Source organism: Amycolatopsis sp. (genome assembly GCF_036008905.1).
Lineage (GTDB): Bacteria > Actinomycetota > Actinomycetes > Mycobacteriales > Pseudonocardiaceae > Amycolatopsis.
Genome location: NZ_DASYMU010000155.1, coordinates 1 through 57,397, shown reverse-complemented (window position 1 = coordinate 57,397; position 57,397 = coordinate 1). Strand labels below are relative to the sequence as shown.

Here is a 57,397-nt window from a genome sequence, read left to right as displayed (position 1 = left end):
CTGCCCGTCTACGTGAGCTCCGCCAGCGGCGGCCTGCTGACCGACGTCGACGGCAACACGCTGATCGACTTCGGCTCCGGGATCGCGGTGACCAATATCGGCCACGCCGTCCCGGCCGTGGTCGACCGCGTCCGCGAACAGGTCGGCCTGTTCACCCACACCTGCTTCATGATCGCGCCCTACGAGGGTTACGTCGAAGTCTGCGAGGCGCTGGCCGAACTGACCCCGGGCGACCACGAAAAGCGGTCCGTGCTCTTCAACTCCGGCGCCGAGGCGGTGGAGAACGCGGTGAAGATCGCCCGCGTCGCGACCGGGCGCCAGGCCGTCGTCGTCTTCGACCACGCCTACCACGGCCGCACCAACCTGACGATGGCGTTGACCGCGAAATCCGTGCCCTACAAGCACGGATTCGGCCCGTTCGCGCCCGAGGTGTACCGCGTGCCGGGCTCGTACCCGTTCCGCGACGACCTGTCCGGCGAGGCCGCCGCGGCCATCGCGATCGACCGGATCGAGAAGCAGATCGGCGGCGACCAGGTGGCCGCGGTCGTCATCGAGCCGATCCAGGGCGAGGGCGGCTTCATCGAGCCCGCGCCGGGCTTCCTGCCCGCGCTTTCGGCGTGGTGCAAGGCGAACGGGGTCGTGTTCGTCGCCGACGAGGTGCAGACCGGGTTCTGCCGCACCGGTGACTGGTTCGCGTCCTCGCACGAAAACGTCGTGCCCGACCTGATCGCCACCGCGAAGGGAATCGCCGGCGGGCTGCCGCTCGCCGCGGTGACCGGCCGCGCCGAACTGCTCGACGCCGTGCCGCCCGGCGGCCTCGGCGGCACGTACGGCGGCAACCCGATCGCCTGCGCGGCCGCGCTGGGTTCCATCGCCACCATGCGCGACGAGAACCTGGACGCGTCGGCCCGCCGCATCGAGGAGACCGTGCTCCCCCGGCTCCGCGCGCTGGCCGAGCGCACCGGTGTGATCGGTGACGTCCGCGGCCGCGGCGCGATGCTCGCCGCCGAGTTCGTCAAACCGGGTACGACCGAGCCTGGCGCGGCGCTGACCGCACGCGTCGCCAAGGCCTGCCACCAGGCCGGAGTCGTAGTCCTGACCTGCGGAACGTACGGAAACATCGTCCGCCTGCTGCCGCCGCTTTCCCTGTCCGACGAGCTGCTCGACGAGGGCCTCTCGGTGCTGGAGCAGGCCGTCATCGAGGAGTCTTCGCTGTGAGCACGCCGTTTTGGATCGCAGGAAAGCCCGTCACGAGTGACCTGACCACTGTCGTCCGGCATTCGTTCGACGGCAGCGAAGCGGGTTCGCACTACGTACCGTCCACATCGGACATCGAAGCCGCGGTCCAAGCTGCACACGACGTCCGTGAAGAAGCCGCGACACAGCCCGCCCACGTCCGCGCGGCCGCGTTGGACCACGTGTCCCGAACCGTGGGTGCGCGGACCGAAGAGTTCGCGCAGCTCATCACCGCCGAGTCGGGCAAGCCGCTGAAGTGGGCGCGCGGCGAGGTCGGGCGCGCGGCGTCGACGTTCCGCTGGGCCGCCGAGGAAGCCCGCCGGTTCTCCGGTGAACTGCAGCGCCTCGACACCGATCCCGGCGGCACCGGCCGGCTCGCGCTCGTGCGGCGCGTGCCGAAGGGGCCGGTGCTGGGCATCACCCCGTTCAACTTCCCGCTGAACCTGGTGGCGCACAAGGTCGCCCCGGCGATCGCCGTCGGCGCGCCGATCGTCCTCAAGCCCGCCCCGGCGACGCCGTTGACCGCGCTGGCGCTGGGCGAAATCCTTGCGGCGACGGATCTTCCGGCCGGAAGCTGGTCGATCCTGCCGGTGGGCAACGAAGCCTCGGCGCGGCTCGTGACCGATCCGCGGCTGCCCGTGGTGTCGTTCACCGGCTCCGTGCCGGTGGGCTGGGGAATCCGGGACAGCGTGCCGCGTAAGCATGTCGCGCTGGAGCTCGGCGGGAACGCGGCCGTGCTCGTCTGTCCCGATTGGACGGATCTGGACTTCGCGGCGCAGCGGATCGCGACTTTCGCGATGTACCAAGCGGGTCAGTCGTGTATTTCGGTGCAGCGGGTGTACGCACACGCCGACGTCTTCGAGGAGCTGACCGAGCGAGTGCTGGCGCAGGTCAGCGCGTTGGGCGTTGGCGATCCGCGCGCGGCGGGCACCGATGTCGGGCCGCTGATCAACGTCGCGGCGGCTGAGCGTGTGGAGTCGTGGGTCGATGCTGCCGTTGCGGCGGGCGGCAAACTGCGGGCGGGTGGCACCCGTGACGGCGCGACAGTGGCGCCGACCGTGCTGACCGGTGTGCCGGAGAGTGCCGATGTGATGGCCGAAGAGGTTTTCGGGCCGGTCGTGTCGATCAGCCCGGTCGCTTCGATCGACGAGGGGCTGCGGCTGATCAACGATTCGCGGTTCGGATTGCAGGCGGGCGTGTTCACCAAGGATCTCGCGACGGCGTTCGATGTCTCGGCGAAGCTGCAGGTCGGCGGGGTGGTGATCGGGGACGTGCCGAGCTTCCGAGCGGACCAGATGCCTTACGGCGGCGTCAAGGATTCCGGCGTCGGCCGCGAGGGCCCGGCTTCGGCGATGGCGGACTTCACCGAGGAGCGCGTCACGATCCTGACGGGTCTAACGCTGTGAGCAGCGCCGCGTGGGCCTCGACGAGCGAAGGGCCGTACCAGGTGAGGTAGCGGCCGTTGACCAGCACGAAAGGGGCGCCGGGGAAGGCTTCCGGACCGTCCTCGGCGGTGAACTCATACGGCTCGTCAGGCAGGACCAAGAGGTCCGCGTCGGAGTCGAACTTCGCGCGGAGCTCGTCCAGTTTCGGGCGTGGGTAACGCTCGGCGTGGCCGGCGTAGACGTTGGCCACGCCGAGCCGTTTCAAGACGTCACCACCGAATGTCTCGCGGCCGAGCACGACCCAAGGCTTGCGCCACACGGGAATCACGGCGTGTGCGCGCACCGGCAACGTCTCGCGCCAGAGGTCTTCGGCTGTCACCAGCCACTCGGGTTCCTCGATGTCGTACACCTGGGTCAGCAGGCGGCGCAGCGACGCCAGCGCGGCGGGGACGGTCGCGGGCGCGGCCATCACCCAGACCGGGATCCCGTTGGCGCGCAGGCGTTCGACGTCCTCTTGCCGGTTCTCCTCCGAGTTCGCGAGCACCAGATCCGGTGCCAGCTCGAGGACCCTGTCGATCTTCGGGTACTTCGAGCCACCGACGCGCTCGGCGTCCAAAGTGGACGGATGAGTGCAGTAGTCGGTGATCCCGGCCAGCCGTCCCGGCGCGCTCACCTCGACGGCCTCGGTCAGCGACGGCACCAGCGAGACGACCCGCGCCGCCGAGCCGGTCAACGGCACGGCTTCGCCCAGGTCGTCGAAGAGATCTCTCATGCGCGCTCGAACGAGACCTTGCGCTTTTCGACGTCCACCGCCGTCAAGCGGACCATGATGCGGCCACCCTCACGAAGGTTTTCGCCGGCGCACTTGGCCATCACCGGCGGATCCTCGACCAGGATTTCGGCCTTGTTCTCGTCCGCGCGCAGCACCACCGCTTCGAACTCGCCACCGATGTGCTCGGCCAGCACCCACGCCTCGACCTGGTCCAGACAAGCCCGCTCGACCTTGGCGGCCAGCGAATCCGACGCGCTCATCCACACCGGCACCTGCGCCAGCGCGGTGCGCACCCATTCCGGCACCGGACGTCCCTCGCTCACCGCGAGGCAGACCTCGGTGGCGAACCTGTCGACCAGACGCCGGATCGGCGCGGTGACATGCGCGTACGGCCCGCCGATTCCGGCATGTGTTGTCAGATCAGGCAATTCGCCGTCGAATGCGGTGTAGCCCGCACCGCGCAGAAGCCTTGTCGTGTCGGCGTAGAGCGCCATCGACTCAGGCTGGCCGGGGTCGAGCGTGGCCAGCATTTCCGAGACGCTGACGCCCTCGAGCCAGTCCATTTCGAGCGCGTGCGCCGAACGGCGCAGCCAGTTGACCGCTTCTTCCTCGGGGTCGGGCAGCGTCCGCAGCACGCCGACGCGCGCGTCGATCATGATCTTCGCCGCGCACATCCCGGTGAGCAGCGAGATCTCGGCGTTCCAGGCGTCGACGTTGTTCCGCGGACGCCGCGCGAGGGCCCAGCCGCCGTCGGAGTCACCGCTGATCTCCTGCTCGGGCAGCTGCAGCTCGACCGCGCCACGGCGAACGGCCAACTCGCGGCGCAGCCTGCCCAGTTCAGGGAGCGCTTCCACGGAAGGATGCGGAGTACCCGCGTCGATCGAAGCCTGCACGGTTTCGTAGTCGAACTGTTCGGTGGAGCGGACAAGCGCGCGGCGGACCCGCGTCGACGTCGGTTCGCCGTTCTTGTCCGTTTCGATCGTCCACAGCACCGCGGCGCGGATCTCGCCGGGCAGCAGGCTTACCGCGTCTTCGGACAGGACCGGCGGATGCAGCGGGACATTGCCGTCCGGCAGGTACAGCGTCTGGCCGCGTTTGCGGGCTTCACGGTCGATCGGGCCGCCCGGCGGGACGAACGTGGCGAGGTCGGCGATCGCGTAGTGCACGCGGAAACCGCTCTCGGTGCGCTCGATCAGCATCGCCTGGTCGAGATCCTTCGCCCCGGGCGGGTCGATGGTCACGAACGGCAGGTCGGTGGCGTCCTCGCGCCGGATCACCGACTCGATCGGGTCGACGGCCGCGGCTTCCGCCTCGGCCAGGACATCGGGGCTGAAGGACTCCGGCAGCTCGAACTCGGCTCGGAGGCGACCGAAGTCACCCCCGGCCGTGTGAGTGCGAATCACAAGGGGAGGCACACGACAACCCTAGCCCTAGATCAGCCCCCGGATCGCCCGTTCGGGTGTGGGCCAGTCGGGTGTACGTTCGACTACGTACGGTTTAATGAAAACCGATACCATGTTCAAGGACAAAGGAGATCCGCAGTGAAGATCGCGTTCGTCGGCAAGGGCGGCAGTGGCAAGACCACGCTGGCCTCGCTGTTCACCGGCTACCTCGCCGGAGCCGCGCGCCCGGTGCTCGCGATCGACGCCGACATCAACCAGCATTTGGCCGTCGCGCTGGGTTCGAGCGAGGAAGAGTCGGTCGCGCTGCCGACGCTCGGCGAGAACATGACGTTGATCAAGGACTACCTGCGTGGCGACAACCCGCGCATCACCGACGCCGCCACGATGATCAAGACGACCCCGCCAGGTCGCGGCTCGCGACTGGTCAGGCCGTTCGAAGACAACCCGATCGCGAGCGCCTGCTTCACCGACATCGCGGGCGTACGGCTCGCCGTCACCGGTCAGTTCGAAGAGGACGACCTCGGCGTGGCGTGCTACCACTCGAAGATCGGTGCGGCGGAGCTTCTGCTCAACCACATGATCGACGGCGAAGACGAATACGTCGTGATGGACATGACCGCCGGCGCCGACGCCTTCGCCTCAGGCCTTTTCACGCGCTTCGACGTCACCTTCCTGGTCTGCGAGCCGACGCTGCGCAGCGTCGGCGTCTACCGGCAGTACGCCGACTACGCCAAGGACTTCGGGATCCGACTGGTCGTCATCGGCAACAAGATCAACGACGAGGACGACGTCGACTTCCTCCGCGAGCAGGCGGGCGACGACCTGGTCGGCTGGATGGAAAGCTCCCGCCACGTCCGCGCCGCCGAACGCGGCACCGCGCGGCCGATCACCGAGCTCGAGCCACACAACCTGGACACCTTGGAAGCCATGCTGTCCACAGTGGACTCGACGGAGCGCGACTGGGCCAGGTACCAGCGGCAGGGAGTGGAGTTCCACCTGCGTAACGCCAACGCCTGGGGCAACGGCCGCGCCGGCGAAGACCTGGCGGCGCAAGTGGACCCGGACTTCGTCCTCAACCCCCGGCTGAGCCTTCCGTCGCCACGGTAAACGTGGCTTGGCTTGCCGTACCCACGCGAACCCGTCCCGGCTTGGGCGTAGTCAGCCAGCGTTGCCTGCTCGAGACTTAGCCCGCGCATGTTTGCACTCAAGCCGACCGAGTTTGTGGTCGCCTACGCCAATCTACGTGGTTGGGCGTGCTACTCGTCTGACCACTTCGCGTCGGCGGCGTCTGCTTGGCGGGTGCGTTCTCGGGCGATGTCCAGAGCGCGGCGGGCGGTGGCCTCGTCGGGGTACGGGCCGAGCAGGTCGATCGAACGGCCGCGGTCGTGGTGTTCGACCTTGTTGGTACGGGTGTTGTAGTACCAGCCTTGGTCCGGGTTCGGGTCGTTGTCCACAAGTGCCATGTAAAGAGCCTGACATCCCATGGCCGCTCTGTCACTACGGGCGGAAGCGGTACGGGATCTCCGTCGGGTCTCCGGTCGGGCCGAAGTTGCCGCCGCCATCGTCGGTGCGCTCGGTTTTCTGCGACTCCGCACGCTGGGAAAGCTCGTCGAACCAGCCGCGGTCGGCCCGTGCGTCCGGTGGTGGCAACGGGATGCCGCGAGGTGGGGTGTCCATCTGGGACCCCGGAGGCGGTTCCGGCGACGACTGGGGCTCAGGCGCCGCCGGAGGTGGTGGGGGCGGCGGCGCGGGTGTCTTCTGGGCGGGCGGGACGGGCACGGGAGGCGGCGGAGGTGCCGCGGGTGGCGTCACCGTCCGCCACACCGGAGCCGGGCCGATGTTCATCGGAGCGGGAGCCCGGGGTGTCGGGGCCGAAGGCGGCGCGGAAGCTTCCGGAGTGGGCGGCGGGGGCGCCTGGGCGGGACGTCCGGCGGGCCGCGGGATCGGGTCCAGGCAGGACACGAGCACGGTGGTGCTCCGCGGGTCCTCGACCTTGCGACCGCTGCGTTCGCGGTAGACCATCTCGCCTTCGGTGTCGATCTCCACCAGGTAACCGGCCTCGGCGAGCTGCTCTTCGTCGAGGTCAACGAGCTTCTCGTAGCGTGAGGGCACCACCCGGTAGATCGGCCACGAAAGCCGCGAGTGCTCCTGGTGGAACTGCGCCATCAACGCGGCCATCTGCTGCTGCCACGGCAGGGACATCGACTCGGCGATCGAGCGCGGAAGTACCACGTAGCCCGAGTCGACACCGGGCCAGCCGCGGTTAAGGTGATCCGCCAATGGCGTACTGGACGCGGGCCTGCCAGCGTGCCGGGGAAGCTGCGGGGCCCCGAAAAGATCTCTGGGGTCACCCGCGGGCTCGCCCGCGCCGGGCTTGGCCCGCTTTCCGAATTTCTTCGCCACGGTAACGATGCTAGACGCCGCGACCGCGCACCGCCGTGAGGCGATGTCCGGAAGGCCGGGTCAGCTGCCCTTAAACGCCAGGACGCACGGCCTGTGGGACGACTTCGCTCTCGTCGAACGAAAACGCCCTGGTGTGCACCGGTACCCCGGTCTGCTGGGCCTCGACGATCTTGCCGGCACCCAGGTACATCGCCACGTGGTGGATGGTCGTGGGGTCGGAAGGGTCCGTCGCCAGGAAGATCATGTCGCCGGGCTGCGCGTCCCGCACCGGCAGCATCGCGCCGGCCTTGTACTGGTCACGCGACACCCGCGGCAGCGTGATGCCGGCCTTTTCGTACGCGCGCAGCATCAGCCCGGAGCAGTCGTAGGAGTTCGGCCCGGTCGCGCCCCAGACGTAGGGCTTGCCCTGCTCCCCCAGCGCGAACTGGATGGCCACGCCCGCGGCCTCGCTCGGCGGCAGCAGCGCGCCGAGGCCGGTTCCACAGCTGACGGGGTTCGCTACCTGGCCGAGGCTCTCCACGAGCGTCGCGGCCATCGGCTCCCACTTGTGGTAGCGATCGGGGAACGCCGAGCGCTCGACGGCCTGCGCGGCTTCACCGGGCCGCCGCTTCTCCCAGCCCGGGACGGCCAGCAGCACGTCGAAGAACTTGTTGATCTGGTACGGCGGGTTGGTGACCTCGGAGACGGTGCCCCAGCCCATCGACGGGCGCATCTGGAAGATGCCGAGCGAGTCGCGGTCGCCGTAGGTCAGGTTGCGCAGTCCTGACTCGGTCATCCCGGCCTGGATGGCGACCTGCCACGCCCGCCCGGAGAGTCGGCGCTCCTTGCCGATGGCGATGATCAGCTGCACGATCTGCTGCTGTTCCTGGTTGAGATTGCCCGCGTCGGCGGCGCCCTTGTCGGGCTCGCCGGGCTGGGTCGGGCCGATCGCGGCGTCACAACTGGCGTTGGTGATACCGCGTGCCTGGGCGTCCTGCTGGTCGGTGACGACCTGCGTCACCGTGCCGGTGGTCACCACGGCGGCGAAAACCACCACCACCAGCATGCTGATGAGGATTCCCAGACGCATGGCCGATCAGCTCGCACTGTTGTAGTGGGAGACCCGCCACCCGTTGCCGGTGTCGATGACGGTGATGATCAGCTTCGGCCCGTTGGTGCTGACCTCCGCTTCGAGGGACTTCGAGAACGACTTGAGGGCACGCGGCTCCCCGGTCACCTCGCTCGCCGGGATGTTCCCCGGCTCGACCTCTTTCGTCTCCGTCATGCCTTCTTCGGTGGTGAACGGCCGGAGCCCGTCCTGCCACTGCGCGTTGGTGATGCCGTCGGGATGCGTGACGAACGCCGTCGCCCACTGCTTCGCGACCTTCAGCCCATCCGGATTCGGCGCTGCCGAACTCGGCGTGAGCAGCGGCGCGGAAAGCCTGGTGGGCAACGGGGAACTCGTCGTCGACGAGGTGATCGGGATGCCGGCGGTGGCCCGGGAGGACGACGTCGGGCTCGCCGCGAACGGGTCGGCCGGGGTCGGGGCGACCTTCTTGCCGAGCGTCTGCGGCAGCACGATACCCAGCCCGATGACCAGGATCGCGAGCACGATGCACGCCGACGCGAGATGCTTCGGCGAGCGCAGGGGCCAGCCCCACAGGCGGCGGTAGACGGCGGCGCGCCCGCGATTGGTGCGGATCGGCATCGGCTACCTCCCGACCACTCGGTCGGTGTCGAGGTCCTCGCGCACCTCGATGCCACGTGAAGGCCGGTACAGCGTGAAAACCGGCTTCCCCGCGACGACCTCGGGGTCGACGCGCCTCGGCCTGGGCGCGGACCGCCCCGGCTGGCTCGGCACGTTGTACTCGGGCACCAGATATCCGGCGTCGGCCTGCCCGGCGCGCGAACTCATCCGCGACGGCACGACGACCGGCTCGGGTTCGTCGCTCCATCGGCGGTCGAACACCGGCGAAGTGTCCACCCGGCGGCTCGGCGTCGACGGGAACCTCGGGCCACCGCCGCCGCCCTGGACGACGTAGTCGCCGGACGTGCCACCGAGCGGGTTCTCACCGGAAAACACCCTGGGCGCGCCACCCGCGGGCAACGCCGCGACGGCCCCGTTGCCGCCGACACCCCCCGCACCGGGCCACGGCGAACCGGACCACGCCGCGGCCGGTCGCGGTGCGCCGCGGCCGGCGTTGTCGAGTCGCTGGGAGTTCGCGAAGATCGTCGCCTCGGGCCGGAACCGGCCGCCACCGACTGTCGCGCCCATCGGCCCGCGGCTCTCGCCGTCGACGACGTCGTCGGTCTCGCGGACGTTCTGCCAGAAGTTGTCCTGCGGTGTCGGGCCGCTCGGCGTCTTGCGGAACTTGGACCACAGCCCGCCGCTCGGCGAAGGCACCGCGCCGCCGACCATGCTGACCGACATCTGGACCATCTGCGACAGACGCCGCACCGGACGGCCGACCATGAACAGCAGAATCGTCACCAGCCCGGCCATCGCCATCTGCGTCAGCATCGACAGCGAGTTGCCCGCGGCGAAGATCGCCTGGAGCAGCAACGCGTGGACACCGGCGAGCACCGAGAGCACCACCAGGTTGAACGCGACCGCGCCGGCGACCTTCGCGACGCGGCGAAGGATGTCCGGGTGCAGGATCGCGATGAGCCCGATGAGCGGTGCGGTCAGCGTGAACAGGCGGATCAGTACCTGTGCCAGCAGCACGGAAAGCTTGGCCAGCAACTGGAAGAGCGAGTAGACGAGACTCTGACCCAGCGCGAGGAAACCGGCACCGGTCCGGCTGCCGTCGTCACCGGTGAAGTACCCGGTGGTCGGGCCGAGCTGGGTGGAGATGTTCTTGTAGGCGGCTTTCTTACCGTCCACAATGGACTGATTGGCGTCGTCGCCCGCGACGATCTGGTTGCGGGTGAACGCCTGCGCGTCGAGCAACTGACGGCCGAACTGCTCGGCCTGCGGAGCCGTCGGCGAGCCGAACTCCCCGCGCAGCCAGTTGTTGTAGACGATCTGGGTGTGCAGATCCGTCGGCAGCACGTCGCGGACGACACGATCCGCCGAGGCGTCGATGAAGCCCGCTTGGATATTCGTCGTGGTCTGGACGATCGCCTTGTCGATGGGGTCGTAATACCGCAGCAGCGCCAAGGATGACGCCGCCAGCCAAACCGCGGCGAGCCCGTACAACGCGCGTTTGCTGACCGCGGACAGGTCACCACGCCAGATGTTGCGGAACATCATGATCGACAGCAACAGCGCGGCCAGCCCGAAGAGCTGGGCGTAGATGTTGTTGTAAACCTTCTCCGCGCCGACCTTCACCGCGCTGTACAACGGGTTCAGCAGACCGCCTTCGAGCACGGTGTAGTGCAGCGAGTTGGTCGCGCCGACGATGTTCTTGCCGATGTTGAAGAGCTGACCACCGGCCCACGTGTCGATCGTGGAGTTCGGGGCGGTCAAACCGGCCAAGGGCGAGCAGTTGGTCTGGAAGGTTTCCCACACCATGCCCGCGTAGCTGTAGTCCACATAGGCGCTGCCCGGTTCGCCACGGCCTTCGGCCGGGTCGAGCGCGCCGACCATGCCGGAGCCGGGGCGCTCGGGGTTGGGGGCCTCGCCACAGGCCGCGGCGGACGCGGCCGGGGCGGTGGCGATCGCCTGCAGGCCGAGGATCGCCATCACCATGATCATCGTGGCGCCGCGGCTCGGCCTTCGTTTACCGGGTTTGGGCCCGTCTTTGAGCCTGCGCCGAAGCGCATGCCACCCCCCTGCGAAGGACAGCACCACCGCCAAAGTCATCACGGTGTTCATGCCGCGTCCCGGCCGGTGCCGCCCTTTCCGGCCGACGCGCGCTGGGAGCCCTGGCCGTTGTGGCCGTTCTGCCCGTTGTGCAGTTCGCCGGACAGTTCTCCCGAATCAGTGGCGCGCGGTTCGCGCGGGGAGTCGAGGATCTGCTCGTCGGTCAGGCCGACTTCCAACTCGGCCTGCAGTTCGAAATCGGGCTCCACTTCGAAGTCCTCCGGCGGGCTGGCGACGTACTGCGGGACCAGTTCGGCGCCGGGCTCGGCGGGCTCCTCGTGGCGGATCTTGTCCGACGGACGGGCCTCCTTCGACCCCGGAGTGGTGTCCATGACGTTGCGCAAGTGCTCGAGATGCGGGCCCGAGAAGTCCACGCGGATCCTCTCTACGCCGCCGGCACCGTCGCCGAAGATGAACTGCCTGGGCTCACGGTCACGTTCGAGGCCACCGCGCGCGGCGCCGGGGCGCCTGCCGAGTGCGGCCACGACCTGCTCGTAGCCGACACCGACGGGCACCTTCAGCAGGCGCAGCGCGTCCGCCTGGGCGTCGTCGTCGTCGAGCCGCCCGACGAACACCGAGTCGAGCAGCGTCACGAAACCCTGGATCTTCAGGAAGTCCGCCGGGATCTGCGAGGACAGCAGCACCCGGACGTTCCACTTACGGGAGTCACGCGCGAAGCGGTTCATCAGCACGCGGCCCGTCGGCACCTCGGACAGGAAGAACGCCTCGTCGATCCAGACGCCCTTGCGCTGTTCCTTGGGCTTTTCGTAGACCGACCGCTGGGTCAGCCAGGCCGCGAGGTTCAGCATCTCGACACCGAGCGATTCGGCGTCGGTCCAATGCTCTCGGCCGACGCCGTCCTTGGGCAGCGTCAGGCCGGCCATCGTAAGCACAGTCAACCGGTCATCTCTGGTCTCGGAGTACGGGTCTTCGCCGGACTCCGGGATCAGCAGCGCCATCCGCTCGCGCATCTCGTCGAGGAAGTCGGCGACCACGACGGCGTGCTCGTGGTGCTCGCTGGAGTCGCGGCGCAGCGCGTCGATGACCTGCCCGGGGTCGGCGTCGAACCGGCCCCCGACCGCGCGGACGGCCCGGAGCAGCACGATGCGGCTCTGCGCCATCCTGGCGATCTCGTACGGCAGGACACCGCTGAGCACGTCGAGCACCAGACGTCGGCGCGTGGCGCCCGCGAGCGCCTTCTCCCGCCGCCACGAGCGCTCGGGATCGTCCTCGTCGAGGAAGTGCTCGAGCAGCGGCTCGGCGACCACCCGGTACGGGTTCAAAATGCCGGGGTCGGCGTTGAGCAGGTTGATCGGGCGCGCGTACGGCCGCATCTCCGGCAGGTCGCACAGACGCGACAGCGGGCCGGACGGGTCGAGGATCGTCCAGTGGGCCCCGGCGCGCAGCGTCTTGTAGACGATGCCGCCACCGAGGAACGACTTGCCGGCACCGAGACCGGCGACCATCGCCGTCAGCCCCGAGCCGTCGCGGATCTCCTGCGCCATCCACGGGTCCCACGCCACCGGCCGGCGGGTCGCGGTGCAGGTCTCGCCGAGCAGGATGCCGCGGCGGTCACCGACCTCGGCCGTCGCCGTCGGCACCGAGGACGCCGCCCAGACAACCGAGCCGCGACGCATGTACGCGCCCGAGGCCACCGGTTCGCCGGGGATGAACTCGCGGGCCATCGCGTACTGCGCTTCGGGATGCTCGATGGCGATCTTCGGCTTGTAGAGGTCGAGCAACTGCTGGGCCAGGCGCAACGTGTCGCGCTCTGTCGGGCCGGAGACCGCGAGCCGCCACCAGGAACGCACGCGGGTGGCGAGCGCGGTGAAGCCCGACGTCATCTCGTCGTCGATCTCCAGCACCCGCCCGGCCTGCCGCGCAAGCGATTGCGGCGGCTCCAGCTCGTGCTCGTCGGTGTAGTGCTTGACCTGCGACCGCACCTTGTTCATCTGGCGCGCGAGCTCGGCGGCGACCTCTTCGGGGCGCCGGACGTAGATCCGCGCCGACACCTCGACCGAGGCCGGGAGCCGGTCCGCGTGCTGGATCCACGGGTCGTCGACCTCGGGGATCTGCAAGCCGTGCATCTGGCCGACGGTCAGGACGGCGACATGACGGGACACTCCCGCATTGGACCCGGTCCGGCCGCGCACGGTAAGGGTCGGCGCGTAGGGCTCGGAGTGGAAATCGGCGGCGTCGGTGAAGCTCGCGAGGTCCTCCGGCTCCCAGGCCGATCCCGGCACCGCGGGCATGCTGCGCGGGGCGGGCAGGCCGAGTGAGCACGACCGGTGCATCAGCCAGGAGATCTCCTCGGCGTGCACGGGCCTGCCTTCGAGCCCGGCCGAGCCGATGACCTGGTCGAGGTGCTCGACCTCGGAATCCAGCGCGGTGAGCTCGGCGTCGACGGCTTCGGGCAGGATCCGGCGCAGCAGCGGCGCGGCACGTTCGACAGCCCTGTCCACCGCGCGCCTGGTCTGCACCTGGACGCCGAGGTAGACCTCTTTTTCGGCCATGGAGCGGCCCATGAGCTGCTGCTGCTCGCCGATCAGATAGTCATCGAACGAAAGTGCCCCAGGGGTGTCCTGGGGGCGGCCGACGGCGTTGTGGACATGCGCCTCGGCCCACATCCGGATCGGGTAGGGGCGGTTCGTGACGCGCAGGTGCAGCCAGCGGCCCTGGAGCTCGGCGTACTGGCCGGCGATCGCGGCGATCAGGTCACGGCGCTGGGAGTCCGAGCGAAAGGACCAGCGCTGCGGCGCGAGCCGGTACCAGGCGTACACCTCGTAACCCGTACGCAGCAGATGACCGTCGATGCTGCGCGCGGCTATCGAAGGGGTATAGGCGGGGACGGCCTGCTCCCCGGGCAGGCGCTTACCGCCCCGCCCGCCGGATGAACTGGCCTGCGCGGCCCGGACCTGCTGGGGCGGTTGCCACGAACTGGCTCCCGGCTGCAGGTCACGATCCCGTTTACCTCGGCTACCGCCGCGACCGAACAACGACTACCTCCCGGCCGAGACCGGACCGCGGTCCCGGCGCGCTCGTGGTGTGCCCTGCGCTTCGTGATACGACGGGGACGGCTTCCCGGACCCGCGTTTGCTCCTGCCGCCACTGCGGCGGCGGTTCTTCGGCACCGGACGGGTTGCCCGGACCCGGATACGGCTGGCGCTGACCGCGCCACCGTCCCCGCTCGTGCGCTCACGCGGCGCCGTAAGCTCCCGTCCCCACATCGTGAGGACGGCGCCCAGCGGCCGCTCGTGACTGATCTTCGAGGTGATCAACCTCGTGATCACGATTGTGCCGATGAATGCCCACGCGGTCGAGAAGAAGCCGAACGAGATCCCGACCATGCGCTCCACGGTGAGCGCGACCAGGAAGATCGGGATGCCGACCGCCCACGCGACGTAGCGGGCACGCCACGGGAAAGTGGCCTTGGGCGGGCCGAGCCATACGGCGTCGACCCGGTAGACCTCGTCATCGGTGCGGATACGCAAGAGGCCGCCTCAGCCGGTGAACAAGCCGGCGATCCACTGGCCGACGTTCACGCCGAGGCCACTGACTGCGAGGCCGATGACCGCGAGCGCGATCACCACACCCGCCAGCCGGCGCATCACGCCGGCGTTGTCGCCCTTACCGCCACCCAGCCAGAGCAGCAGCAATGCGACAGCGAGGAGCACCAGCGGAACGACGTTGTCGATCAGCCACTTGTTCACGCCCTTCGTGCCCAGCTCGCCGTTCTGCGCGAGCTGCACAACGTTCATCGTCATCATCGCTCTACTCCCGGTGCGCGAAGCTTTGGTGGCATACGGCGCCGCGCCACACAGCTCCGCTGTGGTTTCAGTGCTAAGTACAACATCATGGCGTCACGAGGTGTAGTGGTCAAAGCGCGCTCTGTATATGTAGTTCGGTCCGCTCGACGCCCATCACGGCCAATCTCACTGAAACTCCTCGCCCTCCATCATCGTGGCAAGGGTGCTCAGGAATAACCCCGGCCACCCGTATTTCGCAGTTCAGCGGTGAACTTGCTCACTAGCGAGGATTTTGCTCACTCTGAGTGTGGGGTTTGGTGGCGTTGTGGCGCCGCAATCAGTGTGACATGCCCCGTTCGGCGGCTAGCCGCGAGTCCGGACAGTGAAAAGGGTCCCTGCGTCTGTCAACGATGTCGATCAGCCATTGGGGCGGTTCTGATTACAGAGCGGCCGATAAACGGGCACTGATCCACTACATAGAGTAAGAATCACCCGTCTTGACGATCTTGTATTTCAGGCTCGTGGCGAGGCGAAAACGCCGCCAGGGAAGGCTCCCGAAGCGACCGCGGCCCCGCTCAGCTGCCGTCCTAGGTCGTGAAGGCGTTCGGCCTTCTCGGCGCCGATGTGCCGCCAAGGGGCCGTCGCGGCCTGGTTGGTCAGGTCTTCGATCCCGGCCCGCTGCGCGGCGCCCTTCTCGGTGAACTCGAGTTCTTCGCCCAAAATCCCTTGCGCACGCAAATTGTCGACTTCGGCGTCCCATTGCTCGTCGGACCAACCGCGGCTGAGCTTCGCCGTGGCCGCGAGGAACCCCTTGCCGGTGGCCGTGTGGGTGATCAGCGCGGCGAGTCCGCTGAGTCCGCTGTCGACGAGCACGGCGATATGCCCGTCGCCCCGGAACTCGCGGAGGAGCGTGACGGCGTGCCAAAGCACCAGATGCGGCTCGACCGGCCACTCGAGGTCGGCGTGCGCGGCATACAGCGGCCGTCCCTCGGGCGCACAGCCCGCGGCGGCTTCACGCGCCAGTTCCGCGGCCTCGGCCAGCTCCGCCGACGCGATGAGTTCGTCGCCCAGCAGCCGCCGCAGCGTGACGTCGGCGGCCTCGAACCGCGCGGCGAGGATCCGCTCCGGCGTCGCCAGCGTCCAGGCCCGCGGGATATGCCGGGCCACGATCTCGAGGTTGAAGTTGTAGAAGGTCGCCGCCACCACACCGGGTCCCACGGCTCCGAACGCCGCCGACCGGCCCGCGAAGTAGCACATGCGGCCGGGCCGCAATCCCGCGGCGACCAGGTACTCCTCGGTCTCCGGCGCGAAGTAGCTCATCGAGTGCAGTGGCTCGAGCACCCGGTGGACACGAAAGGCGATCCTGGCGGCTTCGGCGGCTTCCATACCCAAACCGTACCGCCCAGTAACTCCCCGCTGCGTGCCCCGGCGGGTCGCCATCTGTCGACAGATGGCGACCTCTCGCGCGCAAGACACCAAGGTGACCAATAAGGAGAAAAAGAGAAACAGACGAGTTGGCATGTAAGCCGGATCCTGTCCACGCGGTCGCCTTGCGGCGTCCGCGATGGGCGGCCATCCATCTTGGCCTGCCGTCGCCGGCAGGCTCCAGCGGCCTACCCGCAGGCATCGGACGGGCCGTCCTCGAGCGCCTGCGCAGGAGCTCGCGCTCCCTCTTGGCCTTGCTCCGGGTGGGGTTTACCTAGCCACCCCGGTCACCCGGGGTGCTGGTGGTCTCTTACACCACCGTTTCACCCTTACCCCCGCCGTGAGGCGAGGGCGGTCTATTTTCTGTGGCACTGTCCCGCGGGTCACCCCGGGTTGTTGTTGACAACCACCCTGCCCTGCGGAGTCCGGACTTTCCTCGAAGCGCCCGGAAGCGCCCCGCGACCGCCCTGCCAACTCGTCTGCGCGGCGAATCCTACGCGTCGCCGGACGGGCGAAGGCAGTTGAGGTTCTTCTCTCCGTCGGGCTGGACGGCGAACCAGATCCCGGCGACACCCTGTCCTTGCCACTGGCCGGGTTCGGCGTCACCGGCGTAGCGGTAGAGGGGCCAGCCGTTGAGCATGACCTGGCGGGTGCCGTCGATCCGGGAGACGGTGCCGACGAGTCCGGGTTCGATGCCGTCAACGGTGGGTTTGCGCGCGGTGAGGACGGGGACCCAGCCCTGGCCGCGGGTGCCTGCCTGGTGTGAGCGCCAGGGGTGGGCCTCGTCCTTGCCGAAGCGGTAGAGGACGGAGCCGTGCGCGTCGGTCACGGCGGGGCCGAGCTGGGGGATTTCGGTGGCGACCAGCTTGACGACGCTGAGGACCGGAATGCCGGGGGTTGTTTCGGGGACGGCGAGCCGGGCTGCGGTCATCGTTTCTCCTTTTGACGGTGATTCCGCGCTGCGATGAGGAGTGCTATTCGACAGCCCGGACGTACCGCTCCAAGCAATTACTTGGACTACTCCCGTTGATCGGGACTTTCCGCAATTGTGTCTTCGGATACGCCGCAGGTCTCTACGGTGGGTACCGAAGGAAATCCGGAGCGTGCTGCCAGGGGCCTTCGGTACCCCCGAGTGGAGTAAAAACATGAACCAACATGAATATCATTCACGTTTGCCAAAGCATCGCTATTCCCCCGCTGGACAGCGGCGTTAGCGTGGGGCATTCTCCCCGAATTATGATCGACGCCGCGGATCGGAGCCTTTCCGGTGGGAAACACAGCCAGCATTCTGGCCGAAGCCGCGCTCTTTTCCGGGCGGCATGACGAGCTGGAAACCTTCGCTCACCTCCTGACGGGCGCGGCGGCCGGAAAAGCGTCGACGGCCGTGGTGACCGGCGAGTTCGGCATCGGCAAGACGGCAATTGTCGACGCGGTCGCCACACAGGCCGGTGCGCGGGGTTTTTCCACTGTCGTGGCAAAAGGCGCCCGGCTCGAAAACGACCTCAGCGGCGGGGTCATCCGGCAGCTGTCCGAGGCACTGTCCTCGATCGTGCGAGCGGGCGGCCCGCCGCCGCGCACACCGCGTTTCCCCGAGCACGACCCCTTCGCCGCGCTGGACGCGTTCCACCGCCTGATCCGCGAGGCCGCCACCAGGACCCCGCTGTTCATCGCCGTCGACGACATCCACCTCTCCGACACCTGGTCGAAGCGCTGTCTCGCCTACGCGAGGTCACGGATCAGCGGGCTTCCCGTGCTCATGGTGCTGTCGTCGAGCAAGGGCGAGCCGCCGCTCGACGACGTCTCCCTGCCCGAGATCGCCGGCAGCACGCCCACGACGATCGACCTCGTCGGACTCGACCTGGCGGCGACGACCGTCCTGTTCGAGACCTTCGCGGGCCACCCCGTCCGCCCCGAGCTCGCCGCGACCGGCCGCGAGATCACCGGTGGCAACCCGTATCTGCTGCAGACCCTGCTCAGCACGCTGGTCGAGCGTTCCGGCGCGGCCGCGTGGAACACCACCGACGAGCAGCTGCGCGAGCTCACCACCCCGGGGATCGGCGAGCTGCTCAGGCTCCGGCTGCGCACGATCCCGGGCGCGATGGAGGTCGTGTGCGCGGTCGGCGTGCTGGGGACGGACGCGAGCCCTGAACGGGTGGCGACCCTGGCCGGGCTCGACCTGCGGCCGGCGCTGGACGTCATCGACACGCTCGTCCGGCTTCGCGTGCTGACCGACACCCAGCCGCCGTCGCTCCCCAACTCCTTCCTGCGCAACGCCGTGCTCGCGGACATGCCGGTCGCGACGCGGGCGGCGAGCCACGCACGGGCCGCGCAGTTGCTGGCCGACGGCGACGCGCCGGACGAAGAGATCGCCGCCCATCTGCTCGTCGCGGATTCGATGGCCCAGCCGTGGGGTGTCGGCGTGCTGCGCCGCGCGGCGCGGCGCGCCACGTACGTCGGCGAGCCCGCGTCGGCACGGGACTTCCTGAAGCGCGCGCTGAGCGAGCAGCTTCCGCCGGACGAACGGCTCGCCGTGCAGGTGGAGCTCGGGCACGTCGAGTACGTGCTCGACCCCGGCTCCGCGAAGGCCCACCTGCGGGAGGCGCTCGCCGACGCGGCCGACCCGCAGGCGGTCGCCAAGCTGGCGCAGGAAAAGCTCGTCCGGGCCTGCGGCGGGCTGGACAGCAGGCTGGCCATCTCCAGCGCCATCCAGGTGGTCGGCAGGCTGACTTCAGCCGAACGCGGCCTCGACTGGCGGCTGCGGTGCGCCGCGTACTTCGCCGCCATCGGGAACGACCTCGGCATGGTCGCCTACGCGAAGCGCTACGCCGACGAACTGCAGGCGGAGATGCCAGAAGAGCCTGCCCTGCGCCGGATGCGCGCGGTGCTGCTCGCCATCGGTGCGGCGCGCGGTGGCACCAGCTCCACCGAAGCGATCCGGTACGCCGCCGAAGCGCTGACCGGGGATCGCATCGACGCCTTCGCGCAGCCTTACGTCTTCACGATCTTCACCTCATTGCTGGCCGACGAACCGGATCTCGCCGACCGGTTCTGCCGCATGATCGAACCCGGCGGCGAGCCCGCCGATTTCCACCTGCGCAAGGGAACCGGCGCCGCGGTGGCGCACGGCGTGATGCTGCACATGGCCGGAAGCCTGTTGCGGGCGCGGGCGATCCTGCAGTCGCCGATGCGCCTGTTCGAAGAACTGCGCGCGGCCACCAACTGCCCGATAGCCATGCTTTGTTCGGCACGGCTCATCGAAGTACTCGTCGATCTCGGCCGTTACGAAGAGGCCTCGGAAATACTGTCGGCGACTGGATTCACCGATCAGCTCCCCGAACTTTTCCAGCACAATTACGTGCTTTTCGCGCGAGGGCGATTGCGGCTGGCGATCGGTGACACCGAAGGCGCGCTCACCGATCTCCTGGAAAGCGGCCGACGGCTCGAAGAATGGGGCGTCACCAATCCCGCGCTCGTTTCCTGGCGAATTCACGCCACCCGCGCCCTGCTGTTGCGAGGAAATCTCGAAGCAGCGGCCAAACTCGCGAAAGAGAATCTGGAAGCCGCCGAGCGCTGGGGCACTTCACGGGTGGTCGGCACCGCGTTGCTGACGCTCGGGCGACTCGGGGACCACGAAAGCGGCGAGGCGGAACGCGCGCTGGTCAAGGCGATCGAACTCCTGACGGCGTCACCCGCGGAACTCGACCTCGCGGAAGCGCTGTGCGAGCTGGGCATCCTGTTCCGCAGGCGTGAGCAGCACGACAAGGCCGTCCCGTACCTGCGCCGCGCTGTCGAACTCAGCGCCAAATGTGGTGCGAAACCGTTGCTCGACCTCGCCTGCGAAGAACTGCATACCTGCGAAGCGGCGCTGACGAATTCCCGCGACACCGTGCGCGGGCTGACGAAGCAGGAGACCCGGATCGCCGGGATGGCCGCGCGCGGGCTCACCAACCGGCAGATCGCGGAAGCCACGCATTTGACCCGCCGGACCGTCGAACTGCACCTGTCGGGCGCGTATCGGAAACTCGCCATCTCCGGCCGGGCCGATCTCGCGGCCGCCCTTTCCGAGTGAATTCGCGGGATCTCACGGCGTGGACGGCGTTGACCGGCCCGAAAGCCGCTGCTCTACTCGGCTTATGAGCACCTGTCACGCTTGACCGCCCGTGCCGCCTTCCATTCGAGAGCGCACCACAAATCGACAATTTCGGGGAGCAGTGTGTCCGCGTCCGAAGAATCCCTGCACGAACCGTTGAAATTCGCCTATTGGGTGCCGAATGTCAGTGGCGGTCTCGTCACCAGCGACATCGAGCAGCGCACCGACTGGGGCTATGAGTACAACCGCGAACTGGCCGTTCTCGCCGAGAACAACGGCTTCGAGTACGCGCTGACCCAAGTGCGCTACACGGCCAGTTACGGTGCCGCCTACCAGCACGAATCGGTCGGTTTCAGCCTCGCGCTGCTGCTGGCCACGCAGCGGCTGAAGGTGATCGCCGCGATCCACCCCGGCCTCTGGCATCCCGGGGTACTGGCCAAGTTCATCGCCAGCGCCGACGTCATTTCCGGCGGCCGGGCCGCGGTCAACGTGGTGAGCGGCTGGTTCAAGGACGAATTCACCAAGTTGGGTGAAGCCTGGCTGGAGCACGACGAGCGCTATCGCCGTTCCGAGGAGTTCATCCGCGTACTGAAGGAACTCTGGACCGACGACCACGCCGAATTCGGCGGCGATTTCTACCGCGTCCACGACTTCGACATCAAGCCCAAGCCCGAAGCCGGTCCGGGACGCCCGCATCCGGAGGTGTTCCAGGGCGGGAACTCCACCGCCGCCCGGAAACTCGCCGGCCGCGTCTCGGACTGGTACTTCAGCAACGGCAAGGACTTCGACGGGTTCACCGAGCAGGTCGAAGAAGTCAACGGCTACGCGGCGGCAAACGACCACGCGGTGAAGTTCGGGCTCAACGGCTTCCTGATCGCCAGGGAAACCGAGGGCGAGGCCAAAGCCGTGCTGCGTGAGATCGTCGAGAAGGCGAATGTCGAAGCGGTGGAAGGGTTCCGCGGCGCGGTCAAACAGGCCGGAAGCTCCACTTCGGACAAGAAGGGCATGTGGGCGGATTCCGAATTCGCCGACCTCGTCCAGTACAACGACGGCTTCCGCACCAAGCTGATCGGCACGCCCGAGCAGATCGCCGAGCGCGCGATCGAGTACAAGCGGCGCGGCGCGAACCTGCTGCTGCTGGGGTTCCTGCACTACCACGAGGACGTCGAGTACTTCGGCAAGCACGTCCTCCCGGTCATCCGCGAACTCGAAAAGGACATCGACCGCAGTTCCGCGAACCCTGAACCCATCGGGAGCGAAACACTCACGAGGAGGTGACCAGCGGCGGCGGGGTGAGGGGCGCTCGCATAGCGTTGACGGGTGAGCTCTGGACCGTGGGCGGCGATAGTCAGTCTCGTGCTGCTGGTCGCGGTGCTGGGGTTCGCCATGATCCGGCCGCGGGGCCTGCCGGAGGCGCTGGTCGCGGTGCCCGCGGCGGGGCTGGTGCTCGTGATCGGGCTGGTGCCGTGGGACGCGGCGGGGCAGCAGGCCGTGGAGATCCTGCCGACGCTGGGGTTCCTCGCGGCGATCCTGTTGCTGTCGCATCTGGCCGGCGTCGAGGGCGTGTTCGAGTGGCTCGGCGGACGTCTGGCTCGGGCGTGTCACGGGAAGCCACGACGCCTGCTCGTGCTGACTTTCGCGGCGGCGGCCGGGACGACGGCGATCCTCAGTCTCGACGCGACGGTCGTCCTGCTGACCCCGGTCGTGTTCGCCACCGCCACCAACCTCCGCCTTCGGGCGAAACCGCATGTCTACGCCTGCGCGCATCTGGCGAACTCGGCGTCGACGCTGCTGCCGGTGTCGAACCTGACGAACCTGCTCGCGTTCTCCGCGTCCGGTCTGACCTTCGCCGGGTTCACCGCGCTGATGGCGTTGCCGTGGCTCGTCACCATCGCGATCGAGCTCGTGGTGTTCCTGAAGTTCTTCGCCATCGACCTGTTCGGCAAGTCCGATCGTGAACCGGAAACAACCCTGCGGGCGCCGGTCTTCGCGCTTGTCCTGCTCGCTTTGACGCTGGTCGGATTCGGGCTCGGGCCGCTGGTCGACGTCGAGCCGGTATGGGTCGCGACGGCCGCCGCGCTGGTGCTCGCCGCCCGCGGGCTCGCGCGTCGCACGGTCCGGCCGTGGACGCTGGTCATCGAGGCCTCCCCGCTGCTGTGCCTGTTCGTGCTCGGCCTGGCCGTCGTGGTCGAAGCGGTGTCGGAGCATCTTCTCGGCGGGCTGCTCGGCACGATCCTTCCCGATTCCGCCGGGCTGCCGGAGCTGCTGCTGACCGCGGTGATCGCCGCGCTGCTGGCCAACCTCGTCAACAACCTGCCCGCGACGCTGATCCTGTTGTCTGTCCTCGGCTCGCACCCCGACACCGGAGTGCTCCTCGCCGTCCTGCTCGGGGTGAACATCGGGCCCAACGCGACCTACCTGGGTTCGCTCGCGACGCTGCTCTGGCGCCGGGTGCTCGCGGGCGCCGGGGTCACGCCGACGCTGCGCGAGTTCCTCAAGCTGGGCCTGTTCAGCGTGCCCGCTTGCCTGGTCGGCTCGGTCGTCGCGCTGTGGTGCGGACTTGCGCTGTTCCAGTGACGAGCCCACGATGGTCGGCGATGACCAAAGTGCTCGTGTGGCTCACCGAAGGCACCTGGCAGGCCTGCATCGAAGCGGTCTCCGCGATCGAGGCCGCCGAGGTGACCCTGCTGCACGTGATCGACGCCGACATCGAAGAGGTCATGCACGGCGTCTACGGCGGCCTGCTCTCCCGGCGCGGCCACGATCCCGCGCGTGACCTCCACGCGCTGACGACCCCGGCCGAGCGCGCGCTCCTCGAAGACGCCGCGACCCTGCTGCGCAGGTCCTGCGAGACGGCCGTCCGCCGCGGGCGGATCGAACACGAGGTGGTCGCGGCGTGTATCGACGCGGACGCCGATCTGCTCATCTGCGCCCGGGACGGCAAACACGACCACCCCGGGCCGCGAAGCCTCGGCCACCACACGCGGTTCGTCGTCGACCACACGCCCTGCTCGGTCCTGCTGGTCTGGCCCTAGGCGCGCAGCGTCAGCAGGGACCAGTGCTCGGCGAGGCGGTCGTAGGGCGTGCGGTCGGGGAGGACGACGTCTTCGCCGGTCATGAGTGGCGTCAGCTCGGCATCGTAGGTCTCCAGGACGTCGACGAGCTGGAACGGCCACGCGACACCGATGAGCCCGAGGATCTCGGACAAGTCCGTGTCGAGGCGGATCTCCGGTTCGACGATCGCCTTGATGACGTCGTTCGCGGCCGCGAGGATCGCGAGCTGGCGGCGGCCGATGGCGAAGTGCCGCACCACCGGCGCGAGCCGCGTCCCGTCGGGCGCGCGCACGACAGTGTCGACCCGCTCCCCCGTGACGCCGGACCACAGCGTCGCCAGCACTTCGAACGCCTGTCGCGCGACGCCGCCGGCCAGCGGCGCGGGGATGCGCCACGGCTTGGGCTCGGCTTCGATCCGGCTCAACCCGGCGAAGAAGTCGTCGGCTTCACGGATCAAGCCGCTCAGCTCCGGGACATGCGGGAGCAGCACGGTGATCCGGTCGTGCGCGATCGACCGCGGGATTTCCGGGCTCAGCGGGACATGCTCGGCCCCGGCCTCGAATCGGCGCACGGGAACAGGTCCGTGGCACTGCGCGGACGCGACGAGGTCATCGGGACTCGGCGTGACGGCGAACTCCGTCGCGACCCGTGAGGCCTGCAACGCGTCCGGCAGGGAAAACCAGACGCCGGCGGAAACCGCACCCGGCACCCAGGTCAGGTACTGGCCGGGCAGGAACCGCGTGATCCGCGAAGTCACCCGGCGTCGTGGGTACGGCGGCCGCCCAGCCGGGACCGGGCCGTCGAAACTCTCCACGACATCGGGCACGTCCATCGGGTCAGGCCAGGTGCGAGATGTCGTTCACCAGGCGCACCGAAGCGTTGCCGTCCGGGTAGAACTCGACGATCGAGAGCGACGCCAGATCCAGGTGCAGCCGGAAAAGCAGCGACGGTCCCGCGTCGAGGCCCATTCGCAGCAACGTCTTGATCGGCGTGACATGGCTGACGATCACGAGTGTCCGGCCGCCGTACTTCGCGATCAGCTCGTCGCGGGCCTTGCCGACGCGGCGATGCACGGCGTCGAAGCTCTCGCCGCCGGGCGCGGGCATCGACGAATCGCTCAGCCACTTGCGGTGCAGTTCCGGATCACGCTGGGACGCCTCGGTGAAGGTGAGTCCTTCCCACTCGCCGAAGTCGGTTTCCAGCAGCCCGGGGTGGGTCTCGACGCGCCCGCCGACGGCGTCGGCCACGGCCTGCGCCGTCTGCATGGTCCGGGTCAGCGGCGACGCGATGATCGGCGCGACCTCGCCGTCGACGACGATCCCGTCCATCCCGACGAACCGCTGCGCCGCGGCCGCCGCCTGACGGGCGCCAAGCTCGGTGAGCGGGACGTCCGTGCGACCGGAGTAGCGGCGCTCGACCGACATCGCCGTCTGCCCGTGGCGCAGCAGGAGCAGCTTGGTCGGCGTGCCCTTCGCCCCGGTCCAGGAGATCGGGGACGTGCGGTCCGACTTCACCGGTGCGGCTTCGGCGAAAGTGTTGCCACCAGAAGGCTTCTTCGAAGGATCGAGCCCGGAGGCCTGGCCGTCCATCGCCTGGTTCGCCAGCATGTCCGCGTGCGAGTTCTGCGCGCGCGGAATCCATTCGTAGCTGACCCTGTCAAAGCTCTGCTCGACTTCGTGTGCCTCGGTGGCCAACGGCTTCAGCGCCGGGTGCTTGATCTTCCAGCGCCCCGACATCTGTTCCACCGCGAGCTTCGAGTCCATCCGGACGTCCACAATGGACGCTCCGAGCTCGGCGGCCGCGCGCAGCCCGGCGATCAGGCCGGAGTACTCGGCGACGTTGTTCGTCGCGATGCCGAGCCCGGCCTGGCGCTCGGCCAGCACCTCGCCGGTCGCCGCGTCCTTGACCACCGCGCCGTACCCGGCGGGTCCCGGGTTGCCCCGGGATCCGCCGTCGGCCTCGACGATGACGTGCGAGCTCACAGCCCGGACTCCACCGTTCGCACGAGGATCGCGCTGCAGTTCTCGCACTGGATGATCGCGTCCGCCGGCGACGACTTGATCGCGGCGACGGCGTTGCGGTCGACGTCGAGCTGGCAGGCACCGCAGCGACGTGACCGCAGCAGTGCCGCGCCGATGCCACCACGGGCACGGACGCGCTCGTACAGCGAGATCAGCTCGTCGGGGAATTTCGGCAGCAGCCCGGCGCGGTCCTGCTGGCGGCGCGCGAGGGTGGTGTCGAGGTCGGCGAAGGCCTCGTCGCGGCGCGTGACGGCTTCCGCGAGCGCCTTTTCGGCCTGGTCGACCTCGGCGCCGTTGCGCTTGCCGTCGAGTTCGAGGGCCTCACGGCGTTCCATCTGCTCGAGCAGGTCGTCCTCGAGCGCGGCCTGCCTGCGCTCGAGGGTGTGCAATTCGTGCTCGATGTCGGCCATCTGCTTGGCCGCGACCGTGCCGGACTCCAGTAGCTTGCGATCCCGGTCCTCGCGGGAGCGGACGGACTCGATCTCCCGCTCCTGCCTGGTGATCTCGCGGTCGAGGTCGGAGATCGAGGTCTGGACCGCGACCAGCGAGTCCTTGAGGTCCCGCAGCTTCTTCTCGATGTCGGTGATCTCGGCGAGCTCGGGCAGGGTCCGGCGACGGTGGTCCGTCCGGGACAGCTCGGCGTCGACCTTCGCAAGCTCGAGCATCTGCCGTTGCACGGCTGGATCTGCCTTCACGCCAGTGTTCTCCCTAAATCAACTCAAACTCGGATGTTCCACGGATCGGTGCAGCGGGTGGAGACGTGAATGTCGACGGTACCGGGAAGCGCCGCGTGGACGACGTCCGAGGCTTGCCCGCACCACGGCCACTCGCTGGCCCAGTGGGTGACCCCGACCAGTGCGGGGACAACTCCGCCCGAGCCGAGATGCTCTCCTGCCGGATGGTGCCGGAGATCCGCCGTGACGTAAGCGTCGACTCCGGCAGCTGTGGCCTGCTTAAGGTAACTGTCGCCGGAACCGCCGGATACCGCCACGGTCCGGATCGGACGCTCGGGGTCGCCTCCGCCGAAAACGCCCGGCCGGGTTTTCGGCAGTGCCGCGCCCACCCGTTCGACGAACCGCGCGAACGGCTCGGGCTCGGCCAGCTCGCCGATCCGCCCGATCCCGGTCACGCCGTCGGCGTTCGGCGACAACGGGCGCAACGCGGTGAGCCCGATGGCCCGCGCGAGCGCGTCGGAAACCCCAGGACTCGCCGAGTCCGCGTTGGTGTGCGCGCAGAACAGCGTGATCCCGGCGCGGACCATGCGGTGGACGAGACGGCCTTTCGCGGTGTCGGTGGCTACACCGGTGACACCACGCAGCAGCAACGGGTGATGCGCGACGATCAGCTCGGCGCCGAGTTCGATGGCCTCGTCGACGGTCTCCTCGACCGGGTCGACGCAGAAAAGCACCTTGGTCACCGGCTCGGCCGGGTCGCCGCAGACGAGGCCGACCGCGTCCCAGGACTCGGCGAGCTCGGGCGGATACGCGCGCTCCAAGGCGGCGATGACTTCGGCGGCAGCGGGCATGGGGGGATCCTCGCATGTACCCTCTGGAGTCATGCGACTTCGGTCCTCCATCCTCTGCGCCCTCGTCGTCTTCTCCGCCGCGGTCCTCTGCGTCACCCCGGCTTCGGCGTCGCCGCGCGAATCCCTGCGGACACTCACCGGGCTGTCCGCCGAGCGCGTCCAGCTCGCCGACAAGGTGGCGGCCGCGAAATTCGGGACGCCGTCGCCCATCGACGACCCGGTGCGGGAACAGCAGATCTTCGACACGGTTTCGGCGGAGGCCCCGGCGCTCGGGCTCGACCCGGCGGCGACGGTGGCGGTGTTCCGCGACCAGATCGAGGCGAACAAGCTCGTCCAGCGGGCCCTGTACGCGCGCTGGACCGCGCACCCGGACGAGCAGCCGACGACCCGGCCCGACCTCGCGACCGAAGTCCGGCCGCAGCTGGACCGGATCACCACGGGGCTACTGGACCAACTGGCCGCGACGCGGGGCACTCGAGGGAGCCGGACCTGTGAACCCCGGCTGGCCGTGACCGTGCACGTCGTCGACTGGCGGTTCGACCGGTTGCACCGGAAGGCGCTGACGGAAGCCGTTCGGTCGGTCTGCGACTAGTCGTGACCCAGATCACAGGGGGTCTCTTGCTCGGCCGGTTTCCGGTTCGTACGACAAACTGGATGAGTGACTGAACCAGGTCTTCACGTCAGCTTCGTCTGCAGTGGCAACATCTGCCGCTCGCCGATGGCAGCGCTCGTCTTCCGCTCCTACCTCGAACGCGATGGCCTCGCCGAGGTCGTCAAGGTGTCCAGCGCGGGCATCGGTGGCTGGCACGCCGGCGAGCCCGCGGACCAACGCGCGCAGGCGACTCTGCGCGCGCACGGCTACCGGACCGGGCATCTCGCGGCCGAGGTCGACGGCGAGCATCTCGACGCCGACCTCCTGCTCGCCGCCGATGACTCCCACCTGCGGTTCCTGCGCGGAAAGGTCGAAGATCCGGACAAGGTGCAGCTGCTCCGGGCGTTCGATCCGACGGCCGCGCGTGACGCCGAAGTGCCCGATCCGTACTACGGCGCCGACAACGGTTTCGAAGAGGTACTCGGGATGATCGAGCGGGCGATGCCGGGGCTTTTGCTGTGGGTCCGCGAGAACCGATGACGGACACCGCCGAAGTCATCAGCCGGCTCGTCGGTGAGCCGATCCACGAACTGCGCCGGCTCGGGTCGGCGGTGTACCTGGTGAGCACGGGCCGGCGCCTGATGATCGCCAAGCGCGGGGCAGGACCCGGCGCGTCTCCAGCCGAAGCGGCGGGCCTGCGGTGGCTGAGCGAACCCGGTGACGTGCCGATTCCCGAGGTCAGGGGCGACGACGCCGAGTGGGTCGTGATGGATTACGTCTATGAGGGCCCGTCCGGGCAGGCCGCGGCGGAGGCGTTCGGCCGCGGCCTGGCGGCGTTGCACCTACGTGGCGCGCCCGCGTTCGGGAGCCCGCCGCCGGGCGGCCCCGCCGACGCGTGGATGGGACTCGCGCCGATGCGGAACGAGCCGGGCCCGGAATGGCCCGCGTTCTACGCGACGCACCGGGTCGAGCCCTATGTCCGGTCCTGTGTGGACCAGGGCCTGTTCGACGCCGACCAGGCGGGCGTGTTCGACGAAGTCTGTTCGCGGCTCCCGGAGCTGGCCGGGGACCCGGAACCACCCGCCCGGCTGCACGGCGACGCGTGGTCGGGGAACGTGCTGTGGGGGTCCGACGGGCAGGCCTGGCTGATCGACCCCGCGGCGCACGGCGGACATCGTGAGACTGACCTCGCGATGCTGCAGCTGTTCGGCACCCCACAGCTCACGCACGTTCTCGGGGCCTACCGAGAACAGGCGGAACAGTCCGGCTCTCCGCTGGCCGACGGCGTCGAAAAGCGCGTTCACCTGCATCAACTCTTCCCGCTGCTGATGCACGCGGAGGTGTTCGGCGGCGGGTACGTCCACGACGCGATCGCCGCCGCGCACGGGGCTCTTCGCTGACCTCACGCGCGACGGCTTACCGTGTGGGGGTGCGGTGGAAGTTCCTGTTCCGGCCAGGCTGGTTGATGTTGACGCTGGTGGTGTTCTCGTTCGCCATCGCGTGCTTCACGCTGCTCTCGCCGTGGCAGTTCGGGCGTAACGACGAGCGCGAGGCCCAGAACTCCGCTTTGGCGGCTTCGTTCACCGGGCAGGCGCGGCCCTTGGCCGAGCTGCTGCCCGGCGGTGCCGCCCCCGATGACCTCACGCAATGGCACCTGGTGACCGTCACGGGGACCTATGTGCCCCAGGCCGAGGTCGTCGCCCGCCTTCGGACGGTCCAGGGGGAACCGGCGTTCGAGGTTCTGGCGCCTTTCCGGACCGCTGAGGGCGACGTTCTCTTGGTGGACCGCGGCTACCTCCGACCCGACACCCGGTCGACCGTCCCGCCCTACGCCGCGCCACCGGGTGGCGTCGTCCAGCTGACCGTCCGGATCCGCGAAGACGAGGTCGACGGGCGAAACCGCGATGCCTTCGCCGACGCGTCGACGGGTGGGAAGCTGCAGAGTTACGTGGTGAACTCGCAGGTCGTCGGCCGGGCCACCGGGTTGGCGATTCGGCCGGGGTACTTCCAGCTGGAGAGCAACCAGCCGGGGACGCTCAGTGCGTTGCCGTTGCCGCAGACCGACTCTGGCCCATTCCTCTCCTACGCCCTGCAGTGGATCGCTTTTGGTGCCATGGCGTTCTTGGGGTGGTTGTACTTCACCGTGCGGGAAATGAAGCCGGGTGGGGCGTTAGCCGTCGACCAGCCCGCCGACCGACGCAAGTCCGTCGCCCAAATGGTCGCCGAAGACGAAGCGTCGGAGCGGGATGCCGCCTCGGAAGAGGCTGGGCGCGTCAGTACGTAAGCGCGGCCGGGTGGGTGGCTCGTGAGTGGCAACGCGTGTTAGAACACTCGTTGCCCACTCACGAGGGGCGCTGGGTCGGGACGTGGGCACGGTTAGGGCTTGTGTTTGCGGAGGCTGGTTAGGGCCGCCAAGGCCAGGGCGAAGAGACCGGCTAGCCAGCCGACTACGCGCGAGAGTTCCACGGCTCGGGTGACGTGGCCGGAGTCCGGGTTACGGCCGTCACCGAGTACCGGGAGTTCCTCGACACCGTGTGGGTAAACGGTTCGGCCGCCCAGGCGGATCTCCAGGGCACCGGCAAACGCGGCTTCGACGCGGCCCGCGTTGGGGCTGGGGTGGGCGATGGTGTCCCGTCGCCAGGCGCGCCAGGCGCCGCTTGCGGAGCCACCGACTACGGGAGCGCCGAGCACGGTGAGTGCCGCGGCGATTCGGGTCGGGACCAGGTGGATTACGTCGTCGAGACGAGCGATGAACCAGCGATACCGTGGCGGCCGCCCACGCAGGACACTCAACAACCGCGAACCCAGGAGCCCGGGAACCCCAGCCAGCGCTCCCCAGATGAGTGGCGCGACAACGACGTCCGCGGTGTTGGCCGCCAAGGATTCGACCGAAGCTCGCGAGAGCGCGATGACGTTCAGGGAATCCGTGACTCGGGGGTCCAGGTCGCCGAGGGAAACCCGGGCGGTTTCCAGGTGGCCTTCTTCCAGGTCCCGCGCCAGTGAGGTGCCGGTGGCCGCCAAGCGCGCGCCGCCCAGGACGGCCCAGGTGGTGACGGCGGTGGTGACGGCTTGCGTGACGGGGCTTCGGCGGCTGGCGCGTTCGGCGAGGACGCCGAGCGCCACGACGCCGCCGGTCAGGGCGGTGGCCTGCAAGGTGCCGCGCAAGGGGTGTTCGGAGTGGACCTTGACGTCGAGCGACTTCGCCAGCCGGGTGAAGAGTGCCCGGTGCGGGTCGCCGATCACGCCGTCCGCGGCCACACCCAGCAACAACCCGATGGCACGTCCTGCACTCACGCCAGTGTCCCCCTGAAGACAAGTGTCGATGCGGGCCGAGGCTACTCGCCCTGACCACGTAGGTTGGTCGGCACGTCTCGATTTTGGAGGTTACCGGTGAGTGTCGTGGTCGTGATGGGTGTTTCGGGGTCTGGCAAGACCACCGTGGGGACGGCGCTCGCCGACGCGCTGGGGGTCGAGTACGCCGAGGCCGACAAGTTCCATTCGCCGGAGAACATCGCGAAGATGAGCGCCGGGACCCCGCTGACCGACGAAGATCGCTGGCCGTGGCTGCGGTCCATCGCCGAGTGGATCCGCGAGCACGAAGAGACCGGTGGCGTGGTGACGTCGTCGGCGTTGAAGCGCGAGTACCGGGATCTGCTGCGCACCGGCGGCGACACCTGGTTCCTGCACCTGAACGGCAGCCACGAGCTCATCGCGGGAAGGCTGGCTTCCCGCGAGGGACATTTCATGCCGGCGTCCCTTTTGGACTCCCAGCTCGCCACCCTCGAACCGCTGGGCAGCGACGAGCCGGGACTGGTCGTGGACGCCGCCGCCCCGGCTGACGAGCTCGTGGCCGCCGCACTGGCTGAGCTGTTTCAAACACGGCTGCGCTAGGTCCTTCAAACCCGCTGGGTAGCGGCGCGCAGGCCGGTTTTAGCGGCGTCGTCGGCGCCGATGCGGTCCAGGCCGAACAACGCGGCGCCGACGACCGGGGCCACGTCGACCACCTTCACCACCGCGCGCGGCGCGATCTTGAGGGTGCGGCGTTCGATCTCGGCGATGACCTGCGCGTCGACGCCGGTCAGCACACCGCCGCCGAGCACGATCTGCGGGTCGTCCTTGGTCAGTTCGAGCTTGCGCAGGATCACCGCGATCATCACGCTGATCTCCTCGACGAACCGGCCGACGACCTCTTGCGCGATCTCGTCACCGGCGGCCGCGACCCGGAACAGCAGCGGGCACAACGCGTGCAGCGAGTACCTCGACAGCTCCTCGAAGTGCAGTCGCTGCGTCACTTCGGCCACCGACTCGACGGCGAAATGCTCGATCAGCGCGGCCCGCAACGCGGTACTGGGACCACGCCCGTCCTCGGCCCTGGCGGCCCACCACAGGACCTCCTCGCCGAGCCCAAGGCCGCCACCCCAGTCGCCGGAACTCTTGCCCAGCGCGGGAAATCCGTGCACGCGGCCGTTCCGCCCGATACCGACGGCGTTGATCCCGGCACCGCAGACCACGGCCACACCGACCCCGTCGGACGTGCCCGCGCGCAGTAGGGCGAGGGTGTCGTTGCCGATCTCCAGCGACTCCGCCCAGCCCTTTTTGGACAGTGCCGCGAAGAAGATCTCTTCCTCACGCGGAAAATCGAGACCCGCCATGTACGCCGAGGTGTGCATGGCGAACGGGCGGCTCGCGGGTAACCCGGCGGCCTCCATCGCGTCGACCACAAGACCGTCCAGAATGTCCACAGAGGACTGAACGCCGATGTTCTGTGGCGACGCCCCGGGACCGCGCGCGCTGCCGAGCACGGTCCCTTCGGCGTCGACCACGAGTACGTCGGTCTTGCTGTTGCCACCGTCGACGGCCACCACGAGTCGACGCGGTTCGGTCACGGCTTGGCCCACGGCAGGAACTGACGGTTCGCCTCGACCAGGGTGTCCGCCAACTGGTCCGCCTGGGCGTACTGGCCGACCAGCGGGTGCGCGAGCAGCGCGTCGGCGACCCTGTCCCGGCCGCCGCGCACGGCCGCGTCGAGCGCCAGGTTCTCGTACGAGGTCACGGCCGAGATGAGCCCGGCGTACAACGGTTCCACCGGGCGCACCGGCATCGGCTTCGCGCCGTTCGAGTCCACAAGGGACGGTACTTCGATGACGGCGTCGTCGGGCAGGAACGGCATGGTCCCGTTGTTGCGCACGTTGACCACGTGCTCCTCCGCCGGGCCACCGCTGGTCAACGCGTGCACGAGCTGCACGGCCGCCTCGGAATAGTAGGCCCCGCCACGCTTTTCGAGCGCCTCGGGCTTGGTCACCACTTCGGGGTCGGCATAGACCTTGAGCAGTTCCTCTTCGACATCACTGACGACGTCGGCTCGCGGGCGCTCGGTGCGCTGCTTCTCGACGACCTTGTCGTGGGCGTAGAAGTACTTCAGGTAGTACGACGGGATCACGCCCATGCGGCGCATCCAGCCGACCGGCGCCCCGATGTGCTCGGCGAGGAATTCCCCGTGCAACTCAAGGAGTTCCGGCAACCTGTCGACGCCGTCGACGAAGACACCGCGTTCCCAGCTGAGGTGGTTGAGCCCGGTGTGCTCGAGCGTGACGTCGTCGGTGCCGACCTCGAGCAGCTTGGCGAACAGGCGCTGGAGCCCGATCGCCACGTTGCACAGACCCGTGGCGCGGTGGCCATCGTTGAGCAGCGCCCTGGTCACGATGCCCACCGGGTTGGTGAAGTTCACCAGCCAGACGTCGTCACCGGCCACACGCCGGACGCGCTCGGCGATGTCGAGGATCACCGGAACCGTCCGCAGCGCCTTGGCCAGCCCGCCCGCACCGGTCGTTTCCTGGCCGATGCAGCCACAAACGTGCGGGAAGGTCTCGTCCGAGCGCCGCTGGCGCTGGCCGCCGACGCGGAGCTGCAACAGCACGGCCGCCGCGCCGTCGGCGCCTTCCTCCAGCTTCGTGGTGGTGAGCACCTTCGCCGGATGCCCGGCGTGGTCGAGCAGCCGCTGGCTGAACTCCCCCACGATCTTCAGCCGGTACTCGTCCGGATCCACCAGCACGATCTCGTCGACGTCCAAAGTGGACCGGCGACCGGCGATGCCGTCGATCAGCTCGGGTGTGTAGGTGGATCCCCCGCCGACAACCGTCAGCTTCATCCTTTGACCCCCGTAAACGTAATGCCCTTGACAAAGGACTTCTGCGCGAACACGAACAGAATGATGACCGGAGCCATGATCAGCGCGGTGGCCGCCATGGTCAGGTTCCATTCGACGTGGTGCATCCCCCGGAAAGATGCGATGGCGAGCGAAAGCGGCCAGCTTTCCTGGTTCTCACCGGTGTAGAGCAACGGGCCGAAGTAGTCGTTCCAAGTGAACAGGAAGCAGAACATCGCGGTGGCCGCGATACCCGGTTTGGCCATCGGGATCAGCACCCTGGTCATCGCCTGGAACTCGGTGCAGCCGTCGATCTTCGCCGCTTCGATGTAGTCCTTCGGAATCGTCAGGAAAAACTGCCGCAGCAGGAAAACACTGAAGGCGTCGAAGAAGAAGTACGGAATGATCAGCGGTGCGATGGTGCCGGTGAGCCCGAGCCGTACCCACATGTCGTAGAGCGGCACGATCGTCACCTGCGGCGGCAACATCATCGCCGCGACGGTCAACATGAAGAAGAACGTCTGACCGCGCCAGCGGATTTTGGACAGCGCGTAGGCGGCCGGAATCGCCGAAAGCAGGGCTCCCACTGTCGCCAGCGTCGAATAGATAATACTGTTGGTGAAGTATTCGAACAGTGGTGCGCGGTTGAACACCTCGACGAAGTTCTCGAAATGCCATTCCGACGGCCAGAAGCTCGACGACATCGCCTGGTCGCTCTTCATCACCGCGGTGAGCAGCACGAAGACGATCGGCAGCACGAAGATCACGCCGAGCGCGATCCCGAAGGCGTGGGTCGCGACCCAGTAGAACTTCTTGTCCCACGCCCTTTTGCGCTTGGCACGGGGAGGCAGCGAGGACGTCGGCCTCGGTGTGTCGGTCAGTAAGGTCATGCGCCCTCCTCCTGGTGTGCGGTCTTGCGCATCTGCCTGACGAGAATCGCGGTGAACCCGAACGAGACGAGGAACAACAGCACCGCCATCGCGGCCGCGTAGCCCATGTTGAAGTACCGGAAACCCTGGACATAGAGCCAAACCGGGTACGTCAGCGTGGAGTTCTGGGGCGCGCCGATGTACTTGGTGTTACCCGCGACATCGGCCGAGCCCGCGGCCGCGGAACCCGCGACCACCGCCTGGGTGAAGAACTGCAGGGCGAAGATGATCGAGTTCACGATGCCGAACAGCAGCACCGGTGAGATCGACGGCAGCGTGATGTGCCAGAACCGGCGGACCGGGCCGGCGCCGTCGAGCGACGCGGCCTCGTGCAGCTCGGCGGGCACGTCAAGCAACGCCGCCAGAATAATGATCATCAGCTCGCCGGAGCCCCACATGACCAGCAGGGTCAGCGCGGGTTTCGACATCGCCGGGTCGTTGAACCACAGCCCGCCGTCGATGCCGACGAGGTCCAGGAATCTGTTGACCGGCCCGAATTCCGGGTTGAACAGGAACACGAAGGCCAGCGTCGCGGCAGCCGGTGGCGCGAGCGCGGGCAAGTAGCAGAGCGTCCGGACCAGGCCGACGCCCGTCTTGAGGCGCGAGATCACCGACGCCACCCCGAGGGCGAACACCACCCGGCAGACCGTCAGCACGATCACGAGCCACAGTGTGTTGTACGCGGCCGTCCGCACCAAGGGTTCGGTGCTGAACATCCGCACGTAGTTGTCGAACCCGATCCATTGTGGAGGGTTGATCAGGTCGTAGCGGGTGAAGGAGTAGTACAGCGTCGCGATCAGCGGGTACCCGAAGAAGATGAGGAAACCGATGAACGCGGGCGCCATGAACAGCAGTACGTTGCGGCGGGTCCGGGCCTGCGCCCTCGTCCGTACCCGCTTGGGCACGGACGAGGGCTTCGCCGCCTTGGTCTCCAAGGTGGTGGTCATGGTGCTGGGCCCTAACCGCCGGCTCGCTTTTGCGCGAGTTCGTCGTTGATCTGGGCGTCGACCTTCTTCAGGCCTTCTTCCAGATTCGGCTCCGCACCGGCCTGCCAGCGTTCGGCGAAGTCGTTGACGGCTTTGAGGTAGGCGTCACCGATCTGCGTCGACGGGTTCGGCAGCAGCTTTCCACTGGAGTACATGTCGAGGAACGTCTTGAACTTGTCGTCGACCTCCAGCTTCGGGTCGGTCAGCGATTCCTTCGTGCTGGGGACGTTCTTGAGGCCGTTCGCCAGTTCCACCAGCGTGCCGGTGTCGAGCGACATCTGCTTGATCAGTTCCCATGCCGCGCCCGGGTTCTTGGAACCCTTGGGAATGGCGATGATCGTGCCGGTGGTGAACCCGCCGCCGTAACGGTCGGGCAAGGTGTCGAGCACGGGCGGCGGAGCGGTGCCGAAGTTAAGCTCGGGCGACTGGTCCTTCAGGAACGCCTGGCGGTACTCGCCGTCGAACTCCATCGCGATCTTGCCGCGGTGGAAACCGTGGTCGGGTGAGTACTCGTCACCGAGGCCGGACTTGAACTTCTCGATCTTGTCGTGCCCGTAGAAGTCGATGAGCTGCTTCTGGAAGTTGAACATCTCCTTCCACTCCGGGCTCGCGGCCAGGTTCGACTTGCCGTCCGGGCTGATCCAGGTGGCACCGAAGTTGGGCGCCCAGATCTGCGCCTGGTTGGCGTAGAACGGCATCGACGGCATGAAACCGGCGACCTTGATCGAACCGTCCGGGTTGAACTGGGTCAGCTTCTTGGTGTACTCCATCAACTCCGACGTGGTCTTCGGCGGCGCGGTGATCCCCGCGGCGGCGAACATGTCCTTGTTGTAGTAGAAGCCGTAGACGTCGGCGAGCATCGGCATCGCGCACCGCTTGCCCTGGAACTCGGTGTAGCTGCGGACCGCTTCCGGGATCACCGAGACGTCGATCTTGTCGCGGTCGATGTAGGGCTGCAGGTCCTGAAAACTGCCGTTGGAACACCAGGCGCCGAGGTTGTCGGTGAAGAACGAGATCGCCACGTCCGGCGGGTTGCCACCGCGGATCGACTGCGTCAGCTTGTCGTCGTCCTGGTTGCCCTCGTGCTTGATCTCGATGTTCGGGAACTTGGCCTTGAGGTTGTTCAGGCCCTTGGTCACGATGTCGTACTCGCGGGCGGTGAACTTGCTGTAGACGGTCAAGGTGAGCTTGTCATCCTTGCCCGGTGCGGCGCCGGGCTGACCGGCACCCGCGGCGCCCGGACCGCTCGCGGCACCCGAACACGCTGTCAGCAGCAGAACAGACGCGGCCGCGATACTGCCGAGCACTATGGAGCCGCTCCGGCGGCGACCAATTCTTCGAACCGGGGTCGTACTAGTTTTTCGAACCGAGATCGGCGAGTGCATGACCCTCCTCCTGGTTGTCAACGGTGGGAGACGGTTGAGCTGTTCGAGAGGTCGGGATCACCCGCGGGGGAAGCGGGGGGTCCCTCCACGGATCGGCGAGACCCGGGGAGTGAGGGGGTGGTCGGCGAAACGAGGCCGAACACGTCGTGACGGACGGACAGGAGCGCGGACTGCAGGGCGCCCGCGCGGACGGCGTTTCCTTGTACGGAAGCGATTCCGACCGGGGTTTCCGGCAGCACGAGTTCGTGGAGGCGGGTGGAAACCCGTGCGGCGAAAGGCTCTCCGCCGGCACGGCTGACGTCTCCGCATAGCAGTACGAGTTCCGGGTCGACCACGCTGACGATGCCGGCGACAGCTGTCGCGACGCGGCGGGCGAGATCGTCGAGGAACACTTCGCCGCTCGGCCCGGCCTCCGCCGCGGCGGCGACCGCGGCCCAGCCCGTCTCGCCCTCGATGCCATGTGCGGCAGCGAGTTTGACGATCGCCGGGGAGCTGACGAGGTCGCCGAACCGCGAGCCGCTGCGCTCGGTTTCGCCGGTGGACACCGAAGCCGGATCGGGCACGCGCATCCAGTCGATCTCGCCGCCGCCACCGCTCGCGCCACGCAGCAACCGGCGCCCGACGACGACAGCGCCACCGACACCTTCACTGAGCCACACCAGGACGAAGTCGCGGCATTCGGTCGCGAGCCCGGTGGTCATCTCGGCGATCGCGACCAGGTTGACGTCGTTCTCGATCACGACGTCGATGTCCAGCTCGGCGCTCAGCCTGGCGGGGACGTCGAACCCGAGCCAGCCCGGGATGTGCGGCGCCGACGAGAGGCGGCCGGTGCGCGGATCGAAGGCACCCTGCGCGCCGATGACGACGTGGTGCAGGTCGGTGAGCTGCAGCCCGGCCAGCTTCACCACATCGCCGACGGCCTTGCCGAAGCTGCCGACGACGTCCGCGCCCGCCTCGACCGGCAGGTGCACCCGATGTTCGGCGAGCACCGCGCCGGTGATGTCGGAGACGACGAAGTCGGCTTCCTGCGGGGTGAGGTCCACCGCGACGACGTGGCCGAGCTTGCCGTTGACCGTCCACAACTGGGCACGCGGACCGCGTCCACCACTGCGAACGCCGGTTTTGACGACGATGCCGTCCTGCTCCAGCCGGGCGAGCAACTGCGCGGTGGCGGGCTTGGACAGGCCGATCGAGTACTCGAGTTCCGAGCGCGTCAACGCGCCTTCCCGCAGGAGGGCGTCGATCGCCGCGCGATCGTTCATCTCCCGCAGCATCCGGGGGCTTCCGGCTCTCACTCGTCACTCCGACTTTATTAGGGAACTTTACAGACGGTTTCCGGCGACTGTAGTGAGCGCGACCACAGGCGTCAACGCCTCAGTGAAAGTTCCCCGATAACGCTTCGGGTACCAGTGAACGGGGTGTTACGCCCGTGTACGCAGCGATGATGGGCGCCCCGCCGGGGAAAGTGTCGACACATTCCCCGGAGACATGTCGCCCGCGTGCCGACCGTCAAGCTTCCGAATATGTCGACATGTTCGGAAGCCCGGAGCCGAGCGGGTCAGGGGGTGGCGTGGGCCCAGGCTTCGAGCATGACGCGCGCGATGGACGAGTTGCCGGGCAGCACCATGGTCGCGGTGCCGCCGCCGATCGGGGTGGGCACGGCTTCGGTGTCGCGGAACTGGCTGTTTCGGAAGGCCGCCTGGACCTCGGCGCGGGACACCCACAGCGCCTCTTCGATCTCGCCGTCCGCCGGGACCAGCGGCGCCGACATGTCGGCGCGCGCGGTGAAGCCCAGCATGATCGACCGCGGGAACGGCCACGGCTGACTGCCGAGATACCGCGCGTCCCACACGTTCAGCCCGACTTCTTCGCTGATCTCCCGCTGGACACAGCCTTCGAGCGACTCGCCGGCTTCGACGAACCCGGCGAGCACCGAGTACCGGCCGACAGGCCAGATCGGTTGGCGCGCAAGCAGAACGTGCTCGCCGTTGACGCCGGAGTCGTCGTGCACCAGGCAGATGACAGCCGGGTCGGTGCGCGGGTACTCCTCGTGGCCCTTCGCCTCACACTTACTGGCCCAGCCGAGTTGGATCAGCTCCGTCGGGCTGCCGTCACGCGTGCAGAACTTCGACTGCCGCCGCCAGTGCCGCAGCGCCTGCGCGGTGGTGAACAGCCCGGCCGACGTGTCGTCGAGCAGATCGCCGTAGCCCCGCAGATCGACCCAGATCTCGCCGTCGACCTGCGGCACCTCTTCGACCATGCCCCAGCTGCCGTGCATCTTCACCGTCACCGGATCGCCCTGGGGACTGCCGGGCAGCGACCAATAGTCGACGTCCTGCGACTCCCCCAGGAACACCGCGTCCCCGGGCGGAGTGTCCCCAAAGGACAGTGCCTTGCGCGTGGCGAGCGTGTTCTCGCCCTGGCGGATCGGCGTACGGCCGATGTCGTCCAGCAGCACCACCCGCGCGTTCGGCCAGCGCGAGCGAAGCCGCTCCGGGTTGCCGCGCAAGCCTTCCTGACGGTCCACAGTGGATCGCGACAGCGTCGGCAGCCTGTCCAGACTGAACGGGACACTCATGATTCGGCGGGACCCGGCTCACCGACGATGACGTCACCGAGCGCGGTCAGCTTCTTCGCGAGGAGATCCGCGTCGCCGACGATGACGCCGGTGAACCGCTTGGGCGCGAAGAAGTCGAGCGCCGCTTGGGCGACATCGTCCGCGGTGACGCGCGCCAGCCGGTTCGGATGCTCGGCCAGCCACTCGACACCGAGACCGTCCGGCGCGAGCGCCGACAACTGCCCGGCGAGGCCCGTCTGCGAAGCCGTCGACGTCACGAGCGAGCCGATCGCGTACTGCCGCACCGACTCGACCTCTTCGGCCGTCGGCGGGACCAGGCCCAACCGGCCCAGCTCGTACCGGGTCTCCAGCACCGCGGCCGCCGTGGCGTCGCTGGCGGTGTCCGCCTCGACGTTGACGACCGCGCTGCCGCCGGTGAACTCGAATCCGGAGTGCGCGCTGTAGGTGTAACCCTTGTCCTCACGGATGTTCTCGACCAGCCGCGACGAGAAGTACCCACCGAAGGCCAGGTTCGCCATCTGCAGCGCGGCGTAGCGCGGGTCCGTCCGCGGGAGCGCCTGCGCCGAAAGCCGGATCTGGGACTGCACCGCACCGGCCCGCGGCACGAGCAGCACCTGACCGCCGGCCAGCTCGGGCAGCTCGGGCAGCCGGACCGCGGGCTTGTCGGAAGCCCAGCCCTGCAACGCCTTTTCGATGTCGGCGATGACCTTGTCCGGGTCGACGTCCCCGACGACGACCATCACGGCCCCGCGCGGCAGCACCGAACCGGCGTGCAGCGCCCGGACCTGCTCGGGCGTCACCGCGGCGACGTCTTCGGCTTCCGGGGTCTCGCGGGTGACCGGGTGGTCGCCGTAGCGGTGCTTCTGCAGCGCCTCACGGGCGATCGTCCGAGGCTGGGTCCGTGCGATGGCGAGCCGCTCGACGAGCCGCTCCGACTCACGGCCGACCTCGGCATCCACATAGGACGCTCCCGTCAGTGAATCGGCGAGCACGTCCAGGAAGGTCGGCAGGCCATTGGAAAGCGTGTTCCCGGAGACGATCAGCCGCTCCGGGTCGACCCCGGCGCCGAGGTCCGCGCCGATCAGCGCGAGCTCGGTGTCGATGGCGATCCTGTCGCGGCGGGCGGTGCCCGTCAGCAGCGTTTCGGCGAGCACCTCGGCCTTGGCCGCGTGCGTCAATTCGGTGCCGGCGAACGGAATCCACAGCCGGAGCTCGACCATCGGCACGTTGGCCTTGCGCACGGCCAGCACGCGGAGCCCGTTCGACAGCACGGTGTCCACATGCGACAGATCGGCGGCGGCGCGCTGGGTGCCCAGCGGCGGCAGCGGACGCGGCCCCTTCGGGGTGCGGCCGATCTCCTCGGCGGTGCGGTGAGTTGCGGAAGTCACTACTACTTGCCTCCCTGTTCGGGGTGGACCACCAGGACCGCGCGCGAGTCCGGACGCAAGGACTTCGCAGCGGCGGCAACGTCTTCAGCGCTGACCGAAGCGATCCGGTCGGCCAGCTGGTACACCAGCGCGGCATCGCCGTACAGCAGCTCGAACGAACCGAGCGCGAGCGTGCGGGACACCAGCCTGTCGTGTTCCGCGTGCAGGCTCGACGCCCATCGCGCGGTGACCTTGGCGAGCTCCTCCTCGTCGGGAGGGGTCGACGCCAGCTTCTCCAGCTCGTCGTCGATCGCGGCGAGCACCTGCTCGGGCGTGACGTCCGGCGCGTGGATCGCGGTGATCGAGAAGGTGTCCGGGTCACGCGCTTCGAACGGGCCGAACAGCCCGGCGCCGGCGCCGATGTCGGTGACCAGCGGCTCCCGGTGCACGAGCCGCTGCTGCAGCCGCGAACCGTCGCCGTCGGACAGGATGCTGGCCAGCACCAGGTGCGACAGGTACGCGTCGAGCTCGTTGACCGGGTCCGGCATGCGGTAGCCGACGGCCAGCGCGGGCAGCGGGGCGTGCGGGTCGGTGTGGTCGCCGCGGACCTCGCCGGTGGGCGGCGGCTCGGCGAACGAGCGGCGCGGCGGGGCCGGGCGGGCCGGGACGTCGCCGAAGTGCTTCTCGATCAGCTCACGCGCGTTGTCGATCGTGAAGTCACCGGCCACCGTGAGCACCGCGTTCGCGGGGGCGTAGAAGGTGTCGAAGAAGGCCGCGCAGTCTTCGAGCGTCGCCTGCTCGAGGTCGACGAAGTCGCCGTACCCGTTGTGGGCGTTGGCGAACGTCGAGTACAGGACCGGCGGCAGCAGGATCCAGGGGAACCCGCCGTACGGCCGGTTCAGCACGTTGAGGCGGATCTCCTCCTTCACCACGTCGATCTGGTTGGCGAGGTTCTCCTGCGTCAGCTTCGGCGCGCGCATCCTGTCGGCCTCGAGGAACAGCGCCCGCTCCAGCGCGGCGGCCGGCAGCACCTCGAAGTAGTCCGTGTAGTCCGGATGGGTCGACCCGTTGAAGGTGCCACCGCTGGACTGGACGTGCCTGAAGTGCGCCAGCTTCTCCAGGCTTTCGCTGCCCTGGAACATCAGGTGCTCGAAGAGGTGCGCGAAACCCGTGCGCCCCTCCGGCTCGGAGCGGAAGCCGACGTCGTAGTGCACGCTGACGCCGACCACCGGGGCGGTCTCGTCCGGCGCGAGCACCACGCGCAAGCCGTTGTCGAGGGTGAATCGGGTGAGGTCCGGGACAGCCATGGCACCACCCTACGGGGAAGTCACACCCTCAGGCGACGACCCTGTCCGCTGCCGGCGAACGTTCCCACGAGTGCCGCCGCGAAGTCGCCCGGTCGAGCGAATCCGGTGCCGTCGCCGTACCAATACGGCGGCGTCTCACCGGCCTTCTTCACCCAGTTGTCGGCTTCCCCGAGCGCGAGCGCGAACGGGAGCGCGCGGGAAAAGAGCAGGTCATCGACGTCTTGCCGGTCTTCGAGCTGCTCACGCAAGCCGAGCAGGCGACGCCGGAGCAGCACACCACGAGTGGTGCGAGCCGGGACCACGCGCGCACCGGACGCCAGCGCCACGCCCGCCGCGATGACGATCACACCCAGCTGGGCATATCCGACAGTCAGGGCTAACAGGACAGTCAGGAAGGCGCCGTAGAAACACAACCGCACGCCGAAGCCCGACAGTCTCTTCCGCGTGGAAAACCAGCGCCGCGCGACAAGGTCGCCTGAGAGGGCTTCGCGCAGCGGGTCGATCCCCGTCCGCGCCGCGCGCAGCTCGGAGAGCCGGACCGACTCGACGCCGTCGGGCAGCAGCGCCGCGAGCACCGCGAGTTCGAAGGCGCCGAGCTGGTCGTCGGGCGGGTTGCGCCGGACGAGCCGCCAGTCGGGGATACCGTCGTCGAGCTCCTCGTGCACCCAGAGGTAGTTGCGAACGGCCAGGTCGAGCACGGTCGCCGCGAGGTCGACGGCGTCCGCGCGGCCGGACAGCAGGCTGCCGACATGGCCCGGCAAGACTCCATCCGGCGACGCGAAGCCCGCACCCGTGAACACGTCGACTTCGAGTGCGTCACCGGGACGCGAGTCGCGCCTGCGCAGCCACCACACCAGTAATCCAGCCGCGACGAGCAGCAGGACGAAACCACCCCAGGTCCACTTGACCGGCGTGGTCGCCACGAAGGCGCCGCCCAGCGTCTTCGACGGTTCGAGCCGGGCGTTCGCCGGGACGGTACCCGCCGCGAGCTCGACGTCGACGTCGATCCGCTGTCCGGCCGGGAGGTTCCGCTGGTTGAACCGGGTCAGCCCGGAATGGTCGATCTGCGCCGCCCCGCACCGCAGGTCAGAGCCGGGCGGGCCGGCGAGGCAGCTCACCGCGTCGGGAATCCTGGGCGCGGCGAAGGACGCGCGGACGAGTTCGAGAGCGGTGTCCCAGCCCCCGGCGAGCTGCCACGACACGTCCACCACGCCGTCGCCCTCGCTGACCGCACCGTCCACTGTGTACCGGACGATCGACGTGCCGCCGCGCAGCTTCACGGTGAACTCGTCGGCGGTGACCTCCGAAGTCCCCGCGCCTTCGATGACGACGTCGCGGATACCGAGGATCCGGTCCCGGTTGTGCGCCGACGCCGTCCGCAACGGGACACGCCGGGTCATCGTGGCGTCACTCGGCACCGAGACCGCCTCGATCACCGACAACGCGCCGTCGCGCTCGACCTTGAGCTGGATCTCCGCGCTGTGCGGCAACGTCGGCAGCGGCGGTTCGTCCTGCGCGTACGCGGGCAGCGCGCCGAACACCAGGAACGCCGCCACCAGAACTCCGAGTCGCACAGGAGAACAGTAGTGAGGTCGTGTCCTACGCCGGGACGGGCTCCGGGCGGATGGACCGCAGATGGCCGGACTCGGCGAGCAGGCCGTCCAGCGCGGTGAGGAACGACGGCAGGTGCGCGGCGAACCGGCGCAGGTCACGCTCCCGCTCCAGCCCGCCGAACCAGTACAGCCCGGCCGAACCGTCCGACGAAGGATCGAGCCCGGCGAAGGTTTCCAGCCAGCGGTCGGTTTCCCCGAGCACGACGGCGTACGGCAGCGACCGCGAGAACACCATCTCGTGGTCAGCCGCGGGAACGTCGGTGACCTTGACGGTGTGCAGGTAGTTGAGCAGCCCGCGCACCTGGCCGACGAGTGCCCGGCCGCGCGCGGTGCGTGACGGCACCCAGCCCGCGCCGACCGTCAGCGCGACACCGGCGACGGCGAGCGCCACGCCCAGGAGCGCATGCCCGGCGGTGAACGTCAGCACCACTGTCCCGACGAGGCCGAGCACAAGCAGCCCGACACCCACCCAGGTCAGGCGGTTACGGCCGCTGTCCGGCCGGTGCGCGAACCAGCGCTTGCGCACGACGTCGTGGTACATCGCGTCGCTGACCTTGCGGAGATCGAGCGAGCCCCGGCCGCGCAATTCGGACAACAGCACGGAATCCGTGCCAGGTGGCAGCAAAAGGCCGAAAATCGCGCGCTCGAAGTCCAGGAGGTTGTCGTCGGCGGCGTTGCGCCGGGCGAGCTGCCAATCGACCGCACCGGTCGCGCCGCGGACTTCGGCGATCCACAAGTAGTTACGCACGGCGAGATCGACGACCGTGGCGGTGATGTCGACGACGTCGACGGTCTCGTCGACGACCGTGCCGACCTGGCCCGGCAGCACGCCGTCGGGCGAAGCGAAGTAGACGCGGCCACCGTCGCGCAGCAGCACGTCGACCGGTTCGGAACCCGCGCTCAGCGCACGCACGTCACGTTTGCGCAGCAGCCACACGGCGAGCGCGCCCAGGATCAAGAACAGCGCGAGCGTACCGAAACCGATACCCACCAACGGGGTCAGCGAAAACGCGTTGGCGACCGTGGCCGTCTTTTCGAACCGGGCGTTCGCGGGCACTGTTCCCGGTGGCAGCTGCACGGCGAGGTCGACGCGTTCGTCTGCCTTCAAACCGTCCTGCTCGACGCGGACGATACCGCTGTGATCCACTTCCGACAGTGAGCACTGCTGACTGGAACCGATGGGCCCGGCGAAACAGTCCACAGAGGACGCTTCGCGGACCGGCGCGATGAACGAAGCCGTGAGCCTGGCCAGCTCGGCGTCCCAGCCGCTCGCCAGCTGCCAGCGGACTTGCTGGTTGCCGGTGAGGTCGGCGACCGAACCGTCCACCGTGTACGTGGTGACGGACTCGCCACCGCCCAGGGTCAGGACGAGCTGGTCACCGTTCTGCTCCGCTTTTCCCGTTCCGGTCACCTTCGTGTCCCGGATCGTGTAAACGCGGTCCTGGTCGTCACCCGCCGCGACCCGCAACGGAATTCGGCGCACGAGTTGTTGCCCACCGGGGATCTTCACCGTCTCCGTGACGGAAAGACTGCCGTCCCGCAGGACTTTCAGCGCCACATCGGCGGAGGGACCGGTGGCGTCGGGCTGCACCTGGCCGGCGTCGCCCTGCACACCGTCGGCGGGCGGCGCCGAGACCTGCGGCAGGCCCGGCAGCGGCGGCCCGCCACTGGGACTGTTCACGTCCGTCTGCGACGGGAACATCAAGGCAGCGACGGTCAGTACCGTGGCCGGCCCCCAATTCATCAACACAGTCACACACCCTAGGGCAGTCGCTCTATGCTGACCGCCGAAACGCCAAACCCACCACCTGGGTGCATGAACAAGGCGTTGGCTTGACCGCATGGGGGATCCGACTCGATGAACCAGCCGCCACCCGGCCTGCCCGATCCACGTTTCCGGCCGTTGCCGCCACCGGGCGGGCGGCCGTTGCCGCCGCGAGGCGCTCCTGTTCCGCGATACCGTCCGGCGCAGCCTCAGCCGATGCCCGCCTGGCAGCAGCGTCCCGGCCCACCGAGCGGCGGGTTTCCCCTGCCACCGCCCGGGTTCGCGCCCCTTCCCCCGCCGCGTCAAGGCGTGCCGATGCCGCCCGCGTACTACCCCGCGGGTCCGCCGCGATTCGGTCCACAGCCGGGATTCGGCCCGGTTTACCGGTATCCCGTCGCGAAGAAGTCCAACACCGCGCTGATCGCGAGTCTGTCGATCCTCGGGGTGTTCGTGGTCGTGGGCGGTTTGATCGCGACCGTCACGCTGTCCGGTGGCGGCTCACGTCGTCAAAGCGCGGAGGCCGGTTACGAGAGCTACCCGACGACAACGACGTCCAGCGAACGGACGTCGACGTCATCCACGACGACGTTCACCACGAGCCGGTCGACGAGCACCAGGAGCACCAGCCAGAGCACGGCGACGAAGAGCACACCGTCAGGCCCGCAGCCGTCGGCGACGCTCGGGACCAATCCGCTTTTCACGAAGGCCGACGGTGGATTGCCGAACACCGCCTGCCAGCTCACGAAATGGGCGACGAACCCGGAAGCCGCGGCCGCCTTCTTCGAGAGCGCGCGGAAATGTCTTGACGCGCCTTGGAAAGAAGCCATGGCCTACGCGAATCTGCCGTTCCGCGTGCCGACGGTGAAGTACCCGTCCGGCACCAACTGGTCCAGCCCGTGCGGCGGGGTCACCAAGGGCGCGGCAGCGGCGTTCTACTGCTCCCAGAACGAGACGCTCTACATGCCGTTCGAAGGCCTGCAGACCAAACAGCACGGCAGCCGGCCCGGTGTCTACTTGGCACTGTTCGCCCACGAGTACGGCCATCACGTGCAGGCGCTGTCCGGGATGACCGACGCCTACTGGGACCAGCGCTACGAAGCCGGGACGGACTCCGCCGCCGGGCTGGAGATGTCCCGGCGGTTCGAGCTGCAGGCGCAGTGCTTCTCTGGGATGTACCTCGGCTCGACGGTGAACCGGGGCGGCGACGTCGACCAGCCCATGTACCGCGACGCCTGGCAGACGCAGAACCGCGGCGATCACGGCGGCGGCCCGCGCGACCACGGCTCCGACGCGCACACCGTTTCGTGGTGGCAACAGGGCGCGCTGAAGAACCGGACGACCCAGTGCAACACCTGGGCGTCGGCCGCGAACGACGTCTCTTAGCCGGGAGGGGCGAACGGGTTGTCGGGCGCCGGGGTTTGCTCCGTCGGGGCCGGGGTGGCGCTCGGCGGCGCGGCGGCGGGCGGCGGGTGGATGTACGTCATCGTCGGCACCGGCCGCCCGAAGGCTCGCAGGTGATCCCGCGACCGCCGCTCGGCGAGCACGGCCGAAAGAAAGGCCCACGCCGGGACGCCCGGTGGCGGCGGCGTGCCGATGCACTGCCCGACCTGCATGGCGAGGGAGTAGCCAAGGGAGTCCGCGGCCTCCAGTCGGAGTTCGTTCATCCGCCCGAGGAACTGCCGGGCGGCGAGCGCGAGATCGTCCGGCAGGCCGCTGAGGTCGAGCTGCGACGCCCACTGAGCCAGCTGCGGCGGCATCTGGATCTCCGAGGTCATCCCGGCGTCCGGCACCCGTTCGCGGATCACGACGGTGCCCGCGAGGTAGTCCCCGACCCGTTTGCCGTCAGGGGAAAGCAACGACACGATCAGCGCGATCGAGCCGCCGAAACCCAGCAGCCAGAAGTCGACGAGCACCCCGCACAATGCGCGGGCGAGCGCGTGCCGGAAGCGGATCGGGCCGCCGTCGGCGCGCACCACCCGGAGCCCGACGGCCATCTTCCCCAGGGTGCGGCCGCGGGTCAGCGTCTCGAACAGCAGCGGGTAGCCGACCATCACGAGCACGAACGAGCCCAGGATGATCGTCAGGATCAACGAGGTGTCCCCCGACGGCGTCGCCCAGAGCGCGATCAGGAAAACGATCAGCAGGAGGGCCGCCTGCAGGGCGACGTCCAGCATCATCGCCAGCCCGCGGCTGGCGAGCCTCGCGATCCTCAGGTCGACGACCACGGCCTCGCCGGTGATGAGATCTGACTCTTCTCGCACCAGGCCACTCTATTGATCCCTTGGTGGTTGCGAGCGAAGTTCGTTGGGGGTATTCGGCGGATCCAGGTTTTCGCTGGGTGTGCGGCCGGTAGACCCTCGTACCGGTGTTGTACTCGGGTCTTCCGGCCGTGCGCCCAGCGGGAAGCTGGGCCGTCGAGACCCCCGACCCACTTTCGGTCGTGACCGCTTAGGCTCCACCATTGACACCGGCCTGCGTGAGAGCGCCTTGGGTGACGCCCCAGGCGTCGAGGATCTTGCCGTAGGTGCCGTCGGTGATGAGCGCCTGCAACGCCTTCTGGATCGACTCCGTCAGCGCCTTGTTCCCCTTGTTGACGCCGATCCCGTACGGGCCACCGTTGATCGGCTCGCCCGGCACGACGTCGAAGAACTTGCCGTCACCGGCGGTCTTGGAGATGTAGACCGCGCTGGGCAGGTCGTTGAGGAGCGCGGCGACGCGGCCGGTGCGCAGCTGGTTCTGGTTCTGCGTGTCACTGTCGGTCGCGGTGACGGTGACCGCGCCCTTGCCGGCCGCGGTGCACTTGGTGCTCTGCTCGGCGGCGAACTTCTGGTGGCTGGTGCCCTGGACGACGGCGACGGCCTTGCCGCACAACGCGTCCGGCCCGGTGACGCCGTCCGGGTTGCCCTTCTTGACCATGATCGTGATGCCGGACTGGAAGTAGTCGACGAAGTCGATCGAGCCCTGGCGTTCCTTGGTGTCGTTCATCCCGGCCATGGTCAGGTCGACGCGACCGGACTGCAGGCTGGTGATGAGCGACCCGAACGCCATGTCCTGGTGCGCGACCTTGACGCCGAGCTTCGCGCCGATCGCCTTGGCGATGTCGACCTCGAAACCGATCGGCGTCTTGCCGTCGGCGGAGTAGAAGTTGTTCGGCGCGGACTGGATGTTGGACGCCAGGTTCAGCACGCCGGCCTGCGCGTTCTTCGCGGGCAGGCCGGCGGCGAGCGCGTCGTCCTTCTGGACTCCGGCGAGCAGCGCGGTGGTGTCGGGGATCGGGCTCGAACTCGCGCCGGCGGGCTGTCCCCCGGCGCCGTCCTCGCCGCCGCCACACGCCGTCGCGACCAGCGCGACAACAGCGGCGAACGCGGCTACGCGCAGACGTGAAACGGGCAAAGACGCAGCTGAGGGCATGCGGTACCTCCACGACCAGTGGGCCTTCGAGTGATGCGAGGGACGCTACAACTGCTTGTTGAAGGAGTCAACAGCCAGTTGAAATCTCGTCCCGCGCTAGGGTCGGACCGTGATCGAACAGCTGAGCATCCCCACCCCCGCCGGGAACTTCGACGCGATCGCGTCGGGACCGGAAGACGGCAGGCCGGTGCTGTTGCTGCACGGTTTCCCCGAGGCCGCGATCGCGTGGGAAGAGCAGGTCGCGAAGCTCGGATCCGAAGGTTTCCGGGCGGTCGCGCCGGACCAGCGGGGGTACTCGCCGGGTGTGCGACCGGAACAGGTCGCGGAGTACGGCATCGACACCCTCGTCGAGGACGCGCTGGCGATGGCGGATTCACTCGGCTGGGGCAAATTCGACCTCGTCGGCCACGACTGGGGCGCGGCCGTCGCGTGGTGGACCGCCGATCACGCGCCCGAACGGCTCCGCACACTCACCGCCATTTCGACGCCGCATCCCGCCGCGCTCGCGGAGGCCATGCACACCGACGAGGACCAGCATCTGCGCTCGGGTTACCTGACCGAGTGGCGCCAGGGCCGCGTCACCGAGCGGCGCATGCTGGCGGACGACGCCGACGCGCTGCGCCGGATGTTCGACTGGAAGGTCGCGCCGAGCAAGATCGACGAGTACGTGCGGCGACTGTCGGAGCCGGGCGCGCTCACCGCGGCGCTGAACTGGTACCGCGCGGGGCGCCCCGGCGGGAAGATCGGCAAGATCACCGTGCCGACGCTGTACGTCTGGTCCACCGAAGACGTCGCTTTCGGCTCCACGGCCGCGCTCGCCACCCAGAACTGGGTGGACGCGCCTTATCACTTCCAGATGTTCGAAGATGTTTCACATTGGGTCGTCGAAGAAGTTCCGGAAGCGGTCAGCGCCCTGCTCATGGCCCAATTCAGCGTCTACTGAACGGGCGCCCGCAAAGCCACGCGAGCCCTGTTGCCTGGGCTCGAATCAATACGTGCCACGCCGCTGGAAGCCGCCGCCAAGCGTAGATACGGTTACCGCGAGACTTCGAGCCGGAACGGAAGTGGCAGGCGAATGGCTGAACTGGTGATCATGAGGCACGCGAAATCGGCGTGGCCGGACGGTTTCGCCGACCTCGAGCGGCCGCTCGACGACCGCGGCCGCCGGGAGGCGCCGTTCGCGGGACGCTGGATCCAGGAGCACCACGCCCCGGACCTGGTCATCTCCTCACCCGCGCTGCGCACGCGGCAGACCTGGGAACTCGTTTCGGCCGAACTCGAGACGGTCCCGGAGATCCGGTTCGACGATCGGCTCTACGCGACTTCCGCCGAGACCTACGCCTCCGTGGTGCGGGAAGCGGCCGACGACGTCCGGACCCTGCTCCTGATCGGGCACAATCCGGACGTCGAAGAGCTCGTCACGCTGCTCACCGGGGATTCGGTCGGGTTCAAGACCGGCACGATCGCCGTGCTCACCTCGTCCGCGGCCTGGAAGAAAGCCGGACGCGGGTGGGCGAGCGTCGAAACCAGCGTCACCCCACGCGGCTGAACCACTCCAGCGCCAGCGGGATACCGGCGATCCCGGAGCCGAAGTGGTCGAGGTCGCCGAGGTTGACCACCTGCGCGTTCGCCCCGCGGGCCCGCAGATCCTGCTGGCAGTCAAGGGAGTTCGTGATGGTGACGTCCGTGTCCAGGTTCGCCGCGTACAACCGCACCGGCACCTTGGGCCGCCACGAGCAGGTGTCGTCGTTCTCGCGCATCGCGTCGAGCAGCGCGCCCGTCGGGTGCGCCAGGCGCCGGAGGTAGTCGTCGGTGAGGAGCTCCTGCGGACTCCTGGCCATCGACCGGAAGATGACCTCCTCGTCGTGGTCGCCGTCGAACAGCGCCTCGACGGTTTTGTCGTACGGCGCCCGGAAAACCTCGGACGGGTTGTCGTACAGGTGATGCAGCCGGTTCATCGAGGTGATCCAGTACGCGAGGTAGAACGCGCCGCTTTCCGGGGAGACCTCGCCCTTGGTCAGCAGACCGGGTAGTTCCGCGTTCTCGACGTCGTACGGCCCACTGATCGGGGCGAGCCCGCCGAGCCGCAGGTACCTGTCGGCACCGCCTTGCAACGCGCGGCCGAGCGACATCGCGGCCTGGCCGCCCTGCGAGAAGCCGGTCACGAAGACCTTCTCGTCGAGCTTGCGATGTTGTTGTGCGGCAAGCGTTCGCGCCGCGCGCAGCATGTCGAGCGACGCCGTGGTCTCCGACGCTTCGTCCATGTACGGATGGTTTCCGGGGCCCAGCCCGAGGCCGAGGTAGTCCGGGGAAACGGCCGCGTACCCGGCCGACGCGATGAGCAGCGTGACCGGGTAGTCGAGCGTTTCCTTCTCCACCGAGGCGACTTCGTCGCGCGAAGCCCGCGTTCCGTGTTCATAGGCGACGGTCCGGAGTTCCCGCCGGTTGTTGTCCGGCAGCGCGACCAGACCACTCGCGGTGGTGACCTTTCCGTGGGCGTCGATCGTCCGGTACGTGATGCGGTACGCGTGGACACCGTATTCCGCCTGCTTCGCGTCCAACGGCCCGAACGTGCCCGGTTTCAGTGCGTCCTCTTCGGACAGTGTCTGGACGGGCACCACCGAAATGAGCGCACCGCGTTGTGACGTCGAGGCCGACGCGACCGGCGTGGCCGCCAGCAGCATTCCACAGATCAGGACCGCCGCCAGGATCTTCTTGACAGGGAAGGAAGTCATGCGTCCAGCCTGGCCGCGGCCACTCCCCTATCCCAGCCTGCCAGCCACCCCGCCACCGGTAGGGCTGACCCTACTGTGCCTTGCCATTTTCAATCCGTTCCGCTGGGCCCGAACCGCTCGGTCTTGATTCGGTGCGGGTCGTGCCCGAGCGCGACGAGGATGTCCGCCACCGCCTCGACGAAACCCGTGGGCCCGCAGACGAAACAGCTGGGCTCGAAGTCCGGCGGCCAGCCGTGTGTGTTGACCTCGGGAACGCCGATGCGCCGCGGCGGCACGAGCGCACCCTCCGGCATTTCGCGGGTGTACACATAGGTCACGTCGAGGCCTGGCTCCGGCCGTCGCAGCTCGTCGGCGTAATAGATGTCGGCGGGCGTGCGGACCGAGTAAATGAGCTTGAACGGCGTACGGCTGCCCACGGCGCGACGAGCGCGGATCATCGCCATCAGCGGCACGATCCCCGAGCCGCCCGCGAGGAGCAGCACCGGCTGGGTTTCCGTGGCACGCCAGACGAACCAGCCGCCGACCGGGCCGCGGAACTCGACCGGATAGCCGACTTCGAAGCCCTCGGTGAGGTACGGCGAAACCTCACCGTCCGGCACGCGCTGCACGGTCAGCTCCACCTCCTCGCCGTTTTCCGGCGCGGACAGGGAATAGCTGCGCTGCGCGCTGTAGCCGTCGGCCGAGGTGAGCCGGACATCGACGCGCTGTCCCGGCAGGTGACCCGGCCAGCCCGGCACGTCGAAGACGAGCGTGCGGGCCGTCGGCGTCTCCTCCCGGAACCGCGCGAGCGTGGCGACCCTCCATTGAAGACGGTCGGCGACTTTCGGGCTCATGTTTTGGACCGATTACGTCAGGGCCACAGCGGCTTCGCTGGTGTACATCAGGAAGGTCAGCGACTCCTGGAAATACAGGTCGATACTCGTGGCGTCGTGCGAGGAGTAGCCGATCGACAGGTCCTGGCCGATGTGCAGCTCGTAGTCGCCGCCGCGGGTGGACAGCAGGACCGCGCCATCGATGGCCGGCGCCCAGATGATGTCGCCGTCGAGGACACGGGCGAGATGCTCACGCACCGGGTAACCGTGGTCGGCGGTCTCGTTGACGGCGGTGTACGCGTCCGCGCTGAGCAGCAGCGAGTACGGGCCGTTGACACCGGCGAGCCGCAGCGCGGTCACGGCCTGGCTGACGATGTCCGGGTAGTCGGTGGCCTTGTCCGGCAGCACGAGCGTGGCGTTGGAGGAGCTTTCGCGGATGCCTTTGATCCCGGCGGCCTCGTAGCCCTCGAAGATCGCGCGGTCCTCGGCGAACGCGATCTGCTGCGCCGCGTCCTTCACCGGCTGCCAGTCGGAGTCCTTCGAGCCGCGCTCGACGTCGTCGACGGCCTGGCGGTCCACGGTGAACGGGACCCGTAGCTCGACCACGGCCTGCGCCTGCCGCACATGCGTGATGATGCCGTCGCCCGGTGAGGGCAGGGCGGTGAGATGCCCGGTGCCGACCGCGGCCAGCTCCAGCCCGGCGGGACCTTCGACGTCGACGACCCGGCGGCCGGCGAGGTGCCGCTTGAACGTGCGCCGGGCCTCCTCTTCCAGGTCGGCCCAGGCCGCCGAGGAGATCGGGGCAAGTTCGCGGTGCAGGTTGTTCATGGGCGCATGCTCCTTTTCAGGTCTCCGATCCCAAGGGAACCGTCGAACGCGGGCAGGTCGGGTTCTTCCGCCGCGGCCGGCGGATCGGGGAGATCTTCGAGGAAGTCCGCTGTCGGGACGTAGAACAAGCTTCCGGTGAGGACGGTCGAGAAGTCGAGGATACGGTCGTAGTTCCCCGGTGGGTCACCGACAAACATGTTCTCCAGCATCCGCTCGGTGACCGACGGCGTGCTCGAATAGCCGATGAAGTAGGTGCCGAACTCGCCGTTGCCGACCGTGCCGAAGGGCATGTTGTCGCGCACGATGTCGAGCTCGTTGCCCTCGTCGTCGGTGATGACGTTCAGCGCGACATGGGAGTTCGGCGGTTTGACGTCGTCGTCGAGCTCGATGTTGGACAGCTTCGTCCGGCCGATCACACGTTCCTGTTCCTCGACGGACAGGGCGTCCCACGAACTCATGTCGTGCAGGTACTTCTGCACGATGACGTAGCTGCCGCCGGCGAAGTCCGGGTCTTCGGTGCCGACGGTGACGGCGGCCTCGGCGGCGCGTCCGAACGGGTTCTCGGTACCGTCCACGAAACCGAGCAGGTCACGCTGCTCGAAGAACTTGAAGCCCTGTACCTCGTCGACCACCGTGACCACGCCCGAAAGGCGGCGCATGAGCTGCGTCGCCAGTTCGAAGCACAGGTCCAGCCTGTCCGCGCGGAGGTGGAAAAGCAGGTCGCCGGGAGTGGACACGGCTTCGTGCTTTTCGCCCTCGAGTGCCCGGAACGGATGCAGCTCGGCCGGGCGAGGGCCGCCGAAGAGGCGGTCCCACGCATCCGAACCTATTCCGGTGACGCAGGCCAGCCGGCCGTCCGGAATGCGGAAGCCGACCGCCTTCTGCAGCCCGGCGAGGTCCTCCAGCAAGTCGCGCACGTCCTGCTCGCCCCCGGCGTCGATCGTCGCCACCAGGAAGATCGCCGCACTCGTGACGGGACCGAGCACCGGTTGTGGTTCGACTGTCATGGCAGGGCGCACTCCTACGGGTCTAGGAGTGCTCAGCCTGCCACGATCCGCGCCCGCGCGCCTCCGTCACCCGACCGTGGCGTGCATCTCCCAGACGAGGACTTCGGCGGGTTCGATCGCGGTGATCTTTTGCCCACCTGTCGCGGAGAACCGGACGGCGTCGCCCGTCGACAATTCGCCGGCGCCCTCCAGCGTCACCGACCCGCGCGGCACGTACAGGTGCAGCAGCGGAGCGTCCGGCAGCTCGACGGTCTGGCCGGGCTGAAGCCGCGCCGCGTGGAGCGCGGCGAACTTGTTGGCGATCCGGATCGCCGACGCGCCGTCGTGCTTGCGCATGCCGGACGCGACCGGCACCAGTCCGCCGGAGAGCAGGTCGTTCTCGATCTCCAGCTGCTCGTAACCCGGGGTGATCCCGGCTTCGTCGGGCACGACCCACATCTGCACGAAGTGCACGGGTTCCTGGTGCTCGTCGCCGCCGTCGAGCCGCCAAGAGTCGTTCTTTTCGGAGTGCAGGATGCCGGTCCCGGCGCTCATCCGCTGGGCGAGGCCCGGGTAGATGATGCCGGAGTGCCCGGTCGAGTCCTGGTGCACCAGCGCACCCTGCAGCACCCAGGTCACGATCTCCATGTCCTGGTGGGGATGGGTGTCGAAACCCATCCCCGGCCGGACGACGTCGTCGTTGTTGACCAGGAGCAGTCCGTGGTGCGTGTTCGCCGGGTCGTACTGGCCGCCGAAGGAGAACGAGTGCTTGGAGTCAAGCCAATCGATCTTCGTGGCCGACCGATCGCCGGAGCGGCGGATATCGACCTGCGGACGCAACGCGGTCTTGCTCATTTCTGGCCTTCCCTGGGCGCTTTGGAGAGGTTGGTGGAGGGGGTTGTTCAGCCGACCTTGATCGCGGAGATGTCGAACTCGAGCACGACCTTGTCGCTGACCAGCACGCCGCCGGTCTCGAGCGCGGCGTTCCACGTGATGCCGAACTCCTTGCGGCTGATCGTCGTGGTGCCCTCGAAGCCGATACGGACGTTGCCGTACGGGTCGGTGGCGACACCCTCGTGCGAGATCTTGACCGTGACGGGCTTGGTGACGTCCTTGACCGTGAGGTCGCCGGTCACCTCGAAGTCCGTGTCGCCGAGGTGGCTGATGTCGGTCGAGACGAAGTTGATCTCGGGGTAGGTGTCGAGCTGCAGGAAGTCACTGCTGCGCAGGTGACCGTCGCGGTCGGCGTTGGCGGTGTCGACGCTGTGGGCCTTGATGTTCACCACGGCGGTGGACTTGGCGGGGTCGTCACCGTCGACCTGCAGGGCGCCGGTGAACTCCTTGAACTGCCCACGGACCTTCGTGACCATCGCGTGCCGGGCGACAAAGCCGATACGGCTGTGCGTCGGGTCGAAGTCGTACTTGCCGGTGAGCTGGGTGAACGAGGTGGTCATGATTACTCCCAAGTGGTTGACGTGTCATCTATGAAATACACAACCTGGGTGACGTGTCAACTATTCCGGGTATGATGACCCTTATGACGGACCCCCGATGGCTTGACGAGACCCAGCAGCGCGCGTGGCGGAAGTACATGTCCATGCAGGCCCAGCTCAACGCCCGCCTGAACCGCCAGCTGCAGGCCGACTCGAAGCTGTCCCTGTCCGACTTCGAGGTGCTGGTCCAGCTCACGGACAACCCGTCACACAAGGTGCGGATGTTCGAGGTCGCCCAAGCCCTGCAGTGGGAGAAGAGCAGGCTGTCCCATCACCTGGTCCGGATGCAGAAGCGCGGTCTCGTCGCGCGCGAGGAATGCCCGTCGGACGCGCGGGGCGCGTTCATCGTGCTGACCCCGGAGGGCCGGACGGCGATCGAGGAAGCCGCGCCACAGCACGTGGACACCGTGCGACGGCTGTTCTTCGAGGGGATGACCGAGGAGCAGATCAGCACACTGGCGACGATGTCGGAAGCGATCCTCAAACGGCTGGCCGCCGAGGAGGATTAGCGGATGGAACCGATTCACGTGGACTTCTGGTTCGATCCGTCTTGCCCCTGGTCGGCCCGGATGTCGGCAGTCCCGTGATCGCGGTGCCGGGACCGGACGGCGAGCGGGTCGCCGGGTTCGCCGAACTCAAGCGCACCCGGCTCAGCGAGCCGGACTTCAGCTAGTGCGGTCCCCGTACGAGTGGTCTTGGGCGCGGCCAGGCGAGTCCGGCCGGGCCTTTCCCACCACGCCTTTACCTTGATCGCCAGCAACACAGGCGATCCGAGGGGACATCGTGGGACGGAAGTACTCGACGTTATGGACGGCCCCCGCTCCCTCGGCCGTGGTCTTCGACTGCGACGGCACCCTCATGGACACCGTGACGTGCATCCAAGACGTCCTCGACGCCATGTTCGCCCGCCGGGCCACGTCCTGTTCGGACGCTGACCACACCTGGCTACCCGGGCGCTCCCTCCCCGAGATCTCCTCCATGATGGCAACCCGCTTCAACGAACCAGTCGCCTCAATGGAGCGAGAACTGACCGACGGCCTCTCGGACGCCGTCGCCGCGACCGGCCGCCCCATGCCCGGCGCACTCAAACTCGTCCACCGCCTCGCCTCACTCATGCCGATAGCCGTTGCCAGCAGCGCCCCTCGCGCCGTGCTCGACAAAGCCTTGGCGCAGGCCGGACTCACCGCCCTCATCCCGGTCACCCTCTCGGCCGGAGACGTCGAACACGCGAAGCCCGCACCGGACATCTATCTCGCCGCGTGCGCCCGGCTCGACGTCGACCCGGCTACCGCTCTTGCTGTCGAAAACACTGCGGCCGGGGTGCGCTCCGCTTTGGACGCAGGCATGACAGTGCTAGGTGTCGGCCCGCAACCACTCGGTGCCCACGCACAAGTCACCCGCCTCGACGACCTCGCCCTCACCGCCTGGGTAGACCACTGGGCCCGAATGTAAGTGTGGGAAAGGCAAATGTGGCGCGCTCTTCCTTCGGCGTCGGGTGGGCGGGTCGTGAGTGCTTACGAGTGTTAGAACACTTGTAGCCACTCACGACCCCACCGCCTGAAACTCAGCCAGGCAAGTCGTAAAACTCAAGCAGCCACAGGAACACGGGACACAGCCCCAG

The 57,397-nt window shown here is 68.3% G+C and carries 54 protein-coding genes and 1 other RNA gene (1 of these 55 cut by a window edge); 18 read left to right on the top strand and 37 right to left on the bottom strand.

What is annotated here, in order from left to right:
• Positions 1–1,218 carry the 3' portion of a 4-aminobutyrate--2-oxoglutarate transaminase gene (gabT, locus tag VGP60_RS27180; protein ID WP_327550948.1) on the top strand. 114 nt of this gene lie to the left of the window's left edge, so only the last 1,218 of its 1,332 coding nucleotides appear in the window; its start codon lies beyond the left edge, outside the window; its stop codon occupies positions 1,216–1,218.
• The gene (locus VGP60_RS27175; RefSeq protein ID WP_327550947.1) at positions 1,215–2,642 is read left to right on the top strand and encodes an aldehyde dehydrogenase family protein; all 1,428 of its coding nucleotides are present in this window, start codon (positions 1,215–1,217) and stop codon (positions 2,640–2,642) included. Before gabT ends, VGP60_RS27175 begins: the two co-directional genes overlap by 4 nt.
• On the opposite strand, the gene VGP60_RS27170 is transcribed toward VGP60_RS27175, so the two are convergent.
• Both VGP60_RS27170 and VGP60_RS27165 read right to left on the bottom strand, forming a co-directional pair.
• Positions 2,614–3,393, bottom strand: a complete 780-nt coding sequence (locus VGP60_RS27170; RefSeq protein WP_327550946.1) for a helical backbone metal receptor — start codon at positions 3,391–3,393, stop codon at positions 2,614–2,616. The two genes, VGP60_RS27175 and VGP60_RS27170, sit on opposite strands and share 29 nt — an antisense overlap.
• Positions 3,390–4,796, bottom strand: a complete 1,407-nt coding sequence (locus tag VGP60_RS27165) for an RNB domain-containing ribonuclease (RefSeq protein WP_327550960.1) — start codon at positions 4,794–4,796, stop codon at positions 3,390–3,392. Before VGP60_RS27165 ends, VGP60_RS27170 begins: the two co-directional genes overlap by 4 nt.
• Positions 4,797–4,934: 138 nt before the next feature.
• On the opposite strand from VGP60_RS27165, the gene VGP60_RS27160 reads away from it, so the two are divergent.
• Positions 4,935–5,903, top strand: a complete 969-nt coding sequence (locus VGP60_RS27160) for an ATP-binding protein (protein WP_327550945.1) — start codon at positions 4,935–4,937, stop codon at positions 5,901–5,903.
• A 149-nt stretch (positions 5,904–6,052) separates the two neighbouring features.
• Here the strand turns inward: VGP60_RS27160 and VGP60_RS27155 are convergent, their stop codons facing one another.
• The 11 genes from VGP60_RS27155 to VGP60_RS27105 all read right to left on the bottom strand — a co-directional run bounded on the left by VGP60_RS27155 (position 6,053) and on the right by VGP60_RS27105 (position 17,085).
• Positions 6,053–6,250, bottom strand: a complete 198-nt coding sequence (locus tag VGP60_RS27155) for a hypothetical protein (protein ID WP_327550959.1) — start codon at positions 6,248–6,250, stop codon at positions 6,053–6,055.
• Between the two features lie 43 nt (positions 6,251–6,293).
• On the bottom strand, positions 6,294–7,199 hold the full coding sequence (locus tag VGP60_RS27150) for a hypothetical protein (RefSeq protein ID WP_327550944.1): 906 nt from the start codon (positions 7,197–7,199) through the stop codon (positions 6,294–6,296).
• Between the two features lie 70 nt (positions 7,200–7,269).
• Entirely contained in the window at positions 7,270–8,268 is a 999-nt protein-coding gene (locus VGP60_RS27145; protein ID WP_327550943.1) for a C40 family peptidase, read from the bottom strand.
• A 6-nt stretch (positions 8,269–8,274) separates the two neighbouring features.
• Complete coding sequence (locus VGP60_RS27140) at positions 8,275–8,886, bottom strand: hypothetical protein (RefSeq protein WP_327550942.1); 612 nt, start codon at positions 8,884–8,886, stop codon at positions 8,275–8,277.
• Between the two features lie 3 nt (positions 8,887–8,889).
• Positions 8,890–10,995: a magnesium transporter gene (locus VGP60_RS27135; RefSeq protein ID WP_327550941.1), complete on the bottom strand. Its 2,106-nt coding sequence runs from the start codon at positions 10,993–10,995 to the stop codon at positions 8,890–8,892.
• Positions 10,992–13,979: an ATP-binding protein gene (locus tag VGP60_RS27130; protein WP_327550940.1), complete on the bottom strand. Its 2,988-nt coding sequence runs from the start codon at positions 13,977–13,979 to the stop codon at positions 10,992–10,994. Before VGP60_RS27130 ends, VGP60_RS27135 begins: the two co-directional genes overlap by 4 nt.
• Before the next feature lie 3 nt (positions 13,980–13,982).
• Complete coding sequence (locus VGP60_RS27125; RefSeq protein ID WP_327550939.1) at positions 13,983–14,474, bottom strand: hypothetical protein; 492 nt, start codon at positions 14,472–14,474, stop codon at positions 13,983–13,985.
• Positions 14,475–14,483: 9 nt separating this feature from the next.
• Positions 14,484–14,750 carry a hypothetical protein gene (locus VGP60_RS27120; RefSeq protein WP_327550938.1) on the bottom strand — a complete coding sequence of 89 codons (267 nt, stop codon included), beginning with the start codon at positions 14,748–14,750 and terminating at the stop codon, positions 14,484–14,486.
• 492 nt (positions 14,751–15,242) lie between these two features.
• Positions 15,243–16,115: an SCO6745 family protein gene (locus tag VGP60_RS27115; protein ID WP_327550937.1), complete on the bottom strand. Its 873-nt coding sequence runs from the start codon at positions 16,113–16,115 to the stop codon at positions 15,243–15,245.
• A gap of 120 nt (positions 16,116–16,235) precedes the next feature.
• Positions 16,236–16,632: RNase P RNA component class A (rnpB, locus tag VGP60_RS27110), an RNA gene on the bottom strand.
• Positions 16,633–16,647: 15 nt separating this feature from the next.
• Complete coding sequence (locus VGP60_RS27105; protein WP_327550936.1) at positions 16,648–17,085, bottom strand: hypothetical protein; 438 nt, start codon at positions 17,083–17,085, stop codon at positions 16,648–16,650.
• Positions 17,086–17,421: 336 nt separating this feature from the next.
• On the opposite strand from VGP60_RS27105, the gene VGP60_RS27100 reads away from it, so the two are divergent.
• From VGP60_RS27100 to VGP60_RS27085, 4 genes are all read left to right on the top strand, one after another.
• The gene (locus tag VGP60_RS27100; RefSeq protein WP_327550935.1) at positions 17,422–20,223 is read left to right on the top strand and encodes an ATP-binding protein; all 2,802 of its coding nucleotides are present in this window, start codon (positions 17,422–17,424) and stop codon (positions 20,221–20,223) included.
• Between the two features lie 144 nt (positions 20,224–20,367).
• Positions 20,368–21,522: a dimethylsulfone monooxygenase SfnG gene (sfnG, locus tag VGP60_RS27095; protein ID WP_327550934.1), complete on the top strand. Its 1,155-nt coding sequence runs from the start codon at positions 20,368–20,370 to the stop codon at positions 21,520–21,522.
• 42 nt (positions 21,523–21,564) lie between these two features.
• Positions 21,565–22,821 carry an SLC13 family permease gene (locus VGP60_RS27090; RefSeq protein ID WP_327550933.1) on the top strand — a complete coding sequence of 419 codons (1,257 nt, stop codon included), beginning with the start codon at positions 21,565–21,567 and terminating at the stop codon, positions 22,819–22,821.
• Positions 22,822–22,841: 20 nt separating this feature from the next.
• Positions 22,842–23,279 carry a universal stress protein gene (locus VGP60_RS27085; protein WP_327550932.1) on the top strand — a complete coding sequence of 146 codons (438 nt, stop codon included), beginning with the start codon at positions 22,842–22,844 and terminating at the stop codon, positions 23,277–23,279.
• On the opposite strand, the gene VGP60_RS27080 is transcribed toward VGP60_RS27085, so the two are convergent.
• From VGP60_RS27080 to VGP60_RS27065, 4 genes are read right to left on the bottom strand one after another with little or no spacing between them, the layout of a single operon-like run.
• Positions 23,276–24,130 (bottom strand): hypothetical protein, encoded by an 855-nt coding sequence (locus VGP60_RS27080; protein ID WP_327550931.1) that lies wholly within the window; start codon positions 24,128–24,130, stop codon positions 23,276–23,278. The genes VGP60_RS27085 and VGP60_RS27080 overlap by 4 nt on opposite strands.
• A gap of 4 nt (positions 24,131–24,134) precedes the next feature.
• Entirely contained in the window at positions 24,135–25,280 is a 1,146-nt protein-coding gene (locus tag VGP60_RS27075; RefSeq protein ID WP_327550930.1) for a bifunctional RNase H/acid phosphatase, read from the bottom strand.
• Positions 25,277–26,014, bottom strand: coding sequence for a zinc ribbon domain-containing protein (locus VGP60_RS27070; protein ID WP_327550929.1), 738 nt, complete (start codon positions 26,012–26,014; stop codon positions 25,277–25,279). Before VGP60_RS27070 ends, VGP60_RS27075 begins: the two co-directional genes overlap by 4 nt.
• A gap of 23 nt (positions 26,015–26,037) precedes the next feature.
• Positions 26,038–26,844 (bottom strand): Nif3-like dinuclear metal center hexameric protein, encoded by an 807-nt coding sequence (locus VGP60_RS27065; protein ID WP_327550928.1) that lies wholly within the window; start codon positions 26,842–26,844, stop codon positions 26,038–26,040.
• 31 nt (positions 26,845–26,875) lie between these two features.
• Between VGP60_RS27065 and VGP60_RS27060 the strand changes: the two genes are divergently transcribed.
• The 4 genes from VGP60_RS27060 (at position 26,876) to VGP60_RS27045 (ending at position 29,720) form a co-directional block, all read left to right on the top strand.
• Entirely contained in the window at positions 26,876–27,436 is a 561-nt protein-coding gene (locus VGP60_RS27060; RefSeq protein ID WP_327550927.1) for a chorismate mutase, read from the top strand.
• A 66-nt stretch (positions 27,437–27,502) separates the two neighbouring features.
• A complete protein-coding gene (locus VGP60_RS27055; protein ID WP_327550926.1) occupies positions 27,503–27,976 on the top strand; it encodes a low molecular weight protein-tyrosine-phosphatase in 474 nt (157 codons plus the stop codon).
• Positions 27,973–28,836 carry a fructosamine kinase family protein gene (locus tag VGP60_RS27050; RefSeq protein WP_327550925.1) on the top strand — a complete coding sequence of 288 codons (864 nt, stop codon included), beginning with the start codon at positions 27,973–27,975 and terminating at the stop codon, positions 28,834–28,836. The genes VGP60_RS27055 and VGP60_RS27050 overlap by 4 nt, the downstream gene beginning before the upstream one ends.
• Before the next feature lie 29 nt (positions 28,837–28,865).
• Positions 28,866–29,720, top strand: a complete 855-nt coding sequence (locus tag VGP60_RS27045) for an SURF1 family protein (protein ID WP_327550924.1) — start codon at positions 28,866–28,868, stop codon at positions 29,718–29,720.
• A 92-nt stretch (positions 29,721–29,812) separates the two neighbouring features.
• Here the strand turns inward: VGP60_RS27045 and VGP60_RS27040 are convergent, their stop codons facing one another.
• Positions 29,813–30,730 (bottom strand): cobalamin biosynthesis protein CobD/CbiB, encoded by a 918-nt coding sequence (locus VGP60_RS27040; RefSeq protein ID WP_327550923.1) that lies wholly within the window; start codon positions 30,728–30,730, stop codon positions 29,813–29,815.
• A 96-nt stretch (positions 30,731–30,826) separates the two neighbouring features.
• On the opposite strand from VGP60_RS27040, the gene VGP60_RS27035 reads away from it, so the two are divergent.
• On the top strand, positions 30,827–31,327 hold the full coding sequence (locus VGP60_RS27035) for a gluconokinase (protein WP_327550922.1): 501 nt from the start codon (positions 30,827–30,829) through the stop codon (positions 31,325–31,327).
• A gap of 5 nt (positions 31,328–31,332) precedes the next feature.
• On the opposite strand, the gene VGP60_RS27030 is transcribed toward VGP60_RS27035, so the two are convergent.
• The 11 genes from VGP60_RS27030 to VGP60_RS26980 form a co-directional block, all read right to left on the bottom strand.
• On the bottom strand, positions 31,333–32,322 hold the full coding sequence (locus VGP60_RS27030) for an N-acetylglucosamine kinase (RefSeq protein WP_327550921.1): 990 nt from the start codon (positions 32,320–32,322) through the stop codon (positions 31,333–31,335).
• Positions 32,319–33,584: a 6-phospho-beta-glucosidase gene (locus tag VGP60_RS27025; protein WP_327550920.1), complete on the bottom strand. Its 1,266-nt coding sequence runs from the start codon at positions 33,582–33,584 to the stop codon at positions 32,319–32,321. The genes VGP60_RS27030 and VGP60_RS27025 overlap by 4 nt, the downstream gene beginning before the upstream one ends.
• Positions 33,581–34,471 carry a carbohydrate ABC transporter permease gene (locus tag VGP60_RS27020; RefSeq protein WP_327550919.1) on the bottom strand — a complete coding sequence of 297 codons (891 nt, stop codon included), beginning with the start codon at positions 34,469–34,471 and terminating at the stop codon, positions 33,581–33,583. The genes VGP60_RS27025 and VGP60_RS27020 overlap by 4 nt, the downstream gene beginning before the upstream one ends.
• Positions 34,468–35,457, bottom strand: a complete 990-nt coding sequence (locus VGP60_RS27015; protein WP_327550918.1) for a sugar ABC transporter permease — start codon at positions 35,455–35,457, stop codon at positions 34,468–34,470. The genes VGP60_RS27020 and VGP60_RS27015 overlap by 4 nt, the downstream gene beginning before the upstream one ends.
• 11 nt (positions 35,458–35,468) lie before the next feature.
• On the bottom strand, positions 35,469–36,803 hold the full coding sequence (locus tag VGP60_RS27010; protein WP_327550917.1) for an extracellular solute-binding protein: 1,335 nt from the start codon (positions 36,801–36,803) through the stop codon (positions 35,469–35,471).
• Between the two features lie 95 nt (positions 36,804–36,898).
• Positions 36,899–38,155, bottom strand: a complete 1,257-nt coding sequence (locus VGP60_RS27005) for an ROK family transcriptional regulator (protein WP_327550958.1) — start codon at positions 38,153–38,155, stop codon at positions 36,899–36,901.
• Between the two features lie 284 nt (positions 38,156–38,439).
• Positions 38,440–39,459: an NAD(+) diphosphatase gene (nudC, locus tag VGP60_RS27000; RefSeq protein ID WP_327550916.1), complete on the bottom strand. Its 1,020-nt coding sequence runs from the start codon at positions 39,457–39,459 to the stop codon at positions 38,440–38,442.
• Complete coding sequence (locus VGP60_RS26995; protein WP_327550915.1) at positions 39,456–40,847, bottom strand: pitrilysin family protein; 1,392 nt, start codon at positions 40,845–40,847, stop codon at positions 39,456–39,458. The genes nudC and VGP60_RS26995 overlap by 4 nt, the downstream gene beginning before the upstream one ends.
• Positions 40,848–40,849: 2 nt before the next feature.
• The gene (locus tag VGP60_RS26990; RefSeq protein WP_327550914.1) at positions 40,850–42,133 is read right to left on the bottom strand and encodes a pitrilysin family protein; all 1,284 of its coding nucleotides are present in this window, start codon (positions 42,131–42,133) and stop codon (positions 40,850–40,852) included.
• 20 nt (positions 42,134–42,153) lie between these two features.
• On the bottom strand, positions 42,154–43,707 hold the full coding sequence (locus VGP60_RS26985; protein WP_327550913.1) for a DUF2207 family protein: 1,554 nt from the start codon (positions 43,705–43,707) through the stop codon (positions 42,154–42,156).
• Positions 43,708–43,732: 25 nt separating this feature from the next.
• Positions 43,733–45,490, bottom strand: coding sequence for a DUF2207 family protein (locus VGP60_RS26980; RefSeq protein WP_327550912.1), 1,758 nt, complete (start codon positions 45,488–45,490; stop codon positions 43,733–43,735).
• A 237-nt stretch (positions 45,491–45,727) separates the two neighbouring features.
• Between VGP60_RS26980 and VGP60_RS26975 the strand changes: the two genes are divergently transcribed.
• A complete protein-coding gene (locus VGP60_RS26975) occupies positions 45,728–46,894 on the top strand; it encodes a neutral zinc metallopeptidase (protein ID WP_327550911.1) in 1,167 nt (388 codons plus the stop codon).
• Here VGP60_RS26975 and VGP60_RS26970 read toward each other — a convergent pair.
• Both VGP60_RS26970 and VGP60_RS26965 read right to left on the bottom strand, forming a co-directional pair.
• Positions 46,891–47,772 carry an RDD family protein gene (locus VGP60_RS26970; protein WP_327550910.1) on the bottom strand — a complete coding sequence of 294 codons (882 nt, stop codon included), beginning with the start codon at positions 47,770–47,772 and terminating at the stop codon, positions 46,891–46,893. The two genes, VGP60_RS26975 and VGP60_RS26970, sit on opposite strands and share 4 nt — an antisense overlap.
• A gap of 187 nt (positions 47,773–47,959) precedes the next feature.
• A complete protein-coding gene (locus tag VGP60_RS26965; RefSeq protein WP_327550909.1) occupies positions 47,960–48,922 on the bottom strand; it encodes an ABC transporter substrate-binding protein in 963 nt (320 codons plus the stop codon).
• 109 nt (positions 48,923–49,031) lie between these two features.
• Between VGP60_RS26965 and VGP60_RS26960 the strand changes: the two genes are divergently transcribed.
• Together VGP60_RS26960 and VGP60_RS26955 are read left to right on the top strand one after the other, a co-directional pair.
• On the top strand, positions 49,032–49,865 hold the full coding sequence (locus tag VGP60_RS26960) for an alpha/beta hydrolase (RefSeq protein WP_327550908.1): 834 nt from the start codon (positions 49,032–49,034) through the stop codon (positions 49,863–49,865).
• A 132-nt stretch (positions 49,866–49,997) separates the two neighbouring features.
• On the top strand, positions 49,998–50,471 hold the full coding sequence (locus tag VGP60_RS26955) for a histidine phosphatase family protein (RefSeq protein ID WP_327550907.1): 474 nt from the start codon (positions 49,998–50,000) through the stop codon (positions 50,469–50,471).
• On the opposite strand, the gene VGP60_RS26950 is transcribed toward VGP60_RS26955, so the two are convergent.
• The 6 genes from VGP60_RS26950 to VGP60_RS26925 all read right to left on the bottom strand — a co-directional run bounded on the left by VGP60_RS26950 (position 50,455) and on the right by VGP60_RS26925 (position 55,737).
• On the bottom strand, positions 50,455–51,657 hold the full coding sequence (locus VGP60_RS26950; RefSeq protein WP_327550906.1) for a lipase: 1,203 nt from the start codon (positions 51,655–51,657) through the stop codon (positions 50,455–50,457). The two genes, VGP60_RS26955 and VGP60_RS26950, sit on opposite strands and share 17 nt — an antisense overlap.
• Positions 51,658–51,746: 89 nt before the next feature.
• Complete coding sequence (locus tag VGP60_RS26945; protein WP_327550905.1) at positions 51,747–52,490, bottom strand: ferredoxin reductase; 744 nt, start codon at positions 52,488–52,490, stop codon at positions 51,747–51,749.
• 12 nt (positions 52,491–52,502) lie between these two features.
• Positions 52,503–53,297, bottom strand: a complete 795-nt coding sequence (locus VGP60_RS26940) for a family 1 encapsulin nanocompartment shell protein (RefSeq protein ID WP_327550904.1) — start codon at positions 53,295–53,297, stop codon at positions 52,503–52,505.
• On the bottom strand, positions 53,294–54,304 hold the full coding sequence (locus VGP60_RS26935) for a Dyp-type peroxidase (RefSeq protein WP_327550903.1): 1,011 nt from the start codon (positions 54,302–54,304) through the stop codon (positions 53,294–53,296). The genes VGP60_RS26940 and VGP60_RS26935 overlap by 4 nt, the downstream gene beginning before the upstream one ends.
• Positions 54,305–54,370: 66 nt before the next feature.
• Entirely contained in the window at positions 54,371–55,138 is a 768-nt protein-coding gene (locus tag VGP60_RS26930; RefSeq protein WP_327550902.1) for a pirin family protein, read from the bottom strand.
• A gap of 47 nt (positions 55,139–55,185) precedes the next feature.
• Complete coding sequence (locus tag VGP60_RS26925) at positions 55,186–55,737, bottom strand: YceI family protein (protein ID WP_327550901.1); 552 nt, start codon at positions 55,735–55,737, stop codon at positions 55,186–55,188.
• Between the two features lie 83 nt (positions 55,738–55,820).
• On the opposite strand from VGP60_RS26925, the gene VGP60_RS26920 reads away from it, so the two are divergent.
• The 3 genes from VGP60_RS26920 (at position 55,821) to VGP60_RS26910 (ending at position 57,228) form a co-directional block, all read left to right on the top strand.
• Positions 55,821–56,285 (top strand): MarR family winged helix-turn-helix transcriptional regulator, encoded by a 465-nt coding sequence (locus tag VGP60_RS26920; protein ID WP_327550900.1) that lies wholly within the window; start codon positions 55,821–55,823, stop codon positions 56,283–56,285.
• Positions 56,286–56,326: 41 nt separating this feature from the next.
• The gene (locus tag VGP60_RS26915) at positions 56,327–56,449 is read left to right on the top strand and encodes a hypothetical protein (protein ID WP_327550899.1); all 123 of its coding nucleotides are present in this window, start codon (positions 56,327–56,329) and stop codon (positions 56,447–56,449) included.
• Positions 56,450–56,559: 110 nt separating this feature from the next.
• Positions 56,560–57,228: an HAD family phosphatase gene (locus VGP60_RS26910; protein ID WP_327550898.1), complete on the top strand. Its 669-nt coding sequence runs from the start codon at positions 56,560–56,562 to the stop codon at positions 57,226–57,228.
• Positions 57,229–57,397: the final 169 nt, after the last annotated feature.

Bases quoted from the DNA above. Each gene is read 5' to 3' on its own strand.
- VGP60_RS27170 (WP_327550946.1), bottom strand. From the start codon at position 3,393: ATGAGAGATCTCTTCGACGACCTGGGCGAAGCCGTGCCGTTGACCGGC.
- VGP60_RS27145 (WP_327550943.1), bottom strand. From the start codon at position 8,268: ATGCGTCTGGGAATCCTCATCAGCATGCTGGTGGTGGTGGTTTTCGCC.
- VGP60_RS27140 (WP_327550942.1), bottom strand. From the start codon at position 8,886: ATGCCGATCCGCACCAATCGCGGGCGCGCCGCCGTCTACCGCCGCCTG.
- VGP60_RS27135 (WP_327550941.1), bottom strand. From the start codon at position 10,995: ATGAACACCGTGATGACTTTGGCGGTGGTGCTGTCCTTCGCAGGGGGG.
- VGP60_RS27120 (WP_327550938.1), bottom strand. From the start codon at position 14,750: ATGATGACGATGAACGTTGTGCAGCTCGCGCAGAACGGCGAGCTGGGC.
- VGP60_RS27115 (WP_327550937.1), bottom strand. From the start codon at position 16,115: ATGGAAGCCGCCGAAGCCGCCAGGATCGCCTTTCGTGTCCACCGGGTG.
- VGP60_RS27105 (WP_327550936.1), bottom strand. From the start codon at position 17,085: ATGACCGCAGCCCGGCTCGCCGTCCCCGAAACAACCCCCGGCATTCCG.
- VGP60_RS27085 (WP_327550932.1), top strand. From the start codon at position 22,842: ATGACCAAAGTGCTCGTGTGGCTCACCGAAGGCACCTGGCAGGCCTGC.
- VGP60_RS27080 (WP_327550931.1), bottom strand. From the start codon at position 24,130: ATGGACGTGCCCGATGTCGTGGAGAGTTTCGACGGCCCGGTCCCGGCT.
- VGP60_RS27065 (WP_327550928.1), bottom strand. From the start codon at position 26,844: ATGCCCGCTGCCGCCGAAGTCATCGCCGCCTTGGAGCGCGCGTATCCG.
- VGP60_RS27060 (WP_327550927.1), top strand. From the start codon at position 26,876: ATGCGACTTCGGTCCTCCATCCTCTGCGCCCTCGTCGTCTTCTCCGCC.
- VGP60_RS27050 (WP_327550925.1), top strand. From the start codon at position 27,973: ATGACGGACACCGCCGAAGTCATCAGCCGGCTCGTCGGTGAGCCGATC.
- VGP60_RS27025 (WP_327550920.1), bottom strand. From the start codon at position 33,584: ATGAAGCTGACGGTTGTCGGCGGGGGATCCACCTACACACCCGAGCTG.
- VGP60_RS27020 (WP_327550919.1), bottom strand. From the start codon at position 34,471: ATGACCTTACTGACCGACACACCGAGGCCGACGTCCTCGCTGCCTCCC.
- VGP60_RS27015 (WP_327550918.1), bottom strand. From the start codon at position 35,457: ATGACCACCACCTTGGAGACCAAGGCGGCGAAGCCCTCGTCCGTGCCC.
- VGP60_RS27005 (WP_327550958.1), bottom strand. From the start codon at position 38,155: ATGCTGCGGGAGATGAACGATCGCGCGGCGATCGACGCCCTCCTGCGG.
- nudC (WP_327550916.1), bottom strand. From the start codon at position 39,459: ATGAGTGTCCCGTTCAGTCTGGACAGGCTGCCGACGCTGTCGCGATCC.
- VGP60_RS26990 (WP_327550914.1), bottom strand. From the start codon at position 42,133: ATGGCTGTCCCGGACCTCACCCGATTCACCCTCGACAACGGCTTGCGC.
- VGP60_RS26980 (WP_327550912.1), bottom strand. From the start codon at position 45,490: ATGAATTGGGGGCCGGCCACGGTACTGACCGTCGCTGCCTTGATGTTC.
- VGP60_RS26975 (WP_327550911.1), top strand. From the start codon at position 45,728: ATGCCCGCCTGGCAGCAGCGTCCCGGCCCACCGAGCGGCGGGTTTCCC.
- VGP60_RS26965 (WP_327550909.1), bottom strand. From the start codon at position 48,922: ATGCCCTCAGCTGCGTCTTTGCCCGTTTCACGTCTGCGCGTAGCCGCG.
- VGP60_RS26955 (WP_327550907.1), top strand. From the start codon at position 49,998: ATGGCTGAACTGGTGATCATGAGGCACGCGAAATCGGCGTGGCCGGAC.
- VGP60_RS26950 (WP_327550906.1), bottom strand. From the start codon at position 51,657: ATGACTTCCTTCCCTGTCAAGAAGATCCTGGCGGCGGTCCTGATCTGT.
- VGP60_RS26945 (WP_327550905.1), bottom strand. From the start codon at position 52,490: ATGAGCCCGAAAGTCGCCGACCGTCTTCAATGGAGGGTCGCCACGCTC.
- VGP60_RS26940 (WP_327550904.1), bottom strand. From the start codon at position 53,297: ATGAACAACCTGCACCGCGAACTTGCCCCGATCTCCTCGGCGGCCTGG.
- VGP60_RS26935 (WP_327550903.1), bottom strand. From the start codon at position 54,304: ATGACAGTCGAACCACAACCGGTGCTCGGTCCCGTCACGAGTGCGGCG.
- VGP60_RS26930 (WP_327550902.1), bottom strand. From the start codon at position 55,138: ATGAGCAAGACCGCGTTGCGTCCGCAGGTCGATATCCGCCGCTCCGGC.
- VGP60_RS26925 (WP_327550901.1), bottom strand. From the start codon at position 55,737: ATGACCACCTCGTTCACCCAGCTCACCGGCAAGTACGACTTCGACCCG.
- VGP60_RS26920 (WP_327550900.1), top strand. From the start codon at position 55,821: ATGACGGACCCCCGATGGCTTGACGAGACCCAGCAGCGCGCGTGGCGG.